This window comes from Streptomyces sp. NPDC041200, from assembly GCF_055591805.1.
The window spans coordinates 114435-170369 of record NZ_JBVIZF010000005.1 but is presented as its reverse complement, the minus strand read 5'-3'; the positions used below and the strand labels follow the sequence as shown (position 1 = coordinate 170369).

The 55935-nt window shown below is 72.6% G+C and carries 49 protein-coding genes, 1 tRNA gene and 2 pseudogenes (2 of these 52 running past the window's edge); 27 read left to right on the top strand and 25 right to left on the bottom strand.

Annotated elements, in window-relative coordinates; translation table 11 throughout:
* Positions 1–1465, top strand: partial view of a helix-hairpin-helix domain-containing protein gene (locus ACZ6CL_RS16020; RefSeq protein ID WP_468936411.1) — the 3' portion only. The gene continues 1136 nt to the left of window position 1, outside the view; only the last 1465 of its 2601 coding nucleotides appear in the window; its start codon lies beyond the left edge, outside the window; it ends in the stop codon at positions 1463–1465.
* 608 nt (positions 1466–2073) lie between these two features.
* Here the strand turns inward: ACZ6CL_RS16020 and ACZ6CL_RS16015 are convergent.
* Positions 2074–2757 (bottom strand): hypothetical protein, encoded by a 684-nt coding sequence (locus ACZ6CL_RS16015; RefSeq protein WP_468936408.1) that lies wholly within the window; start codon positions 2755–2757, stop codon positions 2074–2076.
* A gap of 47 nt (positions 2758–2804) precedes the next feature.
* Here ACZ6CL_RS16015 and ACZ6CL_RS16010 point away from each other — a divergent pair, with 47 nt between their 5' ends.
* Positions 2805–2993 (top strand): DUF5703 family protein, encoded by a 189-nt coding sequence (locus ACZ6CL_RS16010; RefSeq protein WP_079152252.1) that lies wholly within the window; start codon positions 2805–2807, stop codon positions 2991–2993.
* 156 nt (positions 2994–3149) lie between these two features.
* Here ACZ6CL_RS16010 and ACZ6CL_RS16005 read toward each other — a convergent pair whose 3' ends face one another.
* Together ACZ6CL_RS16005 and ACZ6CL_RS16000 are read right to left on the bottom strand one after the other, a co-directional pair.
* A complete protein-coding gene (locus ACZ6CL_RS16005) occupies positions 3150–4055 on the bottom strand; it encodes a chaplin (protein WP_468936405.1) in 906 nt (301 codons plus the stop codon).
* Between the two features lie 335 nt (positions 4056–4390).
* Positions 4391–5731 carry a M20/M25/M40 family metallo-hydrolase gene (locus ACZ6CL_RS16000; protein ID WP_468936403.1) on the bottom strand — a complete coding sequence of 447 codons (1341 nt, stop codon included), beginning with the start codon at positions 5729–5731 and terminating at the stop codon, positions 4391–4393.
* A 246-nt stretch (positions 5732–5977) separates the two neighbouring features.
* Here ACZ6CL_RS16000 and ACZ6CL_RS15995 point away from each other — a divergent pair.
* Positions 5978–6062: transfer RNA gene (locus ACZ6CL_RS15995), tRNA-Leu, on the top strand.
* 60 nt (positions 6063–6122) lie between these two features.
* Here the strand turns inward: ACZ6CL_RS15995 and ACZ6CL_RS15990 are convergent.
* Complete coding sequence (locus tag ACZ6CL_RS15990) at positions 6123–6956, bottom strand: CDP-alcohol phosphatidyltransferase family protein (protein ID WP_468936400.1); 834 nt, start codon at positions 6954–6956, stop codon at positions 6123–6125.
* Positions 6957–7116: 160 nt separating this feature from the next.
* Here ACZ6CL_RS15990 and ACZ6CL_RS15985 point away from each other — a divergent pair, with 160 nt between their 5' ends.
* The 5 genes and pseudogenes from ACZ6CL_RS15985 to ACZ6CL_RS15965 all read left to right on the top strand — a co-directional run.
* On the top strand, positions 7117–8088 hold the full coding sequence (locus ACZ6CL_RS15985) for a zinc-dependent alcohol dehydrogenase (RefSeq protein WP_468936397.1): 972 nt from the start codon (positions 7117–7119) through the stop codon (positions 8086–8088).
* Positions 8089–8226: 138 nt separating this feature from the next.
* Entirely contained in the window at positions 8227–8625 is a 399-nt protein-coding gene (locus tag ACZ6CL_RS15980; RefSeq protein ID WP_468936395.1) for a 6-pyruvoyl trahydropterin synthase family protein, read from the top strand.
* Between the two features lie 29 nt (positions 8626–8654).
* A complete protein-coding gene (locus tag ACZ6CL_RS15975) occupies positions 8655–9779 on the top strand; it encodes a glycosyltransferase family 4 protein (RefSeq protein ID WP_468936392.1) in 1125 nt (374 codons plus the stop codon).
* Entirely contained in the window at positions 9776–10633 is an 858-nt protein-coding gene (locus tag ACZ6CL_RS15970) for a class I SAM-dependent methyltransferase (RefSeq protein ID WP_468936389.1), read from the top strand. The genes ACZ6CL_RS15975 and ACZ6CL_RS15970 overlap by 4 nt, the downstream gene beginning before the upstream one ends.
* A pseudogene (locus ACZ6CL_RS15965) lies at positions 10630–11574 on the top strand (lysylphosphatidylglycerol synthase transmembrane domain-containing protein); the annotation flags it as partial. The gene ACZ6CL_RS15970 and the pseudogene ACZ6CL_RS15965, both read left to right, overlap by 4 nt.
* Positions 11575–11739: 165 nt before the next feature.
* Here ACZ6CL_RS15965 and ACZ6CL_RS15960 read toward each other — a convergent pair.
* Positions 11740–12381 (bottom strand): annotated as a pseudogene (locus ACZ6CL_RS15960) (RibD family protein); the annotation flags it as partial.
* Positions 12378–13139, bottom strand: coding sequence for a creatininase family protein (locus ACZ6CL_RS15955; RefSeq protein WP_468936803.1), 762 nt, complete (start codon positions 13137–13139; stop codon positions 12378–12380). The pseudogene ACZ6CL_RS15960 and the gene ACZ6CL_RS15955, both read right to left, overlap by 4 nt.
* Before the next feature lie 108 nt (positions 13140–13247).
* Between ACZ6CL_RS15955 and ribA the strand changes: the two genes are divergently transcribed.
* The 4 genes from ribA to ACZ6CL_RS15935 all read left to right on the top strand — a co-directional run bounded on the left by ribA (position 13248) and on the right by ACZ6CL_RS15935 (position 17777).
* Complete coding sequence (gene ribA / locus ACZ6CL_RS15950; RefSeq protein WP_385445656.1) at positions 13248–13925, top strand: GTP cyclohydrolase II; 678 nt, start codon at positions 13248–13250, stop codon at positions 13923–13925.
* 146 nt (positions 13926–14071) lie between these two features.
* Positions 14072–14644, top strand: coding sequence for a 2Fe-2S iron-sulfur cluster-binding protein (locus ACZ6CL_RS15945; protein WP_468936385.1), 573 nt, complete (start codon positions 14072–14074; stop codon positions 14642–14644).
* Positions 14641–15651 carry an FAD binding domain-containing protein gene (locus ACZ6CL_RS15940; RefSeq protein ID WP_468936382.1) on the top strand — a complete coding sequence of 337 codons (1011 nt, stop codon included), beginning with the start codon at positions 14641–14643 and terminating at the stop codon, positions 15649–15651. Before ACZ6CL_RS15945 ends, ACZ6CL_RS15940 begins: the two co-directional genes overlap by 4 nt.
* Entirely contained in the window at positions 15648–17777 is a 2130-nt protein-coding gene (locus ACZ6CL_RS15935; protein WP_468936379.1) for a xanthine dehydrogenase family protein molybdopterin-binding subunit, read from the top strand. Before ACZ6CL_RS15940 ends, ACZ6CL_RS15935 begins: the two co-directional genes overlap by 4 nt.
* A gap of 7 nt (positions 17778–17784) precedes the next feature.
* Here ACZ6CL_RS15935 and ACZ6CL_RS15930 read toward each other — a convergent pair whose 3' ends face one another.
* A complete protein-coding gene (locus ACZ6CL_RS15930) occupies positions 17785–18624 on the bottom strand; it encodes a Rossmann-fold NAD(P)-binding domain-containing protein (protein WP_468936377.1) in 840 nt (279 codons plus the stop codon).
* 95 nt (positions 18625–18719) lie between these two features.
* Here ACZ6CL_RS15930 and ACZ6CL_RS15925 point away from each other — a divergent pair, with 95 nt between their 5' ends.
* Complete coding sequence (locus ACZ6CL_RS15925) at positions 18720–19670, top strand: AraC family transcriptional regulator (RefSeq protein ID WP_468936375.1); 951 nt, start codon at positions 18720–18722, stop codon at positions 19668–19670.
* Positions 19671–19692: 22 nt separating this feature from the next.
* Here the strand turns inward: ACZ6CL_RS15925 and ACZ6CL_RS15920 are convergent, their stop codons facing one another.
* Positions 19693–20892: a glycosyltransferase gene (locus ACZ6CL_RS15920; protein ID WP_468936372.1), complete on the bottom strand. Its 1200-nt coding sequence runs from the start codon at positions 20890–20892 to the stop codon at positions 19693–19695.
* 295 nt (positions 20893–21187) lie between these two features.
* On the opposite strand from ACZ6CL_RS15920, the gene ACZ6CL_RS15915 reads away from it, so the two are divergent.
* Positions 21188–23095 (top strand): glycosyltransferase family 2 protein, encoded by a 1908-nt coding sequence (locus tag ACZ6CL_RS15915; RefSeq protein ID WP_468936370.1) that lies wholly within the window; start codon positions 21188–21190, stop codon positions 23093–23095.
* A 17-nt stretch (positions 23096–23112) separates the two neighbouring features.
* Here the strand turns inward: ACZ6CL_RS15915 and ACZ6CL_RS15910 are convergent, their stop codons facing one another.
* From ACZ6CL_RS15910 to ACZ6CL_RS15895, 4 genes are all read right to left on the bottom strand, one after another.
* Positions 23113–24159 carry a glycoside hydrolase family 6 protein gene (locus tag ACZ6CL_RS15910; RefSeq protein ID WP_468936367.1) on the bottom strand — a complete coding sequence of 349 codons (1047 nt, stop codon included), beginning with the start codon at positions 24157–24159 and terminating at the stop codon, positions 23113–23115.
* A gap of 61 nt (positions 24160–24220) precedes the next feature.
* A complete protein-coding gene (locus tag ACZ6CL_RS15905) occupies positions 24221–24946 on the bottom strand; it encodes a cytochrome b/b6 domain-containing protein (protein ID WP_468936364.1) in 726 nt (241 codons plus the stop codon).
* A complete protein-coding gene (locus ACZ6CL_RS15900; protein WP_468936361.1) occupies positions 24930–25670 on the bottom strand; it encodes a molybdopterin-dependent oxidoreductase in 741 nt (246 codons plus the stop codon). Before ACZ6CL_RS15900 ends, ACZ6CL_RS15905 begins: the two co-directional genes overlap by 17 nt.
* Positions 25671–25796: 126 nt before the next feature.
* Positions 25797–27452, bottom strand: a complete 1656-nt coding sequence (locus ACZ6CL_RS15895) for an FAD-binding dehydrogenase (protein WP_468936358.1) — start codon at positions 27450–27452, stop codon at positions 25797–25799.
* A gap of 271 nt (positions 27453–27723) precedes the next feature.
* On the opposite strand from ACZ6CL_RS15895, the gene ACZ6CL_RS15890 reads away from it, so the two are divergent.
* Genes ACZ6CL_RS15890 through ACZ6CL_RS15875 form a run of 4 tightly spaced genes read left to right on the top strand, consistent with a single transcriptional unit; the run spans position 27724 to position 29684 of the window.
* Positions 27724–28407 carry a hypothetical protein gene (locus ACZ6CL_RS15890; protein ID WP_468936356.1) on the top strand — a complete coding sequence of 228 codons (684 nt, stop codon included), beginning with the start codon at positions 27724–27726 and terminating at the stop codon, positions 28405–28407.
* A 28-nt stretch (positions 28408–28435) separates the two neighbouring features.
* Complete coding sequence (locus ACZ6CL_RS15885; protein ID WP_468936354.1) at positions 28436–28972, top strand: NUDIX hydrolase; 537 nt, start codon at positions 28436–28438, stop codon at positions 28970–28972.
* Positions 28969–29376, top strand: coding sequence for a YidH family protein (locus ACZ6CL_RS15880; protein ID WP_468936352.1), 408 nt, complete (start codon positions 28969–28971; stop codon positions 29374–29376). The genes ACZ6CL_RS15885 and ACZ6CL_RS15880 overlap by 4 nt, the downstream gene beginning before the upstream one ends.
* Positions 29364–29684, top strand: coding sequence for a DUF202 domain-containing protein (locus tag ACZ6CL_RS15875; RefSeq protein WP_468936349.1), 321 nt, complete (start codon positions 29364–29366; stop codon positions 29682–29684). Before ACZ6CL_RS15880 ends, ACZ6CL_RS15875 begins: the two co-directional genes overlap by 13 nt.
* Before the next feature lie 49 nt (positions 29685–29733).
* Here the strand turns inward: ACZ6CL_RS15875 and ACZ6CL_RS15870 are convergent, their stop codons facing one another.
* Positions 29734–30660 carry an NADP-dependent oxidoreductase gene (locus ACZ6CL_RS15870; RefSeq protein WP_468936347.1) on the bottom strand — a complete coding sequence of 309 codons (927 nt, stop codon included), beginning with the start codon at positions 30658–30660 and terminating at the stop codon, positions 29734–29736.
* 206 nt (positions 30661–30866) lie between these two features.
* On the opposite strand from ACZ6CL_RS15870, the gene ACZ6CL_RS15865 reads away from it, so the two are divergent.
* Together ACZ6CL_RS15865 and ACZ6CL_RS15860 are read left to right on the top strand one after the other, a co-directional pair.
* Positions 30867–31889, top strand: coding sequence for a phosphotransferase family protein (locus ACZ6CL_RS15865; protein ID WP_468936345.1), 1023 nt, complete (start codon positions 30867–30869; stop codon positions 31887–31889).
* An 8-nt stretch (positions 31890–31897) separates the two neighbouring features.
* Positions 31898–33112: an acyl-CoA dehydrogenase family protein gene (locus ACZ6CL_RS15860; protein WP_468936343.1), complete on the top strand. Its 1215-nt coding sequence runs from the start codon at positions 31898–31900 to the stop codon at positions 33110–33112.
* 49 nt (positions 33113–33161) lie between these two features.
* Here ACZ6CL_RS15860 and ACZ6CL_RS15855 read toward each other — a convergent pair whose 3' ends face one another.
* The 5 genes from ACZ6CL_RS15855 to ACZ6CL_RS15835 all read right to left on the bottom strand — a co-directional run bounded on the left by ACZ6CL_RS15855 (position 33162) and on the right by ACZ6CL_RS15835 (position 40407).
* Positions 33162–33755 carry a TetR/AcrR family transcriptional regulator gene (locus ACZ6CL_RS15855; protein ID WP_468936340.1) on the bottom strand — a complete coding sequence of 198 codons (594 nt, stop codon included), beginning with the start codon at positions 33753–33755 and terminating at the stop codon, positions 33162–33164.
* 26 nt (positions 33756–33781) lie between these two features.
* Positions 33782–35425, bottom strand: a complete 1644-nt coding sequence (locus ACZ6CL_RS15850) for an AMP-binding protein (protein ID WP_468936337.1) — start codon at positions 35423–35425, stop codon at positions 33782–33784.
* Entirely contained in the window at positions 35422–36198 is a 777-nt protein-coding gene (locus tag ACZ6CL_RS15845; protein ID WP_468936335.1) for an SDR family oxidoreductase, read from the bottom strand. The genes ACZ6CL_RS15850 and ACZ6CL_RS15845 overlap by 4 nt, the downstream gene beginning before the upstream one ends.
* Before the next feature lie 192 nt (positions 36199–36390).
* Entirely contained in the window at positions 36391–37443 is a 1053-nt protein-coding gene (locus tag ACZ6CL_RS15840; RefSeq protein ID WP_468936333.1) for a LysR family transcriptional regulator, read from the bottom strand.
* A gap of 138 nt (positions 37444–37581) precedes the next feature.
* Positions 37582–40407, bottom strand: a complete 2826-nt coding sequence (locus ACZ6CL_RS15835) for a penicillin acylase family protein (RefSeq protein ID WP_468936331.1) — start codon at positions 40405–40407, stop codon at positions 37582–37584.
* A 188-nt stretch (positions 40408–40595) separates the two neighbouring features.
* Here ACZ6CL_RS15835 and ACZ6CL_RS15830 point away from each other — a divergent pair, with 188 nt between their 5' ends.
* Entirely contained in the window at positions 40596–41207 is a 612-nt protein-coding gene (locus ACZ6CL_RS15830) for a hypothetical protein (protein WP_468936328.1), read from the top strand.
* A gap of 231 nt (positions 41208–41438) precedes the next feature.
* The gene (locus tag ACZ6CL_RS15825) at positions 41439–41900 is read left to right on the top strand and encodes a MaoC family dehydratase (RefSeq protein ID WP_468936325.1); all 462 of its coding nucleotides are present in this window, start codon (positions 41439–41441) and stop codon (positions 41898–41900) included.
* 34 nt (positions 41901–41934) lie between these two features.
* Here the strand turns inward: ACZ6CL_RS15825 and ACZ6CL_RS15820 are convergent, their stop codons facing one another.
* Complete coding sequence (locus ACZ6CL_RS15820) at positions 41935–42570, bottom strand: TetR/AcrR family transcriptional regulator (RefSeq protein ID WP_468936319.1); 636 nt, start codon at positions 42568–42570, stop codon at positions 41935–41937.
* Positions 42571–42641: 71 nt separating this feature from the next.
* Here ACZ6CL_RS15820 and ACZ6CL_RS15815 point away from each other — a divergent pair, with 71 nt between their 5' ends.
* A complete protein-coding gene (locus ACZ6CL_RS15815) occupies positions 42642–43163 on the top strand; it encodes a DUF402 domain-containing protein (protein ID WP_468936316.1) in 522 nt (173 codons plus the stop codon).
* On the opposite strand, the gene ACZ6CL_RS15810 is transcribed toward ACZ6CL_RS15815, so the two are convergent.
* The 5 genes from ACZ6CL_RS15810 to ACZ6CL_RS15790 form a co-directional block, all read right to left on the bottom strand.
* Complete coding sequence (locus ACZ6CL_RS15810) at positions 43160–44281, bottom strand: Zn-dependent alcohol dehydrogenase (RefSeq protein ID WP_468936313.1); 1122 nt, start codon at positions 44279–44281, stop codon at positions 43160–43162. The two genes, ACZ6CL_RS15815 and ACZ6CL_RS15810, sit on opposite strands and share 4 nt — an antisense overlap.
* The gene (locus ACZ6CL_RS15805; RefSeq protein ID WP_468936310.1) at positions 44278–45603 is read right to left on the bottom strand and encodes an MFS transporter; all 1326 of its coding nucleotides are present in this window, start codon (positions 45601–45603) and stop codon (positions 44278–44280) included. Before ACZ6CL_RS15805 ends, ACZ6CL_RS15810 begins: the two co-directional genes overlap by 4 nt.
* 2 nt (positions 45604–45605) lie before the next feature.
* Complete coding sequence (locus ACZ6CL_RS15800) at positions 45606–47048, bottom strand: CitMHS family transporter (protein ID WP_468936307.1); 1443 nt, start codon at positions 47046–47048, stop codon at positions 45606–45608.
* A 119-nt stretch (positions 47049–47167) separates the two neighbouring features.
* Positions 47168–49423 carry a molybdopterin-dependent oxidoreductase gene (locus ACZ6CL_RS15795; RefSeq protein ID WP_468936304.1) on the bottom strand — a complete coding sequence of 752 codons (2256 nt, stop codon included), beginning with the start codon at positions 49421–49423 and terminating at the stop codon, positions 47168–47170.
* Positions 49424–49566: 143 nt separating this feature from the next.
* Positions 49567–50211, bottom strand: a complete 645-nt coding sequence (locus ACZ6CL_RS15790; protein WP_468936301.1) for a TetR/AcrR family transcriptional regulator — start codon at positions 50209–50211, stop codon at positions 49567–49569.
* A 65-nt stretch (positions 50212–50276) separates the two neighbouring features.
* Between ACZ6CL_RS15790 and hmgA the strand changes: the two genes are divergently transcribed.
* The 3 genes from hmgA to ACZ6CL_RS15775 all read left to right on the top strand — a co-directional run bounded on the left by hmgA (position 50277) and on the right by ACZ6CL_RS15775 (position 53726).
* Positions 50277–51614, top strand: coding sequence for a homogentisate 1,2-dioxygenase (gene hmgA, locus ACZ6CL_RS15785; protein WP_468936298.1), 1338 nt, complete (start codon positions 50277–50279; stop codon positions 51612–51614).
* Positions 51615–51685: 71 nt separating this feature from the next.
* Positions 51686–52435 (top strand): GntR family transcriptional regulator, encoded by a 750-nt coding sequence (locus tag ACZ6CL_RS15780; protein ID WP_468936295.1) that lies wholly within the window; start codon positions 51686–51688, stop codon positions 52433–52435.
* Between the two features lie 124 nt (positions 52436–52559).
* Positions 52560–53726 (top strand): type ISP restriction/modification enzyme, encoded by a 1167-nt coding sequence (locus ACZ6CL_RS15775; RefSeq protein WP_468936800.1) that lies wholly within the window; start codon positions 52560–52562, stop codon positions 53724–53726.
* Positions 53727–53962: 236 nt separating this feature from the next.
* Here ACZ6CL_RS15775 and ACZ6CL_RS15770 read toward each other — a convergent pair whose 3' ends face one another.
* Entirely contained in the window at positions 53963–54226 is a 264-nt protein-coding gene (locus ACZ6CL_RS15770; protein ID WP_468936293.1) for a hypothetical protein, read from the bottom strand.
* A gap of 251 nt (positions 54227–54477) precedes the next feature.
* Between ACZ6CL_RS15770 and ACZ6CL_RS15765 the strand changes: the two genes are divergently transcribed.
* A protein-coding gene (locus tag ACZ6CL_RS15765; protein WP_468936290.1) for a DUF4331 domain-containing protein crosses the window boundary here: on the top strand, positions 54478–55935 show its 5' portion. 57 nt of this gene lie beyond the right edge of the window; 1458 of the gene's 1515 nt are visible here — the first part of the coding sequence; it begins with the start codon at positions 54478–54480; its stop codon lies beyond the right edge, outside the window.

Here is a 55935-nt window from a genome sequence, read left to right as displayed (position 1 = left end):
GCTGGAGTCCGCCGCACTGCGCGCGGCCCTCGCCAAGGTGTCCGTGCCGGACCCGGACGAGGCGCTGCGGGCGGCCATCGCGGGCGGCGGTGTGCTGGTCTTCCAGGACGCCCTGGAGTCGCCCGCGGGCGCTCAGCCGCCCGCGCCCGCCGCGCCCGACGACGAGGACACAGAGCAGCCGGTCCGGGTGCTGTTGGGGCTCGACCGGTACGCGCTGGCGGAGGAGAGCCTGGCGGACGGGTTCGCGCGGCTGATCACCACCTTCGCTGATGCTCACGAGCCCGCGCCGGACTGGGACGCGGCCGCCACCGCCGCGCCGTCCCCGTCCGCCGCGGAGCTGATCCGTACCGTCGCGGCGCACGGCCTGGTCGCGCACAGCGGCGGCGAGGCCGCCCGCGCCGAACCGGCGGCGCTGGTCGCCGCCGCGCGGTCGATGGGGCTGCGGGTCTGCGCCGCCGCGCACAGCGAGGACGGCAGGCGGCGGCTGGCCTCGGAGGTCGGCGCCGACGCGGCCGTGACCGTCGCCGGGCTGCTCTCCGGCGGCGAGGGCCCGGGGCGCGACGAGGAGGGCACGCTGGCGCTCGACCTGCTCGCCGTGCTGGACGCGCCCCAACTGGACGTGGAGACGGCGGCGATGCTCGTCGAGTCCCTGCCGGACGGCGCCCGGCTGGTGCTGAGCGGGGACCCGGGCGTGCTGTGGTCGGCCGGGCCCGGCCGGGTGTTCGCGGATCTGCTGGCGGCCCGCCGCTGCCCGCAGGTGGTCTCCCGTACGCCCGACCCGGGACCGATCGGCGAGCTGGTCTCCGGCATCGGCATCGGTGAGCTGAACCAGGTGGAGGCGCCGGGCAAGGAGGTCGTGATCGTCCCCGCGCGCGACGCGGGCGAGGCGGTGCACCGCACCGTGCAACTGGTCGCGGACTCGGTGCCGCGCGCGATCGGCGTGCCGTCGGAGCAGACACAGGTGGTCACGCCGGGCCATGGTGGCGCGGCCGGCACGCGGGCTCTCAACGCCGCGCTGAAGGAGCGGCTGAACCCCGGCCCCGGCCGGTTCGCCGGTTTCGACCCCGGCGACCGCGTCGCCTACACCCCGGCACCGGGCCGCGCCCTCCCGGGCACCGTGGTCTCGGCGGACGCGGAGGGGCTGCGGCTGGACTGCGCGGGTGCGCCGGTGGTGGTGCCGCGTGAGCAGGTCGGCGACCTGGTGCGGCACGGCTGGGCCCTCACCGCCCATCAGGCGGCGGGAACGCGCTGGCCCGCGGCGGTCGTGGTGCTGCCGGGGGACGCGGCGGCCGGGCTGACCCGGGCCTGGGTCTACACCGCCTTCAGCCGGGGTGAGCGGCATCTGTCCGTGGTGCACGGCGTGGAGGCGGCGCTGCCGCGGGCGGTCGCGGAGGTCCCGTTCAAGGACCGCACCACACGCCTGCGGTCCCTGCTCCAGGGTCAGGTCCCGCCCACGACGGGGTGACTCGTCCGAGCCGTCCGCGGCGGCGGCCACCGAGTCCGTGTCGTGCTCGCCACCGGCGAGCGGCGCGCCCGGCCCACAGGGCGCGCACCGGGGCGGCCACGACCGTGGCGCTCACGGTCGTGGTGAGGGCGCGGCTGCGCAGTCTGCTGCGGCGGCCGGCCCGGTCCTGGGGGCCAGCGGGAAGCCGCGCCGGTCGAAGTGTGGACCGGCCGCGGCGCGAGAGGTGCCGGGCGACACGGGCCCAGGACGATCAGCCCGCGGCGTCGGGGCCGCCTCCCGGCGGGCCGGGGGGCTCGTGCGTCGCAAGGCGAAGGAGCGCCCTTGCGGGGCATCTCCGGGACGGAAGCCAGGAGTGGGCTCAGGCGAGCCGGGTGCGCCCCAGCCGTAGCCGGGGCAGCGTGCGATCGCCGGGCGAAAGGCGACCCGGCGGGGGCGTCTCCCGGACGGAGCCTGGGGACGGGCCTCCTCTGGCGAGCCTGGTGCGCCTCCCAGCCGCAGGCCGGGGCGTGCCGGGCTTCGCGGGCCCGGCGGGCTGTGCGGGCATGCCCTCCGGCCGCGGGGTGCGCGGCCGGAGGGCCCGGGGCCCGGGGTGCGGCGTGCGGCCGGGTTCAGCTCCCCGGGCCCAGCACCTCCAGGTCGTCCTCGTCCTCTTCGTCCAGCTCCTCGTCGAAGACCGAGCTGACGTCGAAGCGGCACACGATCTGCTCCGGATCAGCCTGGTCGAAGGGGGCGGACAGCCACTCGCCAGGTTCGGCGGGCTCCTCGACGGCCGCGACCCAGAGGGTCGAGTCGCCCTCCTCCAGGCCGAATTCCTTGTGCCGGGAGGCGATCTCGTCCGGTTCGAACTCGCCGAACACGACGCCGAGCGCGGCATGGACGCTTTCGCCGGCACCGGCACCGGTCGCCCCGCCGCCCAAGCGACCGTTGCCGGTGTCGAGGTCCGGATCGAGGTCGACGATGCGCTGGGCCTGCGACAGCAGCCGCTGCGGTTCGACCACCGCGTAGTCCCGGCGGATCAGCACGCTGAGCGCACTGGGTTCGTCCGGACCCGCATAAGCGGGCAGGCTGTCGTCGCCCGGGATCTCGAAGGGCGTCACTTCGTCGTAGGTGTCGTAGAGCAGCTCGTCGTACACCTCGGCTGCCGCCGCCAGTTCGTTGAACGCGGCGTAGACGGCCGGGTCGCCTTCCCCCGACCGGCGTTCGACGGCGTCGAGGTGACGGTCCAGTGCGGCTTTCACCGCTTCAGCGGCGGCGCGTACCTCGGCAGCGGATGGCTGCGCAGCATCAGACATAGTGCAGACGCTATCCGTACCAGGGCAGTTCCCGCACAATAGATGCGATGCCGGAATACGAATTCTGCGACGTGTATGTGCCACGCGGGGTGTCCCGCAACGCCACTACCCGCCTGCTCACGGACCATGCCGAATACGGACACTGGGAGTTGGATCGACTAAGACTCAACCCCGACGGCAGCCGAAGAGTGCGGCTGCGGCGTCGAATCATCCGCCAGCTCCGCGCTACCTGGTGACGCGCTGCGGGCCCCGCACGAGGCGGGGCCCGCAGTGATCGGACCGGTCAGACCGGGCCATCAGACCAGGTCAGACGGTGTACGCGGCATGGTGGGTGGGGCCGGGGGCGGTGCCCCTGCCCCACCCCTTCCCGAACCCGGGGACCGGGTGTCGGGTCAGCGCCGCGCGGTGCGCGCCCGGCGGTAGAGCACCGTACCGGCGAGCAGCATGCCCGCGGCGGCCGGAATGGCCAGTTCCATCGCTCCGGCACCGGTGTGAGCGAGCTGCTCGCTGCCCGTGAGGTGGGAACTGCCGAGGTTCGCGGCCGGGTCGGCGCCGTGGGCTCCGTTGTGGTTCTGCCCGTTCCCGTTGTCGCCGTTGTCACCGTTGTCGCCGGGGGTGTCATCTCCCGGGTTGTTCGGCTGGCCGGGGTTGCCGGGGTTACCAGGGGTACCGGGCTGGCCCGGATTCCCGGGGTTGCCCGGGGTGCCAGGGTTCCCCGGGTTACCGGGGTTTCCGGGGTTGCCCGGATTGCCAGGGTTCCCCGGGTTGCCGGGGTTTCCGGGGTTGCCCGGATTCCCAGGGTTGCCGGGGTTCCCCGGGTTGTTCGGTACGGCCTCGACCAGGCCGCAGCCGCCCGAGCTGCTGTTCCCCGCCGCGATCACCCCGATGCCGTTCCCGCACACGTTGACCGGAACGTGCACCGGGGCCTGGATGTTGTTGCCGGAGCCGACCCCCGGCGAGGACTCGGTGCCGCCCTGGGCGGAGGAGCCGCTCCCCGCCTGGGAGCCGCTGGACGTGCCGGACGCACTGGACGAACTGCCCGAGCCGCCGGAGCCCGCCTGCGACGCCCCGCCGCCGCACTGGGCGTCGTTGAGGAACCCGAGGACGTTCACGGTGTTTCCGCACACGTTCACCGGCACATGTACCGGCGCCTGGATGTTGTTGCCCGACACCACCCCGGGCGAGTGCCCGGCGCTGCCGTTCGCCCCCGAGTCGGCTTGTGCGTAGCCCGCGGTCACGGCCAGAACGCCGCTCGCCGCCGCTACGGTGATCAGGCCCTTTTTCGCAACCTGTCGCATAACTGTTCGCTCCCCTGCCGGTGGCCCGGCCGGAACGCGTGCGGGCGGTGTTCGCCCGAACCCCCATGCCCGGACGGCCCCGGAGTGCGTGGCACACACTCCGGGCCCGCCGGGATCACGTTCCGGTGGACCGTGACTCAACGTCACGTGATCGATGCGGTAGTCGCCGAAGGCCGGGGTTCATCGTCCCGCCCCCCTCTTCGGCTTGGCGGCCCGGTCACGAGCCGCACACCCCATGTAACGAGGAGGGAGCAATCAAGCTATCAAGCTACGACAGCATTCACCCTTTGTGATGCATTCAGTATGTGTGATCGATTAGGCCATTCAGGCGCGCCTCAGCACCCGTCGAGAAAGCGGTCCAGGACCCGTACGCCGAACTTCAGCCCGTCCACCGGCACCCGCTCGTCCACGCCGTGGAACATCCCGGCGAAGTCCAGCTCCGGGGGCAGCTTCAGCGGCGCGAAGCCGAAGCAGCGGATACCGAGGTCGTCGAAGGACTTGGCGTCCGTACCGCCGGAGAGGCAGTACGGCACGGCGCGCGCGATCGGGTCCTCGGCCTTGAGCGCCGTCTGCATGGCCTCGACCAGCGCCCCGTCGAAGGTGGTCTCCAGGGCCTTGTCCGCGTGCACGTCCTCGCGCTTGACCTTCGGGCCGAGGATCCGGTCGAGGTCGGCCAGGAACTCGTCCTCCAGCCCCGGCAGGAAGCGGCCGTCCACGTGGGCCGTCGCCTGCCCGGGGATGACGTTGACCTTGTACCCGGCGCCGAGCATGGTCGGCGCGGCGGTGTTCTGCAGCGTCGCCCCGATGAGCTTCGCGATCCCGCCGAGCTTGGCCAGCGTCTCGTCCATGTTGTCGGGGTCGAGCGGGGTGCCGAGCGCGTCGGACAGCTCGTCCAGGAAGGACCGTACGGTCTTGGTCACCCGGATCGGGAACTTGTGCCGCCCGAGCCGCCCGACCGCCTCCGACAGCTCGGTGATGGCGTTGTCGTTGTTGGTCATCGAGCCGTGACCCGCGGTGCCGTCCACCGTGAGCCGCATCCAGTGCATGCCCTTCTGGGCGGTCTCGATCAGGTACAGCCGCAGGTCCTCGTTGACCGTGAAGGAGAAGCCGCCGACCTCGCCGATCGCCTCCGTCACACCCTCGAACAGCTCGGGGTGCTCGTTGACCAGGTGCCGCGCCCCGAACACGCCGCCCGCTTCCTCGTCGGCGAGGAAGGCGAGCACGATGTCGCGCGGGGGCTTGCGGCCGGTGCGCAGCCGCTCCCGTACGACGGCGAGCGTCATGGCGTCCATGTCCTTCATGTCCACCGCGCCCCGGCCCCAGACGCAGTCGTCGACGATCTCGCCGGAGAAGGGGTGGTGGGTCCAGTCCTCGGCGTTGGCCGGTACGACGTCGGTGTGGCCGTGGATGAGCAGCGCGGGCCGGGACGGGTCCTCGCCCTCGATGCGGGCCACCGTCGAGGCCCGGCCCTTGCGCGATTCGAAGATCTGCGGTTCGAGCCCCACCTCGGCGAGCTTCTCGGCGACGTACTCGGCGGCGGCCCGCTCGCCGGGTCCTGAGTGGTCGGGGCCGTAGTTACTGGTATCGATCCGGATCAGATCACGGCACAGATCGACGACCTCGTCCTCGCCGCTGACCGTTCCGGCTTTCGTCCCGCCCGCTTGCGACTCACTCACGCTGCCTCCTCATCGTTCCCTGCCCCCGGGCCGCGTCCACCCGGACCGGCCCACCGCGGGGCTATCCCGCCATCCTCCCCCTCCCGACGCCGCAGCCCAAGGCCGCAATACGGCTGTCATATCCCGTACACACCGCGGGCCGCCCCCGCCCGCTCCCCGCCCCCGACCTCGCGTGATCGACCACGCCCGGATGTTTGCTATGGTTTTCCACGTCGGAACGGCCGCGGGCCGGACGGCAGACACCTGGTCCGGGTGGCGGAATGGCAGACGCGCTAGCTTGAGGTGCTAGTGCCCTTTATCGGGCGTGGGGGTTCAAGTCCCCCCTCGGACACTCACATAAAAAGGCCCTCCGGGTCGCCTGCTCCTCGTGGCAGCGACCCCGGGGGCCTTTTCATGCGCTGCGGGCCGGGAGGGGGCCGTCCTCGGTGGCCACGCGGGGGACCGGGCGGGCGGCCAGGTGAGTGACGCGGGTGACGGGGTGGGCGGGGGCCGGGCGCAGCTCGGTGCGGGCGGCCCGTCCGGTGCTCCACAGCCATCCGATGTCCCGGGCGAAGGACCAGACCAGCGAGGTCAGGGCCAGCAGGACGACGCCGAGGGTCGCGGGGGCCGGGAGGAGACCGGTGGCGGCCAGGAGGAGGGCGACGCCCTGGAGGGCGGCCACCGTCTTGCGGGCCATGCTGTGCGGGAGCGGCGCGTTCATCCAGGGGAGGAAGCGGGCGGCGGCGACGAAGGCGTAGCGCATGGCGCCGATCAGCAGCACCCAGGGGCCCAGCGCGGTGGCGACGTAGACGCTGAGCACCAGGATGAGGATGGCGTCGACCTCCATGTCGAACCGGGCGCCCAGCGCCGAGGAGGAGCCGGTGCGGCGCGCCACCTGGCCGTCGACCGCGTCGAGGATCAGGGCCACCGCGGTGAGCGCGGTGAGGACCGCGACCCGGGGCGGGCTCGTGAAGGAGTCGGCGACCAGTGCGGTCACGCCTCCGACGAGGGTGGCCCGGGCCAGGGTGACGCGGTTGGCGGGCCCGAAGGAGGACAGCCAGGAGCGGGAGACGGCGCGGGTCAGTACGGCCCAGGTGACGGCCGCGAAGGCGAGGCCGGTGAGCCAGCCCGCGGGACCCAGGCCGAGCGAGGCGCCCAGAAGCGTGAGCAGGAGGAGCTGTACGCCCGCTCCCGCCGCCGTCTCCTGCCGCAACAGCCTCGCGTTGTATGTGTGGTTCAGGGCCACCGGGCACCCCTCCGGCTGTGTGACAGTGTCGATTGGCGCCGCGTAGCGTGTGCGCGGCTTGATGATGTCCCGTACGTGGCGCGTCTCCCGTTTGTTCAGCGCCATGTGCGGCCCGTTGTTTCCGCGCGGAGTTTCCGCTCGATTCCTCAGGAGGACGCTCATGGAGCGCGTTGCCCGTGCTTTCTGGCTCAACTCCCCCGGTCACGGCGGGATACGGGATGTGGTGCTGCCCGAGCCCGCCGAGGGTGAGGTGGTGGTGCGCACGCTGTGCTCCGGTGTGAGCCGCGGCACGGAGGCGCTGGTGTTCCGGGGCGGGGTGCCGGAGAGCCAGTACGGCGCGATGCGGGCGCCGTTCCAGGAGGGCGACTTCCCCGGGCCGGTGAAGTACGGCTACCTCAATGTGGGGGTGGTCGAGGAGGGGCCGCGGGAGCTGGCGGGCCGTACGGTCTTCTGTCTGTTCCCGCATCAGACGCGGTACGTGGTCCCGGCGAGCGCCGTGACACCCGTCCCGGAGGGCGTGCCCGCCGAGCGGGCGGTGCTGGCCGGGACGGTCGAGACCGCGGTGAACGCCCTGTGGGACGCGGCGCCGCTGCTCGGCGACCGGATCGCGGTGGTCGGGGCGGGGATGGTCGGGGCGTCGGTCGCCGCGCTGCTGGCCCGCTATCCGGCCGTACGGGTGCAGTTGGTGGACGCCGACCCGGCGCGTGCCGAGATCGCCAAGGCGCTCGGCGTCGACTTCGCGCTGCCGGGGGACGCGGAGGGCGACCGTGATCTGGTGGTGCACGCCAGCGCGAGCGAGGCCGGGCTCACGCGCTCCCTGGAACTCCTCGCTCCGGAGGGCACGGTCATCGAGCTGAGCTGGTACGGCGACCGCCGGATCAGCGTGCCGCTGGGCGAGGCGTTCCACTCCCGGCGGCTGACCGTGCGCAGCAGTCAGGTGGGGACGGTGTCCCCGGCCCGGGGCGGCCGCCGCGGCTACGCGGACCGGCTGGCGCTGGCGCTGGAACTGCTCGCCGATCCGGCTCTGGACGCGCTGGTCACCGGGGAATGCGCGTTCGAGGAACTGCCAGCGGTGATGGCCCGGATCGCCGCCGGTGAGCTGCCGGGGCTGTGCCACCGGGTGCGGTACTAAAGCACCTTCGCCCTCCTTCGCGCGACGCGTGTGACGCAGTGCTCACGGCCGACTGAAACAAGGCTGAGCTGGGGCTGAACATGGGGAAGGCATCGGCCGTACTAAGAGCCGAGATGTGCCGCCGGACCGGGAGGGCCGTTGTTCAGCATCACCGTCCGCGATCACCTGATGGTCGCCCACAGCTTCAGCGGAGAGGTCTTCGGACCCGCGCAGCGTCTGCACGGAGCCACGTTTCTGGTGGACGCCACCTTCCGGCGCGCCGCGCTGGACGACGACAACATCGTCGTCGACATCGGACTGGCCACCCAGGAACTGTCCGCGGTCGTCGGCGACCTCAACTACCGGAACCTCGATGACGAGCCCGCCTTCAAGGGGATCAACACCTCCACCGAGTTCCTGGCCAAGGTCATCGCCGACCGGCTCGCGGAGCGGGTGCACGCCGGGGCGCTCGGCGAGGGCGCGCGCGGCCTGGCCGGGATCCAGGTGACCCTGCACGAATCGCATGTCGCCTGGGCGAGTTACGAGCGTGACCTGTGACCGCGCATCTGGAGAGCCCCGGGAGCCTGATGAGTCTCGGCAGCGGTGCCGCCCCGCCGCCGGTGCGCCGGGTGCACGTCGTCATGCCCGGCGGGGTGGACGACCCGGCCGCGCCGAGCGGCGGCAATACGTACGACCGGCGGATCTGCCGGGAGCTGCCCGGCATCGGCTGGGACGTCCACGAGCACACGATCGCGGGCAGCTGGCCGCAGCCCGGGCCCGTGGCGCGCGCGGAACTGGCGCGGCTGCTCGCGGAGCTGGCGGACGGCAGCATCGTCCTCCTCGACGGGCTCGTCGCCTGCGCGCTCCCCTATCTCGTCGTTCCCGAGACGGAGCGGCTGCGGCTCGGGGTGCTGGTGCATCTGCCGCTGGGTGAGGAGACGGGGCTGGCCCCCGGCCGGGCGGCGGACCTGGACGCGCTGGAGCGCAAGACGCTGGGCGCGGTGCCCGCCGTCGTGGCCACCAGCGGCTGGGCGGCCCGCCGTCTCGTGGCGCACCACGGGCTGGACCCGGGCCGGGTCCATGTGGCCGCGCCCGGCGTCGATGTGGCGTCGCAGGCGTCCGGCACGGACGAGGGCACCCGGCTGCTGTGCGTCGCCTCGGTGACCCCGCGCAAGGGCCAGCACCGGCTGGTGGAGGCGCTGGCCGAGGTCACCGATCTGCCGTGGACGCTGGAGTGCGTCGGCGGTCTCGACCAGGACCCCGGCTATGTGGAGCGGCTCCGCGAGCTGATCGCGGCGACCGGGCTCGGCGACCGGGTGCGGCTGACCGGTCCGCGCGGCGGCGCGGAGCTGGAGGCGAGCTTCGCGGGAGCCGATCTGCTGGTGCTCGCCTCGTACGCCGAGACCTACGGAATGGTGGTGACGGAGGCGCTGGCGCACGGCGTTCCGGTGCTGGCCACCGCCGTGGGCGGGGTTCCGGAGGCGCTCGGGCACGCGCCCGAGGGCAGTGTGCCGGGCCTGCTCGTCGCCCCGGACGACCCGGCCGCGCTCAGGGCGGCGCTGCGCCGCTGGCTGGGCGACCCCGATGTACGCCGCCGGCTGATCACGGCCGCCCGCGGCCGCCGCACCGCGCTGGACGGCTGGCAGACGACCGTCCGGGATCTGGCCGGTGCGCTGGAACGACTTCGCCGCGAACCCCGGAGGGCCGCGTGACCACCACCGATACGCCTCAGTACGCGCCCGAGTGGCTGGAGTTGCGCGAGGGCGCGGACGCTCTCGCCCGCGCGCCCGAACTCGTGGTGCCGCTGCGTGCCCGGTTCGCCGGGGCGCCCGAGGGCACCGAGCGGGTGATCCATGACCTCGGCTGCGGCACCGGCTCCCTGGGCCGGTGGCTGGCGCCCCGGCTGGACGGCCCGCAGGCGTGGGTCCTGCACGACCACGATCCCGCTCTGCTGGAGCTGGCCGCCGAGCGGGCGCCGCGTACGGCCGCCGACGGCAGCCCGGTCACGGTGCGCACGCGCCGCGGTGACCTGGGCTCGCTGACCGCGGACGATCTGGCGGGGGCCTCGCTGGTCACGGCCTCCGCGCTGCTGGACGTGCTCACCGCCGAGGAGGTGGAGGGGCTCGCCGCGGCCAGTGCCGGGGCCGGTTGCCCGGTGCTGCTGGCGCTGTCGGTGGCGGGACGGGTCGATCTGACCCCGGAGGACCCGCTGGACACGGAGATCGCGGAGGCGTTCAACGCCCACCAGCGCCGCTCCGGTCTGCTGGGTCCGGACGCGGTCGCGGTGGCGTCCGAGGCCTTCGCCCGGCACGGTGCGACGGTACGGACGCACGCCAGCCCCTGGCTGCTGGGCGCCGGGGAGTCGGCACTGGCGGCGGAGTGGCTGCGGGGCTGGGTGGGCGCGGCGGTGGAGCACCGGCCGGAGCTGAAGCCGCGCGCCGAGACGTATCTGCGGCGCAGGCTGGCGGAGTGCGAAGCGGGCGGGCTGCGGGTGGTGGTGCACCACGACGACCTGCTGGCACTGCCGCGGCCGGTGAGTGCCGGGCCGACGGGCGGCGTGTCATGAGCGCGACGATCCGGGCGCGGCTCGGCACCCTCGCCGGAGCGGCCATCATCGCGGTGCTGCTGTGGCAGATGGGCACCGGCGCGTTCCTGGACGGACTGCGCCGCATCGACGGCCTCACCCTGCTGGCCGCGCTCGGACTCGGCCTGCTGACCACCGCGTTCAGCGCCTGGCGCTGGTGCGTGGTGGCGCGGGCGCTGCGCATCCGACTGCCCCTGCCCCAGGCCGTCGCCGACTACTACCGCTCGCAGTTCCTCAACGCGGCGCTGCCCGGCGGCGTTCTCGGCGATGTGCACCGCGCGGTACGGCACGGGCGCACCGAGGGCGATGTCGCCCGGGGCGTGCGCGCGGTGGTGCTGGAGCGGACGGCGGGTCAGGTGGTGCTGGTGATGGTCGGCGTGGCGATTCTCTTCGCCCACCCCTCGCTCGTCCTGGCCGGGATCCGCCAGGCGCTCCACGCCGTGGCCACGACGCCCGGCGCCGCACCCGCGCTGATCGCGGTGTGCGGGCTCGGGGCCCTGGCCGTCGTACGGCTGCGCCGCAGGCCCGGCACCTCGCGGGGGCGCCGGGCGCTGCGCGCCGCGCTCACCGAGGCGCGGCTCGGGCTGCTGGCCCGCGCGAGCTGGCCGGGGGTCGTGTTCTCGTCCGCCGTGGTACTGGCGGGCTACCTCGGGATGTTCCTGCTGGCCGCGCGGGCCGCGGGATCAACCGCCCCGGCGGTCGAACTGGTGCCCATCATGGTGCTGGCCCTGCTCGCCATGGCGCTGCCGCTGAACGTCGGCGGCTGGGGCCCCCGCGAGGGCGTCACCGCCTGGGCCTTCGGCTCCGCGGGCCTGGGCGCCGCCCAGGGGCTGACGGTCGCGGTCGTGTACGGGGTGCTCACCTTCGCCGCGAGCCTGCCCGGTCTCGGTGTGCTGGTCGGTCAGTGGGCCATCGGGCTGCGGCGTCCCCAGGTCCAGCTCGAAGAGGGTGTCCTCGCCGAGACGGGCCCGGCGGGTCCGGGGCCGCAGGGCGTCGCGCATGACCGGGGTGCCGTCGAAGCGGAGCCCCGGGATGCCGTCGCCGAGCAGAACCGGTGCCACGGTGACATACAGGCGGTGCAGCGCGCCGTCATGCAGAAAGCGCGACACCGTGACGCCGCCGCCCTCGATCAGTACCCGGCCAAGTCCGCGCGCCGCAAGCGCCTCCACCAGGCGCTGCGGCGCGAACGCGGCACGGTCCGGCAGGGTCAGTACGTCAACTCCGTCCGGCGCCGGCCGCCCGTCGCGGGCGTCCGCTCCCACCGCCCACAGGGTCGGCGCTGAGCCGTCGGTGAAGACCCGGCGATGGTGAGGTACCCGGCCGCGCGGATCGAGGACGACGCGCACCGGATGCGGTCCGGCGCAGGCGCGCACGGTGAGCTGGGGGTCGTCCGCGATGGCGGTCCCGGCCCCGACCACCACGGCGTCGGTGAGGGCGCGCAGCCGGTGCAGATGGCACCGGTCCTCCTCGCCGGTGACGTAGTCGGCGTCGCCGGTGCGGGTCGCGATGAACCCGTCGAGGCTCTGGCCGAGCTGGGCGATCGTCAGCCGCGGCCCGGCCAGGCAGAGCGGCAGGTAGCGGTCGGCGAGTTCGTCCGCCGCCGCGGTGGCGTCCTGCCGCCAGCGCACCGCGCCGTCCGCGCCGCGCACCAGCCCGGCGGCCCGGGCCTCGGCCACGGTCCGTATGGAGAGCAGCCGCTCCCACGCCTGTGCCGTATCCAGGGTCGTCATCGCGTCTCCGTTTCCTGCCGGTCCCCGACCAGGGAAAGGTACTCGGCGAAGGATTCGGTGAGTGCGGCGAGAAGTTCCTTTCCTTTCCCGGCGGATGCCAGGGAAGGACGGCCGATGACGCCGGACTCGGTGTACTCGGCCATACCGAGAGTCAGCAGATGCTTCCGGTCGTCGGCGAGACAATCGGAGGTTTCATAACCGGGACGGACGAGTTCGGGATGGGCATGCAACAGGATGGAGGTCTCCACTTCCCCCGCGTGCATATCGCTGTACGACGGGGTCAGGACACCGGCCCTGGTGCGGGCCGTGTCCCAGTCGGCCGAGCCCGGGAAAAGCGCCATGCGGGTACCGGTCCCGGCGGATTCCTGAACAATGTTGCGCAGGACGTAATTTCCGCCGTGTCCGTTCACCAGAATCAGCGAACCGATACCCGAGCGGCGCAGCGATCCGGCGATGTCGCGCACCACGGAGTACAGGGTCGCGGCGGATATGGAGACGGTGCCCGGCCAGTCGGCGTGTTCGTGCGAGCACGAAACCGTGACGGGCGGGAGGAGTTGGACCGGATACGCTGCGGCGATCTCCCTGGCGATGGTGCAGGCGATGACCGTATCCGTCACCAGCGGGAGATACGCGCCGTGTTGCTCGAAGCTGCCGATGGGCAGGACGGCGACGCCGGCCCGCAGGTCCCGCACCTCCTCCGTGGTCGTTGGCGGCAGGAGCCCCGAGGCCCACTGGTCCGGCGTTTCCGAATCGCTCATGTTCTTCGGGCCTTTCGTTCTTCGTGCTACGGGATGCGCGGCCAATCACCCGGCCGACTTTGCCATTTTCCCCTACGCCACCCGGCGTTTACCAGATAGGGTTGCAACATGACAGCAAGTGATAGCGTGTTGGTCGACAGCGCTCGTCGATCGGATGTCGAACGAGTGGTGAATCTCCGGCTGTCCACCGTGCACGGCGATTTTCTCGCCTTCGGCTACCAGGACCACAATCGCGGAGATGAACAGATCGCGCTGGTATACGGCGACGTCAAGGGCGAGGACGCACTGACGCGCGTGCATTCCGAGTGCCTGACCGGAGACGCCTTCGGCTCCCGGCACTGCGAATGCGGCGACCAACTGTCCGCGGCGCTGCGCGCCATCGTGAGCGAGGGGCGGGGCATCCTCGTCTACCTCCGTGGCCACGAGGGCCGGGGCATCGGCCTGCTGGCCAAGCTCCAGGCGATGCAGCTGCAGGCGGAAGGGCTCGACACGGTCGAGGCCAACCTCGCCCTCGGCCTCCCGGACGACGCCCGCGACTACCAGGTGGCGGCGGAGATGCTGCACGACCTCGGGGTCCGCTCCATACGGCTGCTCTCCAACAACCCGCGCAAGCGGGAGGCGCTGCTGCGCCACGGCATCAAGATCAGCGAGCAGGTTCCGCTGCTGATCCAGCCGTGCGAGGAGAACCTGCCGTACCTGCTGACCAAGCGGGAGCGGATGGACCACTACCTGCCGCATCTGGACGGCGTGCTGTCGTCCGTCGACGGCGGCGCCGAGCGGTCCTGAGCGGCGCGCGGAACCGGTGGAGCCGATGGCGCGGCGGGGCGGATAGCCGACCCACCGCGCCGTCAGCGATCTCGTGCACCCGGTCGGGACTCGTCCGCTTGGTCTAGAACGGGCGATCAGTGCACATATGTCCGATGATGTGAAGCATGGACGTGGAGATCACGCTCCGGGTGGACGGTACGGAGCACCGGCTCACCGTCGACACCCGTACGACGCTGCTGGACGCCCTCCGCGAGCGGCTGGGGAACACCAGCCCCAAGAAGGGCTGTGACCATGGCCAGTGCGGCGCCTGCACGATCCTGCTCGACGGCCGCCGCGCCCTGGCCTGCCTGGCGCTGGCGGTGGCCCACCAGGGCGCCGACATCGTCACGGCCGCGGGCCTGGTGAACGGCGGGGACGGCGCTGGTGGTGACGGGGAGGGCGACGGGCTGCATCCGCTGCAGCGCTCCTTCATCGCCCATGACGCCTTCCAGTGCGGCTACTGCACGCCCGGCCAGATCTGCTCGGCGGTGGGCATGCTGCGCGAGGCGGCGGAGGGCTGGCCGAGCGCCGTCGCCAAGGATCCGAACGCCGCCGATGTGGTGCTGGACGACGAGGAGATCGCCGAGCGCATGAGCGGCAACCTGTGCCGCTGCGCAGCGTACGCCAACATCGTCCCCGCCATCGCCGACGTGGCACACCGCCAGGAGGCCGCACCCCACCACGAGGGGCGCCGATGAAACCCTTCCGCTACGAGCGTGCCGACACCGTGTCGGCGGCCGTGACCGCGCTGGCCGAGGAGCCCGAGGCGGCCTATCTGGCCGGCGGGACGAACCTGGTGGACCTGATGCGGCTGGAGGTGGCGACCCCCGAGGTCCTGATCGACGTCCGGCGGCTCACCTCGGACCGGATCGAGGAGCTGCCGGAGGGGGCCCTGCGCATCGGCGCCGCCGTTCCCAACAGCGATCTGGCCGCCGACCGGCGGGTCCGGCGGCGCTATCCGGTGCTCTCGCAGGCCGTGCTGGCGGGCGCCTCGGGCCAGTTGCGCAACCTCGCCACCACCGGCGGGAACCTGTTGCAGCGCACCCGCTGCCCGTACTTCCAGAACGTGACCACCCCGTGCAACAAGCGCGAGCCGGGGTCGGGCTGTTCGGCGCTGGAGGGCCATCAGCGCGATATGGCGATCCTCGGCGCCTCGCCCTCCTGCGTGGCCACCCACCCCTCCGACATGGCGGTCGCGCTGGCGGCGCTCGATGCCATGGTCTGCGTCCAGGGCGTCGAGGGGGCCCAGGGCCCGGACGGCGAGCGGCGCGTCCCGCTGACCGAGCTGCACCGGCTGCCCGGCGACTCCCCCGAGCAGGACACGGTGCTGCGGCGCGGGGAGCTGATCACGGCCGTGGAGCTGCCGCCGCCCGATTTCACCGCCACCTCCCGCTACCGCAAGGTGCGCGACCGCGCCTCGTACGCGTTCGCGCTGGTGTCGGTCGCCGCCGCGCTGGACATCGCGGACGGCGGGACCGTACGCGACGTACGCATCGCGCTGGGCGGCGTGGCGCACAAGCCGTGGCGGGCGTGGAAGGCCGAGGAGTCGCTGCGCGGCGCGCCCGCGACATGGGACAGCTTCCGGGACGCCGCCGCGGCCGAACTGGCCCAGGCGGAGCCGCTGCCGGGCAACGCCTTCAAGATGACGCTCGCCCGCAACACCCTCGTCGCCACGCTGCTCGATCTGCTGGAGGTGGCCCGATGAGCGAGGTCAGGGAGCGGCCGCGGGCGGTCGGCACGCCACTGCGCCGGATCGACGGCGCGCTGAAGGTCACCGGCACCGCCACCTACGCCTTCGAGTGGCCCGTCGAGCACCCCGCCTACCTCCACCCGCTCCAGGCCACCATCGCCGCCGGGCGGATCACCGGGGTGGACACGTCCGCCGCGGAGGCCGAGCCGGGAGTGCTGGCCGTCCTCACCCATCTCACCGCGCCGCGGCTGACCATCCCCGATGACCCGGAGCTGGCCGTGCTGCAGTCCGACGAGGTGGCCTGGCGCGGGCAGTTCACCGGCGCGGTGGTCGCGGAGACCCCGGAGACGGCCCGGTACGCGGCGGGCCTGGTGCGGTTCACCTACGAGCAGCGCCCGCCCGACACCGCGCTGCGCGAGGACCGCGACGACCTCTACAAGCCGCTGGACGCCGCCCAGTTCGGCCAGGGCGGTGGCGAACTCCAGGACGGCTCCCCCGCCGACAGCGTCCTCGGCGACCCCGACGCGGCGCTGGCCGCCGCGCACACCACGCTGGACGCCACGTACACCACGCCGATGCACCACAACAACCCGATGGAGCCGCACACCGCCGTGGTCACCTGGACCGACGGCGAGCTGCTGGTGTACTGCTCCACGCAGGGCGCCACCATGAGCCGCGATCTGATCGCCGCCACGCTGGGGCTCGAACCGGGCCGGGTGCGGGTGGTGTCCCCGCACGTCGGCGGCGGGTTCGGGTCGAAGGTGTATCCGCACAGCTACGCGGTGCTCGCCGCGATGGCGTCGCGGACCGTGCGCAGGCCGGTGAAGTTCACGCTGACCCGCCAGCAGATGTTCGCGCTGGTGGGCTTCCGCCCGGCGTCGATCCAGCGCGTCCGGCTGGGCGCCGACGCCGAGGGCAGGCTCACCGCCGTCACCCATGACGTGGTCGAACAGACCGCCCGCGCCAAGGGGTACGCCGACCAGACCGCCGTGTGCACCCGGCTGCTGTACGCCGCCCCGCACCGGCGCACCACCCACCGGCTGGCCCCGCTGGACATCCCGGTGCCGACGATCATGCGGGCGCCGGGCGAGGCGCAGGGCATGTTCGCGCTGGAGTCGGCGATGGACGAGATGGCGATCGCGTGCGGCATGGACCCGGTGGAGTTCCGTGTCCGCAACGAGCCGGACGTCCACCCCGAGTCGGGACTGCCGTTCTCCAGCCGCCATCTGGTGGCCTGTCTGCGCGAGGGCGCCCGCCGGGCCGGTTGGGAGCGGCGCGATCCGACGCCCCGGGCGCGCCGGATGGGGCGCTGGCTGATCGGGACCGGGGTGGCCGTCTCCACGTATCCCTCGCCGCGCCTCCCGGGGAACGCGGCGACGGTCCGGATCGCGCCGGACGGGCACTGCACGGTGCTGATCGCCGCCGCCGACCTGGGCACCGGAACCTGGACGGCGCTCACCCAGATCGCCGCGGACGCGCTCGGCGTGCCGGTCGAGCGGGTGGAGCTGCGGATCGGGGACACCACCCTGCCGAACGCCTCCCCCGCCGGGTTCTCCTCCGGCATCAACAGCTGGGGTTCGTCGATCGCGGAGGCCGCCACCCAGCTGGGGACGCTCCTCAAGACCGAGCACGGCGGCGTGGTCCCGCCGGACGGCCTGGAGGTCACCGCCGACATGCCCGCGAACCCCGACGCCGAGCGGTACGCGATGCACAGCTTCGGGGCGCAGTTCGCCGAGGTGCGGGTGGACGCGGACACCGGGGAGATCCGGGTACCGCGGCTGCTCGGGATGTTCGACGTGGGCCGGGTCATCAACCCGAGGACCGCCCGGTCGCAGCTGCTGGGCGGCATGACGCAGGGCATGTCGATGGCGTTGTACGAACACAGCGTGCTGGATCCGCGCTTCGGGCATGTGGTCAACCAGGACTTCGCCCAGTACCACATCGCCGCCAACGCCGATGTGCACACGGTCGAGGCGCACTGGGTGGACGCGTCGGACCCGCACACCAATGTGATGGGTGCCAAGGGGGTCGGCGAGGTGTGCATCGTCGGCACGGCCGCGGCCATCGCCAACGCGGTGCACCATGCGACGGGTGTGCGGGTGCGCGATCTGCCGATCACCTGCGACAAGCTGGTGTCCTGACTCCTGCTCAGTCCCAGGTGCCGTCCGCGGCCGCGTCGCGCGCGAAGTCGGCGATATCGCGCGGCACGCGGCCCAGCGCGCGCTGGACGCCGTCCGTCAGCTGTGCGTTACGGCCGTCCAGGAGCGTGCCGAACAGCTCGGTCAGGAAGCCGACGAGGTCGTCCGGGAGCCCGTGGCCGCTCAGCACCGTCCCGTACTCCTCGACGGAGACCGGCGCGTAGCGCACCTCGCGTCCGCTCGCCCGCGCGATCTCCCCGGCCACCTCGGCGAAGGTCAGGAGCCGGGGCCCGGTGAGGTCGTGGATCCGCCCCGCGTGCCCGTCCCCGGTGAGGGCCGCGACCGCGACGTCCGCGATGTCGTCGGCGTCGATGAAGGGCTCCTTGACGTCCCCGGCGGGGAAGACGATCTCACCGCCGAGCACGCCGTCCCGCAGGACGCCCTCGCTGAAGTTCTGGAAGAACCAGCTCGCCCGGAGGATCGTCCACGCGGCGCCGTCCACCGCCACGGCCCGCTCGGCGGGCAGCGTCGCGTCCATGCCGCGCGCGGAGAGCAGCACCAGCCGCCGGGTGCCGCCGCGGACGGCCTGTTCGGCGAAGGCCCGGAGGGTGGCGGCGGCGCCCGGGTCGGCGATGTCGGGGTAGTACGCGAGGTACGCGGCGCCGGCGCCGCGCAGCGCGGGCGCCCAGGTGGTGCGGTCCTCCCAGTCGAAGCGCGGCTCGCCGGTGCGGGAGCCGATACGGACCGGCCGCCCGGCGGCGGTCAGCCGCTCGGCGATCCGGCGGCCGGTCTTGCCGGTGCCGCCGAGCACCAGCGTGGTCGTGTGCTGCGTCTGCTGCGTTGTGGTCATACGGACAGTCAACTGGGGTGCGGTGAGACGGGCCATGGTCGAGAGGCTCATCCACATAAGCGTGCGTCTACGACTGCGCGCCTACGATGTGCGGCATGGACGCGCTGGCGAACCTGCTGGACGGGCCCCGGGCCCGGGAGGCCTTTTTGCTGCGGGCCGTGATGGAGCCGCCGTGGTCGGTGCGGATCGAGGACCGGGCCCCGTTGTGTCTGATGACGGTGGCGCGCGGCGAGGCGTGGGTGGTGCCCGGCGCGGGTGAGCCGCGGCGGCTGGGCCCGGGGGACGTGGCGGTGGTGCGCGGCCCGGCCCCGTACACGGTGGCGGACTCCCCGGACACCCCGCCGCAGGCGTGGATCCTGCCGAACGAGGAGTGCCGGACGGCGGACGGCCGGGATCTGGCCGAGTCGATGGCGCTGGGCGTGCGCAGCTGGGGCAACAGCGCGGACGGTTCGACGACGCTGCTCATCGGCACCTATCTGCTGGACGGGGAGATCAGCGGGCGGCTGCTGGACGCGCTGCCGCCGCTGCTGGTGCTGGACGGGGAGGTGTGGGACTGCCCGCTGATGCCCTGGCTCGGCGAGGAGATCGTGCGGGACGAGGCGGGGCAGTCGGCGGTGCTGGACCGGCTGCTGGACCTGCTGCTGATCGCCGTGCTGCGGGCCTGGTTCGCCCGGCCGGAGGCGCGGGCCCCGGCCTGGTACCGGGCGCTGGGCGATCCGGTGGTGGGCCATGCGCTGCGGCTGCTGCAGAACAACCCGGCACATGCGTGGACGGTGGCGGGGCTGGCCGCGAAGGCGGGCGTCTCGCGGGCGGCGCTGGCCCGCCGCTTCACCGCGCTGGTGGGCGAGCCACCGATGGCGTATCTGACCGGCTGGCGGCTGGCGCTCGCGGCCGATCTGCTGCGCGAGCCGGACGCGACGCTCACGGCGGTGGCCCGGCGGGTCGGGTACGGCAGTGGGTTCGCGCTGTCCGCGGCGTTCAAGCGGGAACGGGGCGTCAGCCCGCGGGAGCACCGCGCCCGCGGTTCCGCGGACCCCGCGCGCTGACCGGCCGCACGGAGACGCCGGCTCACCCCGTCGGGGCGCCGCGCTCCCCGCCGCGTACCGCTCGCATCCCCGCCGCGGGGCCCCGCAGACAGCCGTCCGGGCCGCAGGTGGTGGTGCGGTCGTAGAGGTCCATGAGGCGACGGACGCCGCGGGCGATGTCGTACCGCTCGACCGCGTCCGGCACCGGGTACCGCCGCGGGCCCGCGGCCAGTTGGCGGCGCAGCGCGTCGGCGAGGGCGGCCGCGCCGGGGGCGATGCGGCGGGCGGCGGGCGCGGCGGCCGAGGGGAGTTCGTCGAGGGCCGGGCAGACGGTGTGCAGCACGGGCAGACCGGCCGCGAGGGCTTCCAGCGCGGCGAGCCCGAACGCCTCCTCGGCGGACGGCGACACCAGTACGTCCATGGCGGCCAGCAGCCCCGGCAGCCCGGCGGGCCGGTCGTCGGGCGAGGCCACGGCCCCGTCCCGCTCCCCCAGCAGCCGGATGCGGTCGGCCGCCCCGAGCCGGGCGGCCAGGTCCTCCAGGGCGGGACGCTCGGGGCCCTCGCCGACCAGCAGCAGCCGGGCCCCGGGGACGTTGGCAACGGCCCGTACCGCCGTGTCGAACCGCTTGGCGGCCACCAGGCGGCCGACCGCGCCGACGACGAAGGCGTGTTCGGGGATGGCCAGGCGGGCCCGGGCGGCGGCGCGGGCGGCGGGGGTGAAGCGGAAGTGGCGGGCGTCGATGCCGTTGGGCACCAGATGGATGCGGTGGTTGGGCACGCCCCAGTCGCGCAGCCGGTCGGCGACGGCGGCGGAGACGGCGACGGTGGCCGAGCCCAGCCGTTCGGCGGCCAGATAGCGGGCGCGGACGGCGGGGTTCAGGGGGCGGCCGTCGACGCTGCGCTCGCCCAGGGCGTGTTCGGTGGCGATGACGGCCCGTACGCCCGCCAGCCGGGCGGCGATCCGGCCGTAGACGCAGGCCCGGTAGAGATGGGTGTGCACCAGGTCGTAGCCGCCGGAGCGGATGGTGCGCACGAGGGCGGGCAGCGCCCGCAGCTCGCCCGCGCGGCCGTCCAGCGGCAGATGCGTGACCGGGATGCCGTCGGCGCGGATGCCGTGGGCGGTTCTGCCCGGTGCGGCGAGGACGACCACGTCGCAGCGCACCGGCACATGGCGCAGCAGCAGCCGCAGTTGCTGCTCGGCGCCGCCCGCGCCGAGGCGGGAGATGATGTGCAGGACTCTCATCGGGCGACCCCGCCCCATCCTCCGTTGTTCCGCCGTGGTTTCGCGTGGTGTCCGTCTTTCACGCGATATCCGACCTTGCCAGAACGCGGGATGTAAATCACGTAAGACGCGCACTGATGGGCCGTCAGGGTGGCTCTTTCGCGACCTATGGCCAGAGGCGCGCCGAAAATCCGATGTACGCAATACCGCCACATCCGATTGTTACCTTCTCATCTCGCGCGATGACATGACGAATGTGGTCCGTCCGGGTCATCGCGACGCGATATTCGCTTCCAGACAGCCCGCGGGAGTGCCCATGTCTGCACAGACCCCCGTCAGAAATTCGAGAGACGCACCCCATGCGCGCCGGGGAGCCGCCCCCGCCGCGCGCACCGCCGGGCACGCCGCCGCACCCCCGCATGCGCGCCCCGCCCCGGAGGCCGCGCTCCCCCGCCCGGCCGGGGTGTACGAGTACAAGCGGTACAGCGAGCTGGCCGGCCCGCTGACGGAGCCGCCCGCCGACCGCCCGTACCGGGTGCGCAGCCGCAGTCTGCTGGCGCAGGAGCCGCACCGGCTCCGGGCGGCGCTGCTGCTGTGCGGGGCGCCGGTGTGCTCGGCGCTGCTGCTGTTCTGGCTGCTGCGGCCGGAGCACTGGGCGGCGCGCACGTATGTGACGGCGTGGGAGAGCGCGGCGGATGTCGCGATGCTGGTCTCGATCGCGCTGATCGAGACGTTCCGGCTGGTCACGGTCGTCTCCAACGCCCATGCGACGCTGGTGGCGCGGGATCCGGTGCCGGTCACGGCCGAGCGCGGCACCCGGGTGGCGTTCCTGACGAGTTTCGTGCCCGGCAAGGAGCCGATCGCGATGGTCCGGGCCACGCTGGAGGGCGCGGTGCGCATCCGGCACCAGGGGACGATGGACGTCTGGCTGCTGGACGAGGGAGACGACGCGGAGGTCAAGGACCTGTGCGCGCGACTCGGCGTACGGCACTTCTCGCGCAAGGGCATCGAGAAGTGGAACCAGCCGAAGGGCGCTTTCCGGGCGCGGACGAAGCACGGGAATTACAACGCCTGGCTGGACGCGCACGGCGACGATTATGAATTCATGGCGTGTGTGGACACCGACCATGTGCCGCTGCCGAACTTCCTGGAGCGCATGCTGGGGTACTTCCGCGATCCGGATGTCTCGTTCGTGGTGGGGCCGCAGGTCTACGGAAACTACGACGGCGCCGTCACGAAGGCCGCCGAAAGCCAGCAGTTCCTGTTCCACGCGCTGATCCAGCGGGCCGGGAACGCGTATGGGAGCCCGATGTTCGTGGGCACCAACAACGCGGTGCGGATCAGCGCGCTGCGCGGCATCGGCGGACTGTACGACTCGATCACCGAGGACATGGCCACCGGCTTCGAGCTTCACCGCCACCGCAACCCGGCCACCGGCAAGAAGTGGCGCTCGGTCTACACCCCGGACGTGCTCGCGGTCGGCGAGGGCCCCAGCTCCTGGACGGACTTCTTCACCCAGCAGATGCGGTGGAGCCGGGGCACCTACGAGACGGTGCTCAAGCAGTTCTGGAAGGCCCCCTTCACGCTGTCCCCGGGGAAGCTGCTCAACTACACGCTGCTGATCACCTACTACCCGATGACCGCGGTCAACTGGGTGCTCTCCGCGCTGTCCTGCACGCTGTTCCTGATGCTGGGGGCGGCCGGGCTCGACATCCCGGCCGAGCTGTGGATGATGCTCTACAGCGACGCCGCCATGCTGCAGATCGGGCTGTACATCTGGAACCGCCGCCACAATGTCTCCCCGCATGAGCCCGAGGGGTCGGGCGGACTCGCCGGAATGGTGCTCTCCGCCCTGTCCGCGCCGATCTACGTGAAGTCGCTGTTCGACGCGGCACTGCGGCGCAAGAGCCGGTTCGTGGTCACGCCCAAGGGCGACTCGTCCAGCCCGGACCGGCTCTCCACGTTCCGTATCCATCTGCTGTGGGGCGGGCTCTTCGGCACCTCGCTCGCGGCCTCGTTCTTCCTGGGGCACACGCACGCGGCGATGCGGGCGTGGGCCGTCCTCGCGCTCGCGCTGTGCCTGGCGCCGGTGGCCGTCTGGTGCGGCGGGGTGCTGCGGGGCCGGCGCCGCCCAGTGGCGGCGCCGGCCGTACCGACCGCGCGGGCGGACAGCGAGGGTCCGTGCGTCCCGGCGAAGGACCCGGACGCGGTGTGCGCCCTGTGATACCGGAAGGCGGCGCCTCAGTGGCGGCCCGGGTCGTGTCCATGACGGCGGCCCGGGCCGTCGGCGTTGCGGGCCAGGCCGAGCGCGTACTCGGGCCACCAGTGGCCCGCCGGGGGCCCGCCGTTGCACGTCCCGTCGGATTCGCCGGGCCGCTTGATCCACAGGTACGCGTCCACCAGCCGGTCCCCGGTGCGGGTGCTCGGCGGCTCGCCCAGCGCCCGCCCCGGCGGGTTGCACCAGGCCTCCCCCGACCGGGCGCCGTGCCGGGCCTTGCCCCCGCGCCGCAGCGGGCCGTTGCCGTTGCGGCTGGTGTCGATGACGAAGTGCGCTCCGCCGACCGCGCGGGACAGCCGGTGACCGTACCGCTTGGTGCGGGCGGTGGACTGGAAGTTGGAGACATTCAGGGCGAAGCCGTCCGCCTGCTCGATGCCGCTCTTGAGCAGCGGCATCATCAGCCGGGCGGGGTTCTTGATCCAGCCCGCGTGCCCGGCGTCCAGATACACCCGGACGTGGGGCAGGGCGGCGAACGCGGCGACCGCGTCGCGCAGCAGCACCAGCCGGGGGCCGACCACGCGGCGGGGTACGCAGCGGTCGACGACCTGCGCCACCGCGTCGGGCTCCAGCACGACGATCGCCTTGCGGTCGCCGATACCGAGCGCGACCTGCTCGATCCACCTCCGGTAGGCCGCGCCGTTCGCCGCGCCGCCCGCCGAGTGTCCGCCGCAGTCCCGGTGCGGGATGTTGTAGGCGACCAGCACCGGGGTGGTGCCGGTCCGGGCCGCGGATTCGGTGATGAAGCGCACCCGTTCGCGAGGGGGCCGCGGGCCGAGCCATTCGGCGACCGGCTGCTGTGCGATCCGCCGGATCAGCTCGGCGTCGTTGTTCCTTCCTCCGTTCTTTCCCTCGCTCCCTCCCGCGTCCTCCTGTGCACGGACCTGCCGGGCGGCCGGTCCGTTCGGGTTCACCCAGAGCCCGCCCCGCGGCGGGGAGTCGAACATCTGGCATCCGCACAACGGCAGCATCGCCACGGCACCACCCGCGGCGACCTTCGCCAATCGCCGCATAACCGACTTTTTTGGACCTTTTTCGCGCATGCGAGGCATCATGGCACCGAGTGACGACGGTTCAGCGGACGCCGCGTGCGGGGTGTCCCCGGTCGTCGCCGCCGCCGTCCTCGCCGCCGCCCTCGCCGCCGTCGTCCTCCGCGCGCCACAGCGGATGCTCGCGGGCGGCCCATCCCGGGTCGACCCGCCCGGTGCGCATCCCGCGCCGCGCCTCCGGGTCGGCGAGCGCCTTCCCCATGTGCCCGATCACCACGATGCCGACGGCCAGCGCCAGCCAGTCGTGGACGAACGTGGCACTGGTACGCCACATCAGCGGGGCGAGCCCGGTGAACCACATCAGCGATCCGGTGACCGCCATCACCAGCACCGCGCCCGCCGTCCAGGCGGCGTACACCTTCTGGCCCGCGTTGAACTTGCCCGCCGGGCGCTCCGCGGGGCTGTGGTCGCGGCGCAGCGCGGCCCGCAGCCAGCGGCGGTCGTGCGGCCCGAAGCGGTTGAGGCGGCCCAGATCGGCCCGGAAGGCGCGGGAGGCGAGACCGAGGAGGGCCGGGACGGGCGTCAGGATGCCGGTCCACTCGTGGACGGTGACCACGAGCGCGCGGCGGCCCACGAGTTGGGCCAGCGCCGGTACGTACAGACAGGCCGCGCTCACCACGCACACGCCCAGGAGGGCGGCCGTCGTGCGGTGGATCCAGCGCTCGGCGGGCGTGAAGCGGCGCACCCGGCGCGCGGCGGCGGCCGGAGCCGGGGCGGCCTCGGGCAGCGGGGATTCAGACAGTGGGGGCATCGTCGCGTCCGTTCGACTTACCGACCCAGGCGTCCACGTCGTACCCCCGGTCCTCCCAGTAGCCGGGGCGCACCTCGTCGGTGACGGTGATGCCGGAGAGCCACTTCGCCGACTTGTAGAAGTACATGGGCGCGACATAGAGCCGGACCGGGCCGCCGTGGTCGTGACCCAGCGGCTTGTCCCGCATCCGCAGCGCCACCAGGACGTCCGGGCGGCGCGCCTGCTCCAGGGTGAGGCTCTCGGAGTACGCGCCGTCGAAGCAGGTGAACCGGACCGCCTTGGCGCGCGGGCTCACCCCGGCGGCGTCCAGCAGCGTCGACAGCCGCACCCCCTCGAACGGCGTCTTCGGCACCCGCCACCCCGTGACGCACTGGACGTCCCGCACGAGCCGCGCCTGCGGGAGCGCGCGCAGCTCGGCGAGCCGGTAGTCGGTGGGCTTGTCGACGAGCCCGCCGACCGTGAGGCGGTAGCTCGTGGCGTCCTTGTGCGGCACGGAGGACGTCACCGAGTAGTACCGGAAACCGCCGCCGTTGGGCAGCAGCCCGGTCACCCCGGTGGGGTCCTTGGCGGACACCGCGCCGAGCGTCTTCTCCAGCCCGCGCTGCGCCCAGGGGGCGACGGCCATACCGGCCGCGCCGAGGCCGAGCATGCCGAGGAGGATGCGGCGGCCGACGGGTGCTCCGTGGTCGTCGCCGCCGTCGCCGTCGCCGGGGGTTGCGTCCATGCCCTGATGAGACCACCGGGCGGCGTGGCGCGCCATCGTCTGTGGCTTTTCGTCAGACTTCCGTCAGAACTGAACGCCCAGAACAGTGCGCGCTGCGGCTTGCGGCGGTGGCTTGCGGCGGTGGCTCTACGACACCGCCCGGGCCGCCGCGCGCCCCGCCGTCCGCCCCGAGAAGAGGCAGCCGCCCAGGAAGGTGCCCTCCAGCGAGCGGTAGCCGTGCACGCCCCCGCCGCCGAAACCCGCCGCCTCGCCCGCCGCGTAGACGCCGGGCAGCGGCTCCCCGCCCTCCGTCAGCACCCGCGACGACAGATCCGTCTCCAGCCCGCCAAGCGTCTTGCGGGTGAGGATGTTCAGCCGCACGGCGATCAGCGGGCCTGCCTTGGGGTCGAGGATGCGGTGCGGGGCAGCGGTGCGGATGAGCCGGTCGGCGATGTACTTACGGGTCCCGCGCAGGGCGGTGATCTGGAGGTCCTTGGTGTACGGGTTGGCGATCTCGCGGTCCCGGGCCACGATCTCGCGGCGCAGCTCGGCCTCGTCGATGAGCGGGTCCTTGGTCAGTTCGTTCATCCGCCGCACCAGGGCGGGCAGCGAGCGTTCGACGACGAAGTCCGCGCCGTGGTCCATGAACGCCTGGACCGGCCCCGGCGCACCGGCCCGCCCGCGCCCCAGCACATCGCGGACGCTCTTGCCCGTCAGATCCGGGTTCTGCTCGGAGCCGGAGAGCGCGAACTCCTTCTCGATGATCTTCCTTGTGAGGACGAACCACGTGTAGTCGTACCCGGTCCGCATGATGTGTTCGAGGGTGCCGAGGGTGTCGAAGCCGGGGAAGAGCGGGACCGGGAGCCTGTGTCCGCGCGCGTCGAACCACAGCGACGAGGGGCCGGGCAGGATGCGGATGCCGTGCCGGGGCCAGATCGGGTTCCAGTTCTCGATGCCCTCGGTGTAGTGCCACATCCGGTCGCGGTTGATGAGGCGGCCACCGGCGGCCTCCGCGACGCCGAGCATCTTGCCGTCCACGTGCGCGGGGACGCCGGAGATCATCCGCTCGGGCGGGGAGCCCAGCCGCTCGGGCCAGTTGGCGCGTACGAGGTCGTGGTTGCCGCCGATGCCGCCGGAGGTGATGATCACGGCTTGGGCACGCAGCTCGAAGGAGCCGGTCACCTCGCGGCTGCTCGCCGTGCCCCGCTCGGCGCGGCTGGGCTCCAGCACCTCCCCGGTGACGGTGTCGACGGCGCCCGCGCTCCGCGAGAGCCCGGTGACCCGGTGCCGGAAGCGCAGGTCGACCAGGCCACGGGCGGCCGCGGCGCGCACCCGGCGCTCGAAGGGGGCGACGACACCCGGGCCGGTGCCCCAGGTGATGTGGAAGCGGGGTACGGAGTTGCCGTGGCCGGTCGCGTCGTAGCCGCCGCGCTCGGCCCAGCCGACGAGGGGGAACAGCCGCAGCCCCTGGGCGTGCAGCCAGGACCGCTTCTCGCCCGCCGCGAAGTCCACGTACGCCTCGGCCCAGCGGCGCGGCCAGTGGTCCTCGTCGCGGTCAAAACCGGCCGTGCCCAGCCAGTCCTGCCAGGCGAGGTCGCGGCTGTCGCGGACGCGCAGCCGCCGCTGTTCGGGCGAGTCGACGAGGAAGAGGCCGCCGAAGGACCAGTGGGCCTGGCCGCCGAGCGACTGCTCGGGCTCCTGGTCGAGGAGGATGACCTTGCGGCCCGCGTCGGCCAGCTCGGCGGTGGCCGCGAGCCCCGCCAGGCCCGCCCCGACCACGATCACATCCGCGTCGTACGCCATGGTTGGTGGTATCCCGTCCTCGTCAGCCGGTCGACGGTGCCGTCGGGTGCGATCCTGCCTACCGGTCAGTACGGCGTCAACTGGTCCGAAAAGCAGGGTGAGAGCGCTTTCCGGACACGGTCACCCTCAGGCTATAGCTCTCTTGTGCAGCAAATGGGAACAATCCCTCATCACTATTGGACAGGGTTCAGCCAAACCGGCATCATCAACGACCATGGCTGACCGCTCCGTTGGGCAATCCGGGCCGCCGTATCCGGCGGACAAGCGCATCGTGAATCCGACACTTGTCACCCCCGGCCCTCAGCCCATCGAGGCGGGCGACGCCGTCACCCCGCACATCCTCCAGGGCGAGGTCATCGGCCCCCGGCACGCCCGCGCCCGCCGCCGGGGCATCGACCCGCGGCGCAAGGCGGCCGCCGGGGCGATCCTGCTGTCCGCCACCGGCGCGGCCACCGCGCTCTTCATGCTCATGGGCAAGGACGCGCGCGAGGCCCAGGCAGCCCCGGGCCGCGACTCCTCGACCGCCACCCCCGACGCGCCCGAGCCGAAGACCGCCGCGCTCGCCGAGTCGGCCGTCGGCGACAAGCCGCTGCGCGGCTCGCGCACCACCGAGCCCGCTGACCCGGCGCCCGCCGCGCAGCCGGCCACCCGGACCCCGGCCGCCCCCGCCGCCGAGTCCCGCACCCCGTCGTCCGGCCAGCGCTCCGACCCGGCCCGGTCCTGGCCGGAACGGGCCGCGCAGTGGCAGGAGCGGGCCGAGGCCTGGAAGCGCTGGGCCGAGCAGGCCCGGCAGCAGGCCGAACAGCCGCCCGCGGGCGGCCAGGGGCAGGGCCAGGGGCACTGGGGGAACGGCCAGGGGAACGGCGGCGGCCCGTACGGACAGGGCGGCGGCTCCGGCCCGTACGGCGGCCAGGGCGGCTACGGCGGCCCCCACGGCGGTGGCCCCTCACGCTGACCGCGGCGCCATCTGCTTGTATGGCCGTATGCCTGATCAGGAGCCGCTTTCCGCCGACGAACTGCTGGACATCGTGGACGAGCAGGACCGGGTGATCAGCCAGGCCCGCCGCGGTGACGCCACCGCCCACCGGCTGCGCCACCGCTGCGCCTTCATCCTCGTACGCGACGCCCAGGACCGCGTCTTCGTCCACCGCCGCACCGACCGGAAGCTGGTCTTCCCCTCGCTGTACGACATGTTCGTCGGCGGGGTCGTCGGAGCGGGCGAGAGCTACGACGAGGCGGCGCTGCGGGAGGCGGAGGAGGAGCTGGGCGTCCAGGGGCTCCCCGCGCCCGTACCGCTGTTCTCCTTCCTCTACGACACGCCCGAGCACACCTGGTGGAGCCGGGTCTACGAGGTCCGCTGCGACCTCCCCGTCGCACCGCAGGAAGACGAGATCGCCTGGCACGCCTTCCTCACCGAGGAGGAGCTGAAGCGGCGGCTCACCGAGTGGGAGTGGGTGCCGGACGGCGCGGAGGCGTACCGGCGGCTGCTGGACTGGCGCCGCGAGAGGCCCACCCCGTGACCGGAAGCAGACTTGGCGACGCCGTGGCGAGCGCCCGGCTGTGGTTCGCGCCCGAACGGCTCCGCGAGGAGGGCGACACCCCCGACTACCGCTTCTCGCTCGCCAACGAGCGCACCTTCCTCGCCTGGCTGCGCACCGCGATGGCCCTGGTGGGCGGCGGCTTCGCGGTCGACCAGTTCCTGCCGGACACCGGCCGCCCGCTGCGGCTGGCCCTCGCGCTCGTCCTGCTCGCGGGCGGCGCGGTGTGCGCCCTGCGCGCCATCAACCACTGGATCCGCTGCGAGCGGGCCATGCGGCGCGGCGAGGATCTGCCGGTGTCGCGCTTCCCGGTGATGCTGGGGCTGGCCGTCGGGGTGGTCGCGCTGCTGATGGTGATCGTCGTCGCCGTGGGGTGGGGCGGGTGACCGAGCCGGTACGGGACCCCGGGCTCCAGCCGGAGCGCACCCGGCTGGCGTGGCGGCGTACGACGCTGGCCTGCGCCGTGTCCGCCTCGCTCGCCGGGCGGCAGACCCTGCACGCGGGCCTCGGCCCGCTCCCGGTGCTCGCCCTGTCGCTGGTCGCCCTGTCCTGGCTGGCCTTCGTGGCCGTGGCCCACCACCGCGTCCGCCACCTGCACGCCCCGCGCCCGCCACTCCTGACGCCGCGCGCGGCGGTGGCGGCGGTGGCGTGCGTGATGGGCGCGGCGGTGTGCGGCGCGGCGATGCTGCGTTGATTTTGAGGCTCGGTTCACCTCCGGGGCGCACCCGAACGCCAGGCGTGCCCTAGTCCACCGTGATGACGATCTTGCCGCGGGTGTGGCCCTCCGCGCTGCGCTGCTGCGCCTCCGCCGTCCGCTCCAGCGGGTACGTCGCCGACACCTCGACCCCCAGCGCGCCGCGCTCGGCGAGGTCGGTCAGGTCCTGGAGGTCGTCGGGGTCGGGGCGCACGAAGACGTAGTGGCCGCCGAGGCCGAGGACCGCCGGGTCGGCGATGGAGGCCAGCCGTCCGCCGGAAGCCAGCACCTCCGCGGAGGCGGTGAGGGCGTCGCCGCCGACCAGGTCGAACGCGGCCTGCACCCCGTCGGGGGCGAGCGCCCGCACCCGCCCCGCGAGCCCCTCCCCGTAGACGATCGGCTCGGCGCCCAGCGTCCGCAGATAGTCGTGGTTGTGCTCACCGGCCGTCCCGATGACGCGGGCGCCCAGGTGCCTGGCCAGCTGCACCGTCATCGAGCCGACGCCCCCGGCGGCCGCGTGCACCAGCACCGTGTCGCCCTCGCCGACCCGCAGCGCGCCGACCAGCGTCTGGTAGGCCGTCAGCCCCGCCAGCGGGATGCCCGCGGCCTGCTCGAAGGTGAGGTTGCGCGGCTTGCGGGCGAGCGTGCGCAGGGGCGCGGCCACGTACTCGGCGCAGGTGCCCCGGGACAGGAAGTCCTCGCGCACGTACCCGATCACCTCGTCCCCCTCCTGGAACCCGGTCACCGCCGGTCCGGTCCGCTCCACCACTCCGGCGACGTCCCAGCCCGGGATGACCGGGAAGACGGCGTCCAGGACGGGGTCGAGATATCCGGCCTGCGCCTTCCAGTCGACGGGGTTCACGGCGGCGGCCCTGACCCTGACCAGCACCGAGTCGGGACCGACCTTGGGGTCCCGGACCTCGCCGAATTCGAGGACCTCGGGGCCGCCGTAGCGGCGGTAGCTGATGGCCTTCATGGTGGCTGCTCCTCGCGGTTCCTGGCGTCGTTGCCCCCGCTCCCCCTACGACGCTCCTGCTCGGGAACCGCCCCCGCAAATCCACCCCGGGCCGATACAGAACCGGGGGCGGTCGGGCACTGGACGGCATACCGACTGGTCGGCATCATGAGGTGGACATGGAGTGACCCCATCCGCCGCCCGCCTCCCAGGGAAGAAGAGATTCGATGAACGCAGGCAATCCGCCAGGACTCGATCTGACGCGGCTCCGCGCACATCTCGACCGTGAGCGTCCGGGGCTGGTGGGCGGCCCGCTGAGCGCGGAGCTGATCGAGGGCGGCCGGTCGAATCTCACCTACGCCGTCACCGACGGCACCTCCCGCTGGGTGGTCCGCCGCCCGCCGCTGGGGCATGTGCTGGCCACCGCCCACGACATGCGCCGCGAGCACCGGGTGATCAGCGCGCTGCACCCGACCAGCGTGCCGGTGCCGGAGCCGGTGCTGCTGTGCGAGGACGAGGAGGTGGCCGGGGCGCCGTTCTACGTCATGGAGTACGTGGAGGGCACTCCGTACCGTACGGCCGAGCAGCTGGCCGTCATCGGTCCGGAGCGCACCCGGGGCGTGGTGCTGTCCCTGGTGGACACGCTCGTCGCGCTGCACTCCGTCGACCCCGCCGCGGTCGGGCTCGGCGACTTCGGGCGGCCGGAGGGCTTCCTGGAGCGGCAGTTGCGGCGCTGGGGCAAGCAGCTGGAGGCCTCGCGCAGTCGTGACCTGCCCGGCATCGACGAACTGCACGCCCGGCTCGCCAAGGCGCTGCCCGCCTCCCCCGCGCCCACCGTGGTGCACGGCGACTACCGCCTGGACAACGTCCTCGTGGGGACCGACGACCGGATCAAGGCGATCCTCGACTGGGAGATGTCCACGCTCGGCGATCCCCTGACCGACCTCGGCCTGATCGTGATGTACAGCGAACATCCGACCCTCGACGACGCGCCCATCTCCTCCACCCAGGGCGCCCCCGGCCACCCCGGCACCGACGAACTGGTCCAGCGGTACGCCGAGGGCTCGGGGCGGGACGTCAGCGGCATCGCCTGGTACACCGCCTTCGCCTACTTCAAGCTCGCGGTGATCTTGGAGGGCATCCACTACCGCTTCACCCTCGGACAGACCCTGGGCGCGGGCTTCGACCGCATCGGCGCGATCGTCCCGGCCTTCATCGACAACGGCCTCACCACCCTCCAGGAGAGCTGAGACACCTCATGGACTTCGCATTCGACGCCCGCACCGAAGAACTCCGCGCCAAACTGCTGACCTTCATGGACGAACACGTCTACCCGGCCGAGGAGGTCGCCGGGCAGCAGCGCGACAAGCTCGGCTCGCCCTGGGACACCCCGGCCGTCGTGGAGGAGCTGAAGGCGGAAGCCCGTAAGCAGGGGCTGTGGAACCTGTTCCTGCCCGACTCCGCGTACGGGGCCGGGCTGACCAACCTCCAGTACGCCCCGCTCGCCGAGATCACCGGCCGCAGCCCCCAGCTCGCCCCCACCGCCCTCAACTGCGCCGCGCCGGACACCGGGAACATGGAGGTGCTCACCCAGTTCGGCAACGAGCAGCAGCGCAAGCAGTGGCTGGAGCCGCTGCTCGCGGGCGAGATCCGGTCGGCCTTCGCGATGACCGAGCCCGAGGTGGCCTCGTCCGACGCGACCAATATCGAGACCCGGATCGAGCGGGACGGCGACGACTACGTCATCACCGGGCGCAAGTGGTACATCTCCGGGGCGATGAACCCCGACTGCAAGATCTTCATCGTGATGGGCAAGACCGATCCGGAGGGCGCGGACGTGCGCCGCCAGCAGTCCATGGTGCTGGTGCCGCGCGATACGCCCGGGGTCGAGGTGCGGCGGGCGATGAAGGTGTACGGCTACGAGGACCACTACCACGGCGGCCACGCCGAGGTCGTCTTCCACGGCGCCCGGGTCCCGGCCGCCAACCTCATCGGCGAGGAGGGCGGCGGCTTCGCCATCGCCCAGGCCCGGCTGGGCCCCGGCCGGATCCACCACTGCATGCGGCTGATCGGCATGGCCGAGCGGGCGATCGAGCTGATGTGCCGACGGGCGGTGGGCCGCCAGGCGTTCGGCAAGGCGCTCGCCCAGCAGGGGCAGGTCCACGAGTGGATCGCGGACGCGCGGGTGGCGGTCGAGCAGCTGCGGCTGCTGGTGCTGAAGACGGCCTGGATGATGGACACGGTGGGCAACCGGGAGGCGCACACCGAGATCCAGGCCATCAAGATCGCGACGCCGCGGACGGTGGTGGACATCCTGGACCAGGCGGTGCAGCTGCACGGCGCGGGCGGGGTCAGCCAGGACTTCCCGCTGGCGGAGCTGTGGGCGGCGGCGCGTACGCTGCGGCTGGCCGATGGGCCGGACGAGGTGCACCAGCGGTCGCTGGCGCGGCGGGAGCTGAAGCGGTACCTGTAGTGACGGGAGGAGGGGGCGCCCACGGTGTGGGCGCCCCCTCTTCGTACAGCTACGGCCGCAGGGCGCGGAGCAGGAGGTCGGCCAGGTGGTCTGCCACCTGCTGGGGGGCCAGGGAGCCGCCGGGGCGGTACCAGGTGCCCAGGTGGTGCACGGAGCCGAAGTGGTAGTCGACCACCAGGTCCGCCGGGGTGTCGGCGGAGAACACCCCGGTCCGCTGCCCCTCCTCGACGAGCGCGCGGAACCGCTCGTGGTAGCGGCGCCGTTCGGCCCGTACCTGCTTGTACTTCTCCGGGCTCAGATGGTGCATCGACCGGAAGAAGATCGTGGTGTCGTCGAGGTTCTCGATGGTGGTCACGACGACGTCGGCCGCCGCGTCCCGCAGCCGCCGCTCGACGGGAGCGTCCGCGTCCGCGAAGCCGTCGAGCCGTTCCTGCTGGAGGCGGAGCACCCGGCTGTAGATCTCGTGGAGCAGATCGTCCTTGGAGCCGAAGTAGTGGTACAGGGCTCCCTTGGTGACCCCCGCCGCCTCGACGATCTCCTGGACGGACGTCCGGTCGAACCCGCGCTCCGCGAAGAGGCGGGTGGCGGCGGCCAGCAGCCGCCGCGGCACCGGCTGTCCGTCGCCGTTCGTCGTTCTGGGCATGGTCGCCACCCGCTTCTCTTCCGTTCTCATCCTCGCAGTTCTCGTCGGAGGATCTTCCCACTGGTCGTCTTCGGGAGTTCGGGCAGGATGTCGACCTCCCGCGGGTACTTGTACGCGGCGAGCCGGTCCGCGCAGTACGCGGCCAGCTCGTCCGGCGTGACCTCGGCCCCGGGCCGCAGACTCACGTACGCCTTGACCGTTTCGCCCCGGTAGGGGTGCGGCTTGCCGACGACGGCCGCCTCACGGACGGCGGGGTGAGTGTAGAGCACGTCCTCGACCTCGCGGGGCCACACCTTGAATCCGGAGGCGTTGATCATGTCCTTCTTGCGGTCGACGACATACAGCCAGCCGTCCTCGTCCATGAAGCCGATGTCCCCGGTGCGCAGTTCGCCCCCGGGCATTCCGGCCTCCGTGGCGTCGGGGCGGCGCCAGTAGCCGGGGACGACCATGGGGCCGCTCACCACGATCTCGCCGGGCTCGCCGAACGGCATGTCCTCGCCGTCGTCACCGGCGATCCGTACGACGGTGTCCGCACCGGGCACACCGACCGCCAGGGTGCCGGACTTCGGGTCGACGGGGGCCCGTACGCCGGGCGGCACGCTGGCGCAGGGAGCGGTGCACTCGGTGAGCCCGTAACCGTTGTGCAGATACAGGCCGAGGGCCGACTCGAACCGCTCGACCAGCGCGGGCGGCAGCGGGGCACCGCCGGAGGAGACGATCCGGAAGGACGAGAAGTGGTCGCGGGTCGCCTCCGGATGGGCCATCAGCGCCATGAAGGCGGTGGAGGGGCCGACGGTGTACGCGGGCCGGTGTTCGGCGAACGCGTCCAGCACGACGCCGGTCTCGAAGCGGTACGCCAGCGCGAGCGTGCCCGCCCCGGCGAGGCTCGCGCCCAGCTCGCAGACCATTCCGGTGATGTGGAACAGCGGCGCCAGCGCGAAGATCGCCGAGCCCGGGGGCAGCTCGTGGAGGAGATGCTGCCGGTCGGCGTTGTAGGAGACGTTGACGTGGGTGTTGATGGCGCCCTTGGGGGTGCCGCTGGTGCCGGACGTATAGCTGATCAGCGCGGTGTCGCCGGGCGCGGGCTCATGGACGGCGGGCGGCCGGGCGCCGCCGCGGGCGACCGCGAGGAGGTCGTCGGTGTCCGCGGGGACCGGGACGCGCTCGTCGCGCAGCACCCGCTCGTCGTCGCGGGTCTGGAAGTCGTACGCGTCGGCGGTGAGCGCGATGCGCACCGGGGTGCCCGCGGCCGTCTCCCGTATGTACGCCTCCCAGCCGGTGCGGGCGCACACCAGCGCGGTGACCTCGGCGTCGGTCAGGATGTGGGTGAGTTCGCCGCCCTTGTACATGGGGTTGACGGGGACCACGGCCGCGCCCGCCTTCCACGCGCCGAGCAGCGCGATCACGAAGTGCGGGGTGTTCTGCAGCATGATCGCGAGCCGGTCGCCGGGGGCGAAGCCGCGCCCGGCGAGGTGGCCCGCCAGCCCGTCCGACAGCTCGTCCAGCTCCCGGTAGGTGACCCGGCCGTCGAAGTAGGCGATCGCTGGGTGGTCCGGGGCGTCGCGCACGGCCTCCCGGAAGGCGTGCAGCACGCTCGGCCGCGGGGTGATCGGCTCCCGCTGCTTCGCGGTGAGCTGGGCGAGCCACGGCTGGTCCTGGTACGACGTCATCGGGGCGGCCTCTCTTCGTTCTCTTCGAGGGTGCGCTGCACCCGGTTCATGCCCCGCAGCCACCGGTCGGTGTCGGTGGCGCGGGCGACGTAGAAGTCGGACACCTCGAGGTGCGGCAGGATCAGGAACCGGTTCTCGGCGATGCCCTTCAGCACGGCGTCGGCGACCTCCTCCGGTTCGATCGCGGTGGGCCGGAGCACCAGCTCCCCGGCGGCTCCGCTGTCCTCCAGCATGGTGGTGCGCACGCCCTGCGGGCAGACGGCGTGCACCTGGATGCCGCGGTGGCGGTAGGTGGCCGAGAGCCATTCGGCGAAGGCGAGCGCCGCGTGCTTGGAGACGCTGTACGGCGCCGAGCCGACCATGGTGAGCAGCCCGGCGGCGGACACGGTGGAGACGAAACGGCCCTCGCCGCGCTCCAGCCAGTCGGGGAGCAGCGCGCGGGCGGCCCGGACATGGGCCATCACATTGACGTCCCAGGACTCGGCCCACAGCGCCTCGTCGGCCTCGGGGCCGCCGCCGTGGCCGACGCCCGCGTTGGCGCAGAAGATGTCGATGACCCCGCCGAGCGCGTCCTGGGCTTCCGGCACCACCGCGGAGGCGTCGCCGGAGACGGCGGTGCCGCCGATCTCGGCGGCGACGGTCTCCACCCGGGCCGCGTCGAGGTCGTTGACCACGACCTGGGCGCCCTCGGCGGCGAAGCGGCGGGCCAGGGCGGCACCGATGCCGCCTCCCGCCCCGGTGACGACAACTCGCGCTCCACGCACGGTATCCACGATTGAGACGCTCCTCGGATGCGGCGCGGCCGTCGGCCCGGATCGGCCCGGCCGCACCGGCAGACTAACCAGTCGGTATGTTGAAGGGAAGGGGGCGCGGGACCGACGGGGAGATGACGCCGGGCCGACTGTGCGGAGCGAGGACTTCCGGTTGCGCGGGCGCGGGGGCTACCGGTCGCGCGGGTGCCGGGGCTACCGGTCGCGCGGGCTCCGGGGGCGCTGGTCGCCGATGACCCGGCGCCAGCGGGCGTTCTCCCCCGCGAGGGCGTTCCACAGCACGTTGAGCGGGTGGTCGTCGTCCTGCGCGGCGCGCTCGCCGGCCCGTACGAAGACCCCGACGAGCACGTCCAGCTCCGGCGCGAGGTCATCGGCCAGCTCCAGCGTGCGCAGCCCGGCGCCGGTCCGCAGCCGCCCGTCGGCCACCGCGTCGCCGATGCCCTGGGTGACCAGCACGCCGCCGTTCAGCACGCCCGAGGAGAGCAGTTCGAGGCCGTACTGCACGGTGTCGATCTCGGCCGCGATGTCCAGCTCCTGGCGGTAGCGGCCGCCGAACCAGCCGCGCAGGAAACCGGGGATGAGGCCGTCCGCGGAGACCGCGAGCGGCACCCCGGGCAGGTCGCTCACCGCGACGGAGGGGCCGGGCAGTTCCCCGGCGCCGAGGTTGGTGACCAGGGACAGGCCGCTGCGCCGCCACTCCATCACCTCGAAGCCCTCCAGCCCCCGGTTCTCGCTTCCGCTGGCCAGCACGCTGCCGCAGACCAGGTCGAGTTCCTTGGAGCCGAGCCGGTCGAGCAGGTCCCTGGTGCGGACGTGCTCGACCTTCAGCTCGACGCCGCGGCGCCCGAAGTCCTCGGTGACCAGTTCCACGGCGTTCAGCAGGAAGCCGAGGGTGTAGCGGGTGGAGCCGACGGCCAGGCGGCCGCCGAGCCGTCGGCGGCACTCGCGCAGTTCCTCCTGCCACCCGCGCAGCGTGCCGCGGGCGAGTTCGGCGAGGCTCTCCCCGGTGGCGGTGAAGAGCACATTCCGGCTGCGGCCGCGTTTGAGGACGAGCGGTTCTCCGCACAGGGTGCCGAAGTTCCGGTTCATCGTGTCGAGCTGTTTCTGAACGCTGGACTGCTCGCGGCCCAGCAGCCGGGCGGCGCCGAGCGCCGTACCGGTCTCATGGACCGCGAGCAGTGTGCGCAGTTGATCCATCGTGGTGTCCAGCAGCGCCGCCGGGTACTGCCACCGATCGCTTGAGGACATCCCGGTCTTCTGCTCCCCCGTACAAGAAAACGCTCCCCTGACGATTCCGAGCATAGTGCAGCGCATTTCCCGACCGGGTCCGGCGGGGCTATTCAGGAATTCACGGCGGAATCAACGGGAAATACCGGAAGAACGCGCTCAGCGGTGCCGCGCGAACTCCACCACTTGCTGGTAGGTGGGACGGTTCTGCCAGCTGATCTTGTCGTGGGTCAGTCCGCCGACCGTGCGCTGGATGATGGAGTCGGCGCACCACTGGTCGCCCGCCGAGCAGTTCTCGTCGCCGGGGTAGACCGCGGTGGCGGGCTTGGCGGCGGCCTGCTTGAGGCTGCTGAGCAGGGTGTCACGGCAGGCGCTCAGCTCGCCGCCGCCGCAGTACCGCTTGGCGAGCGGGCCCTTGACGTCCTCGCCGAGGATCGCGCGCAGATCCTTGTCGACGTAGGACCACCAGCCGTACTGGAACGACGATCCGGCGTGCGAACCGGTCGGTCCGTGGCCCGCCGAGGGCGCTTCGTCGACGCTCAGGTTGGCGCGCAGCGCGTCGTACAGCTCGTCGCCGAGGCCCGGTTTGAACTCGGCTTCGACCAGCAGCGGCCACCACGCGTCCATGATGCGCACCGCGTCCGCGTGCCCGTAGGTCTTCGAGCCCGCGCTGGTCTCGCGGCGCTGCGAACCCGCCGCCTCCCAGGACTCAAGGCGCTGCACGGCGGAGGCCACCGCCGGGTCGTCGATCGGCTTGCCGCGCAGCACCTTCAGCAGTTCGGGCAGCACGTCCTCACCGCGCAGGTCGGTGACGGCGGCCTCGCCCATCGCCCTGGTGAGCGCGGCGCGGGTCACCCCGCCCTTCTTGACCAGGGCGCGCACCCGGTCGTCGAGCAGGTTGCCGCGGTGCACGGAGCCGTTGCCGAAGCCCGCGGCGCCGTAGTCCTTGGCGAGCTTGTTGTTCCAGCTGATGTAGTAGTCCTGGTCGATGGACTGGGGGTGTTCGGCGGGCGGGGTGTACGCGGCGGTGTTGACCGCCGGGTCGAAGTCCCGCCACTCATACGCCGGTTCGGCCTTGACCGGCAGCGACGGATCGACGCCGTCGGCGCGCCGCATGTTGAGCCCGCTGTTGTAGTAGGCGGCCTGCCGGGAGTCGGCGTAGAACCAGTTGAAGGTGTAGTTGATGTGCTGGGCGGCGCTCTGGAAGGACTTCGCGTCGGTCACGTAGCCCGGGTCGTTGAGCATCTGGAAGCCGACGATCGAGTCGGCCTCATGGCGATAGGTGGCGCGCAGCGAGGTGTAGGCGACGGGTTTGCCGCCGACCGTGGCGCGATGGGTGACCAGGCCGTACTTGGTGCGGTACACCTGCATCCGGTAGGAGCCAGCGGCGGTGGAGTCGGCGACGGTGGGCCTCCAGGCGTTGCGCCGCTCCAGCTTGTCCATGGGCAGGCAGTCGCCGTGGTAGCGGTAGTACGTCGAGTCCTTCTGCGGTGCGGAGCCGTCCGGTGAGCACAGCTCGACCGCGTAGGTGTCGGTGACGTCCTGCGCGGAGGTGGTGGCGCTCCACGCGTAGTCCTGGCCGCGCCCGAGCTGGACGTACATGCCGACGCCCGCGAAGGAGGCGCCGCGGGCGCTGATCCCGGGACCCTGGAGTTCCTGGAGCATCAGCAGCTGCGGGGCGAAGTAGCCGGTCTGCGGGCCGAAGACGGCGACCGGGTGGCCGCTGGCGGTGTACTTGCCGGAGACCACGAGCGCGTTGGACATGCCCTTCTTGCGACTGAACAGATCGCGGGGCAGCACCCCGTCGTCGTAGATGCCGCGCAGCTTGTCGAGCTTGGCGGGCGCCTTGACCGTGGTGCGGGCCTTGGCCCCGGCGGCGGTGGCGCCGCCCTCACGGTCGTAGACGAGCTGTTCGGGGCTGACGGAGCCGGGGTCGGGCATGGCGGTGCCCTTGGCGTCGGCTGGCTTGTCCGCGTACGGGAAGCTCTTGCCGTCGCGGACGGTCAGCACGGCCTCCGGGTCGTTGCGCTGCCGGAAGGACTCCCAGACCTTGGTGCCTTCGGCGAGGCCGTACTTCTGCTGGGCGGCGAGCATCGACAGCGCGCCTTCCACCTCGCCGCCGCCGCCGTTGCCGAAGAGGGCGCCGACGACGGAGGCCAGGGCTATCAGGTCGGTGAGCTTGAAGGGCTGGATCTCACCGGCGTTGGTGATCGCGTCGATGTGCCCGGTGAGCACGTACTCGCCGGGGAAGTTGCGGGCGTCCTTCGCCTTCTTGGCGTAGGCGTTGATGCCGTCGACGTACGCCTGGGCATCGGCGAGCGCCTGTTTTCCGCGCTCGCCGCCGGTGGCCAGGATGTAGTCGATCTGCGCCTGATAGTCCGCCTCGGCGTACGGCGCCTGGCGGAAGAAGTCCTGTTCCAGGCCCTGGTTGGACGCGGCGCCCCCGGCGAAGGAGGTCAGCTCGCCGCGTCCCACATGGCGGAAGAGGTCCATCAGCCACAACCGGTCCTGGGCGGCCGCGTATCCGGCGCCGAACTCGGTGCCCTCGCGGGTGGTGCCCTGGATGTGCGGGACGCCGGTCTTCTTGTCCCGGGTGATCGTGACGTCGTCGCGGGGCTTGGTGACCGACTCGACCTGGTCCGCGGGGACCCCGAACGACGAGTCGTTGAAGAAGGTGTTCAGCTTGTCGTCGGTGAGCGACGGATAGCCCTGGGCCAGGTCGTTGTACGGGCCGAGCTGGTCGGCGCTGTGCGCGGGTCGGGTGCCGAACACCCGGTTGGCGAGGATGTCGGCCAGGGTCGCGTTGCCGGTCGCACCGGGGGGCAGGATGTCGGAGCACTGCCCCCCGCAGTAGTCGGTGGCGGCCCGGGCGGCGGGCGCCGCCTGAGCCTCTTGCGGCAGCGGGGCCGCGAACGTGGCGCCGAGCGCCAACACCGCGGCCGCGGCGACCGCGACACGGGTGAGCCTGCCGGTTCTTAAACGCATATCCGCTCCTCCCGGATGCAGTTGAGGGCGAGGTTACCGGCGGTACAACAACCCCGGAAGATGAGCGGCCGTCAACTTCCTTCTTCCGATTGCCTCGCGACTTTCTGGAAACACGATGGATCCGGATCGCGCTGCGTTACGTCCATTCGACAACGAGTCGGGTCCGCACAACGCGGAGGTGGTAAGAAGTGGCCGGTTTCAGAGCACTCGCACGAGAGGTTCGCAATCCACGCAGACACGTCACCGCCCGGCGCACATCGCTGCGCAAATGCCTGGAACGGTTCGCGCCGTACGGGCACCGGGCGACCTGGCACCATCTGTGCACCAGGACCGGGATCATCCCGGAGGACCGTCGTCCTGAACCCACACGTTTGATCACGGCACTCGAAGAACTCGAGGAGGCCCGCACCCTGTGGCTCGCGTACGAGGCGGACTTCGCCGCCCGGCGCAGGCTGGAGAAACACCACGGCATCCGGCAGCCCAGCGCCGTCGACGACTGGCACCTGCACACCTGGGGCGGCTGCGACATCATGCCGTGCGAATCTCCCTCGACCCATCCCGACGGCCGCCTCGCCGACGTGCTGCGGCGGCTGATCGTGGCCATGGAGGCGGGACCCGGATCGGCCTGCCCGGTCTGCGCCCAGGACCGGCTGGTCTGGCGCGAGGAGCTGGACCGCTATCCCGCGGCCGGACCGGTCTGCGAGGACTGCGGCATCGTGGTGCCGGTCCCGCTGCTCACCACCGAGGCACTGTCGGCCTCCCGGCGCACCGGCTGCGTGACGCGGTACGCGGCGGCCTGAGGCCCGGCCCCGGGCCGGGGGCGCGCTCGCCGGGAGCGGCGGGCGCGCCCGAACGGCGCGGCTGTACGGAGTGGCTGCGCGGAGTCGCCGTACGGAGTGGCTCCGCGGACGGAGTGGCTGTGCGGACGGCGCGCAGCCGGGAACGTTGACAGGACCCGGGCCACCCGAGCATGCTGAGCAGTCGCTTAGCCGCATTCAGCCGCATCGCGCGTCGCCCGGGAGGCAGCACACATGGCAGAGCCCAGGATCTTCACCTCGCCCGAGGAACTGCGGGCCGCGGTCGGCGAGGAACTCGGCCCCACCGACTGGCTGGAGATCGACCAGAAGCGGATCGACCTGTTCGCCGAGGCGACCGGCGACCACCAGTGGATCCACGTCGACGCCGAGAAGGCCGCCGCGGGCCCCTTCGGCACGACCATCGCGCACGGCTATCTGACCCTGTCCCTGCTGCCGCACTTCAGCCCGCAGCTGCTGGGCGTCGAGGGCGTACGGATGGGTGTCAACTACGGCTCGAACAAGGTCCGCTTCCCCTCCCCCGTCCCGGTCGGCTCGCGGCTGCGCGCCACGGGCCGCATCGCCGAGGTGACCGAGGTGAAGGACGGAATCCAGCTGACGCTCACGGTCACCGTCGAGCGCGAGGGCGCCACCAAACCGGCGTGCGTGGCGGAATCGGTGTCCCGCTTCTACCTCTAGGAGCCCGGACCCTCTTCAGGAGCCCGCGCCTGCGCTAGGAGCCCGCGCCTTCCGCGCCGACCATGCGCAGCACCAGCCCGGCATAGAGGTCGCCGACCTCGTCGGGCGTGCTGCGCCCCCGCGCGTTGAACCAGCGGGCGACGTCGATGCACAGCGACAGGACCGCGACCGTGGTGCCCCGCACGTCCGCCACGTCGAAGTCGCCCGCCCGCACCCCGTCCTCGATGATCGAGCGCACCGCGGCGTCCGTGTCCCGCCGCATGGCGATGACCTCGGCGTGGTGCTCTTCGCCGAGCGCGCCCAGCTCATACTGCACCACCCGCGCGGTCGTGTGGTGCTCGGCGTGCCACCGCACGAAGCCCCGCACCGCCGCGGCAAGCCGCTCGGCGGGGGCCCCGCTCCCGTCCCGCGCCTCCTCCAGGATGTCCAGCGCGAGCCGGTGGCCGACCTTGCTGATCTGGTAGAGCAGCTCTTCCTTGGTCTTGTAGTGGATGTAGAGCGCGGCCGGACTCATCCCGGCGCGCCCGGCGATGTCCCGCGTGGTGGTGGCGTGATAGCCGCGTTCCGCGAAGGCGTGCACGGCGGCACTCACCAGCCGCCGGGCAGCGTCCGGCGTAATGTCTCCCCACGCCTCGGCCCGGCCCCCGGCGTTCTTCCGCTCCACGTCCATGGCGGACACCCTACACGGAGGGTGAGCAAGCGCTTAGGACCCTTCTCCGGCCGAACGTTAGGATCGCTCCCATGCCCTCTCAGGTCCAGGTCAACTACCGGAAGTACGACGGCACTCTGCACTGGAACCTGCGCATGCGCAGACTGGGTGAGGACGAGCACGGGGTGTGGCTGGGGCTGCCCGCCGACTCGGTGATGCGCAAGGGGCACGGTCCCGAGGTGCCCATCGAGTGCGCCCATGTGATCCTCTTCCCGCGCGGGACATGGTGGACCGCGGTGTTCAACGCCCCGCCGCGCTCGACCGAGGTGTACTGCGACATCACCACTCCGGTGGAGTGGGTCTCGCCGGACGAGGTCGAGATGGTCGACCTGGATCTGGACGTGATCCGGAAGCGGTCCGACGGGGCGACGCTGCTGGTGGACGAGGACGAGTTCGCGGAGCACCAGGTGCGGTACGGGTATCCGGCGGACGTCATCGCCCGGGCGGAGGCGGCGGGGCAGTGGCTGATGGAGGCGGTCAAGGGTGGCGCCGAGCCGTTCGGGAAGGCGTACCGGCCGTGGCTGGCCATGGTGGCGGGTGAAAACGGCGGTTAGAAGGTGACGATGGCCCGGCCGCCGCGGCCCGCGAGCATCGCGTCGAAGGCGGCCGGGATGCCGTCCAGGCCGATCCGCTCGGTCACCATGGCCGACAGGTCGAACCGTCCCGCGCGGATGTGCTCGGCGAGGACGGGGAGGTCGCGGGCCGGGTCACTGTTGCCGTAGACACAGCCGGAGAGGGTGCGGCCGAAGTAGAACAGCTCCAGCGCCGAGAAGGTGACCGGCTGGTCCTTGCCGCCGATGCCGACCACGGTCGTCCGGCCGCCGCGACGGGTGGCGGACCAGGCGGTGCGGATGGTGTCGGCGCGGCCGACGCATTCGACGGCGGCGTCGGCGCCGTGGCCGCCGGTGAGGGCACGGATCCGCTTGACCGGGTCGTCTGCACCCTTTTCGCCGGACTCGCCGCTTCCGCCGCTTCCGCCACTCAGGACGAACTCGGTCGCGCCCGCCGCCCGGGCCAGTTCCTCCTTCTCCGGTGACACATCCACCGCGACGATCGTCCCGGCGCCCGCGATGCGCGCCGCCTGGAGCACGGCGAGGCCGACCCCGCCGATACCGAAGACGGCGACCGACTCACCGGGGCGCACCTGGGCGCTGTGGTGGACGGCGCCGTAGCCGGTGAGCACCGCGCACCCCAGCAGCGCTCCATCGGTGAGCGGGACGCCGTCCGGCAGCGGGAGCAGGGCGCGCGCCGGTACGACGGTCTCCTCGGCGAACGCGGCCGTGCCCAGCCCCGGGTACAGCGCGCTGCCGTCGGCGGAGAGCGTGGCGTACGGCGCGGTCGCGGCATCCCCGGCCCTGGCGCACAGCCAGGGCTCGCCGAGGCCGCAGTAGTGGCAGGTACCGCAGGACGGGGCCCAGTTGAGGACGACGGCGTCGCCCGGGACGATCCCCGTCACGCCGTCGCCGACCGCCGTCACGGTGCCCGAGCCCTCGTGGCCGAGGACGGCGGGGACGGGCTGGCGGAGCGTTCCGTTGGACAGCGACAGATCCGAGTGGCAGACCCCGGCCGCGGCGAGCCGCACCCGCACCTGCCCGGGCCCCGGGTCGGGGATCTCGATGTCCTGGACGCGGAGCGGACTGCCGATGGCGGGAAGGACGGCGGCGCGGGTCATGGCGTGGGCTCCTCGGGGTCGGTGCGGGCCGATGTTTCCTCCCCCGGCCCGCACCTCCCCGAAACCGCGCTCCGCTCCGCCCCGGGGCCGCGCCGGGGTTCGCGCGGGGCCGGAAGGGCCGCGTCACCCGGGGTGCGCCGGAGGGGCCGTACGGCTATCGCCGCCGAGGCGAGCAGCAGCACGCCGAGCATGACGAAGGGCGCGGCGGTGCCCGCGAGCCCGGCCAGCAGTCCGGCCGAGGCGGGCGCGGCGACCTGGCCGAGGCGGTTGCCGGTGAGCCGCAGCGCGAGGGCGGTGCTGCGCGCCTCGTCGGGCGCGGCCTGGACGACGGTGCTCATGGACAGCGGCTGGCCGACGCCGAGGCAGAAGCCGAGCGCGGCGAGCAGCACACCGAGCGCCCAGGCGGGCAGCGGCAGGGCGACGGCCGCGCACAGCAGACCGGCGCCCAGACAGCTGACGGCCATCAGCACGGTACGGCCCATCAGCCGGATCATCGGGGTCATCACCAGGCGGCAGGCGACGGTGGCGGCGGCGCGCAGGCTGAGCAGCACGCCGACGACGGCGGGCGAGATGGCGCGCTGTTCGCCGACGACGGGCAGATAGGCGGTGAGGATGTCGGTGGCGGAGAGCACGGCGAGGCTGATGAAGATGCCGGAGGCGACCCCGCGGGTGCGCAGGATGCCGAACACCGGCACCCGCCGGGCGGAGGATTCCCCGGCGGGCTTCTTCACCCAGCCGTCCGCCGGCCGGTGCTCGATCCGCCACAGCGAGGTGACCGAACAGGCCGCGACGGCGGCGGCGACGAAGAGCGCGGCGGCGCTGGTGCGGGCCAGCGCGCCGTCGTGGCCGGAGACGAGCTGTCCGGCGGCGATGGGCCCGATCAGCTGGCCGAGCGAGGCGCCGACGGTGAAGTGGCCGAAGTTGCGGTCCTGGTCGGCCGGGGCGCTCTGACGGGCGACGAGTGACTGCGCGCCGATGACGAAGGACAGATGGCCCAGCCCCATCACCCCGCTCCACGCGGCCATTTCCGGCAGCGAGTCCGCCGTGCCGCTGAGCCCGCATCCGGCGGCGATGAGCACGACACCGACCGGCAGCAGCGGAGCGCACCGGCCGTGGTCGGTGCGCCGCCCGAGCGGTACGGCGGCGAACAGCGGCAGCAGCGCGTAGATGCCCGCGATCACGCCGACCGCGCGGGCGTCTGCGCCCAGCGCGAGAGCCCGGTAGGAGACGGCCGGTCTGGCCATGCTCACCGCCCCCTGCGCGAAGGAGAAGGCGATGACCAGGCGCAGCAGCCAGCCCCTACCGGGCTCCGAAATCGTCACGGTCAGATGATGCCGAATGCCAGTCCGGCGGCGAGCACCACCAGGGAGGTGAGCACCGCCCACTTCACCGTGAACTTGGTGTGGTCGCCGAATTCGACCTTGGCCATGCCGACCAGCACGTAGACGGCGGGGACGAGCGGGCTCGACATGTGCAGGGCCTGGCCGACGAGCGAGGCGCGGGCGATCTCCAGCGCGGAGACGCCGTGGGTGTGACCCGCCTCGGCGAGGATCGGCACGATGCCGAAGTAGAAGCCGTCGTTGGACATGAAGTAGGTGAACGGGATCGACAGCAGACCGGTGATCAGGCCCATCTGCGGACCCATGGCGTCGGGGACGCCGTCGACGACCCAGCGGGCCATGTTCTCGACCATGCCGGTGCCGGTCAGGACACCGGTGAAGACGGCGGCGGCGAAGACCATGCCGGAGACGTTGACGACGTTCTCGGCGTGGGCGGCGACCCGGGCCTTCTGGTCGGCCATGCGCGGGAAGTTGACCGTGAGCGCGATGGCGGCGGCCAGCAGGAAGAGGACCGGGATGTCCAGCGTCTCGGTGATCATCAGGGCCAGCAGGCCGACGGTGAGCGCCGCGTTGAACCAGTAGAGCTTGGGACGCAGGGTGGCGCGGTTCGGGTCGAGGCCCTTGAACTCGTCCTCCTCCTCGTCCGCTCCGTTCGCCGCCGGGCCGCCCGCGGGGGCCTCCGCGTCCGTACCGCCACCGGCGCCGCCGGTGCCCTTGCCCGGCTTGCCCAGGCTGACGCCCTTGCCCGAGCCGCCGCCCGCGCCGACCAGCACCGTCTCCGGGTCGCCCGCGGTGACCTCGTCGAGGGTCAGCACGCCGAGGCGCTTGCGCTCGCGCAGTCCGAGACCGTACGAGAGGGCGAAGACGAAGAGCAGACCGACCGCGAGGGCGGGGATCATCGGGACGAAGATGTCGCTCGCGTCGACCTTGAGCGCGGCGGCCGCGCGGGCGGTCGGACCGCCCCAGGGGAGCGTGTTCATGACACCGTTGGCCATGGCGGCGACACCGGTCATCACGACCAGGCTCATCTTCAGCTTCCGGTAGAGCGGCACCATGGCCGACACCGTGATCATGAAGGTGGTGGAACCGTCGCCGTCGAGCGACACGATCGCCGCGAGCACCGCGGTGCCGACCACGACCCGCATCGGGTCCGCTTTGCAGAACCGCAGGATGGCCCGGACGATCGGGTCGAACAGGCCGACGTCGATCATCACCCCGAAGTAGATGATCGCGAAGAACAGCATCGCGGCGGTGGGTGCCAGCTCCCCGATGCCATCGATGACGTAATCACCGAGGTGCGCCCCCTTCCCGACGAGGACGCAGAAGAGCGCCGGGATGAGCACCAGCGCACCCATCGGGGACATCTTCTTCATCATGATCAAAACAAGGAATGTAGCGATCATGACGAAACCGAGGATTGTCAGCATGTGGCTACCTCACGTTCGCCTTTGAACTCCCCCAGATTTGGCGGTCGAGGCGACGCTAGGTGCCGCAACTTGGCGTTAACAAGGTCTTGACGTGTGAGCAATAAGCGCAAAACCCCAGGTCAGTCCCCTTGGGGGGTCATGGTCACGGTGAGCGGAAGGGCCGTCACCCGCACGGGGAACCCGTTGAGCACCGCCGTACCGGACAGCGGGTCCAGCCGGGAGCCGTCGATGAGCTGGTTGACGTTGACCCCCGGATCGGCCTGCGCGACCGTGAGCCGGGTGCCGGGGCGGGCATGGCCCCAGCCGTGCGGCAGGCTCACCACTCCGGTGCGCACGGTGTCCGTCACTTCCACCCGGACCTCCAGCTCGCCCCCGTCGCCGGTGACCCGGGCGAGCCCGGCGCTCCTCAGCCCGAGCCGCGCCGCGTCGTCCGGGTGCACGTGGAGCGTGCAGCGGTTGCTGCCGCCCATCAGCGCCGGGACGTTGTGCATCCAGCTGTTGTTGGAGCGCAGATGGCGGCGGCCGACCAGCAGGAGTTCACCGGGCCGCGCGTCCAGCGCCCGGCGCAGCCGCCCCACATCGGCGGCGATCGGCTCCGGGCACAGCTCCACCGTGCCGCTGCGGGTCTTCAGCAGCGCGGGGACCCGGGGGCTCAGCGGTCCGAGGTCGATGCCGTGCGGATGGGCGAGCACCCGGTCCAGGGTGAGGCCGTCCGGGTCGGCGCCGAAGCCCTCGCCGTAGGGGCCGAGGCGCAGCATCATGTCCAGCCGCCGTTCGGCGCCGGTGAGCCCGGTCAGGTGGGCGGCGAGTTCGGCGGCGTCGCGCCCGTACACCGGTGCGGTGGGGTCGGCGACGGCCTTGCCGAGCGTCGCATCGATCACCATGGCGTCCACCGCCGCCGGGTCGGCGCCGTGCTGACCGCTCAGGCACAGCACCACCCGGGCCAGGATCTCGGTCTCGGCCATCCGGCCGGGGTCGAGCGGGACCGCGGGGCGGGTGTAGCGGACCTGGTTGCGGATGGCGAAGCCGTTGAAGGCGTAGTCGAAGTGCGGGCTCTGGCTGGGCGGGGGCGGCGGCAGCACGACGTGGGCGTGGCGCGAGGTCTCGTTCAGATACGGGTCGACGCTGACCATGAAGTCGAGCCCGGCCAGCGCCCGGTCGAGCCGGTCGCCGTCCGGCGCGGACAGTACGGGGTTCCCCGCGATCGCCAGCACCGCCCGTATCCGCCCCTCGCCGGGCGTCTCGATCTCCTCGGCGAGCGCGACGGCGGGCAGCTCGCCCTTGGCCTCGGGATGGCCGCTGACCCTGCTGTGCCAGCGGCCGAGCGCGAACCCCTTCCCGGGCGCCGCCGGGCGCTTCCATCCGCCGGTCGCGGAGAGCGGGAACATCATGCCGCCGGGCCGGTCGAGATTGCCGGTGAGCGCGCCGAGCACATCGACCAGCCAGCTGGTGAGCGTGCCGAACTCGACCGTGGACGCCCCGACGCGTCCGTACGCGACCGCCCTGGGCGCGGCGGCGAACTCGCGGGCCAGGGTGCGGATCTCGTCCGCGGGCACGTCGCAGGCCCCGGCCACCGACTCCGGGGTGAAGCCCTCGGCCAGCTCCTTGACCTCGTCGACGCCGCTGAGGTGCGCGCCGAGCGTCCCGGGGTCCACCAGCCCCTCGTCGAACAGCACCCACACCATCGCGAACAGCAGCAGCGCGTCCGTGCCGGGCCGGATGGCCACATGCTGGTCGGCCAGCTTGGCGGTGCGGGTGCGCCGCGGGTCGATCACCACCAGCTTGCCGCCGCGCCGCCGCAGGGCGCGCAGCCGGCCGGGGAAGTCGGGGGCGGTGCAGAGGCTGCCGTTGGAGTCGAGCGGGTTGGCGCCGAGCATGAGGAGGTGGTCCGTACGGTCCAGATCGGGCACCGGGATGGCGAAGGCGTCCCCGTACATCAGCCCGCTGGAGACGTGCTTGGGCATCTGGTCGAGGGTGCTCGCGGTGAAGACGTTGCGGGTGCGGAGGGCGCCGAGCAGCACCGGCACGGAGAGCGCCCCGGCCACGGTGTGGACCGTGGGGTTGCCGAGGACGACCCCGGTGGCCTGCGGTCCGTGGTTTCCAAGGACCGTCCCGAACCCCTCCGCGACGGCGTCGAACGCCTCGTCCCACGACGCTTCCCGCAGCTGCCCGTCCCGTCGTACGAGGGGCCCCCGCAGCCGGTCGGGGTCGCCGTCCAGCTCCCCGAACGAGGCGCCCTTGGGGCAGATGAACCCCCGGCTGAACACATCCTCGGCATCGCCGCGCGCCCGGGTGACCGCGCCGTCCTCGATGGTCAGGGTGAGCCCACAAGTGGCCTCGCAGAGCGGGCAGATACGCAGTGCGGTACGGCTCATCGGTCCCTCCCGGGGACGGTACGGCTGCGACGGCGCCTCACCATACCGCCCGGTATGCCACCGGGGTACCGCTCGTGCGGACCGCTTCGCAGGTCCCTTCGCAGGACGCCCGGAGCGCGCGCCGATGACGCCCGGAGCGCGCGCTAATCCAGCACGCGCGCCAGATACGCCCGCAGCAGCTCCTTCGTCTCGGCCACGACCGCCGGATCCCCCTCCGGGTGCACCCGGAAGGCGAGCCGCAGCAGCGCGTCCGCCGTCTCGACCGCGAGCAGGAAGGCGACCCGCAGGCGCTCGTCGGCCTCGGCGGTGCCGTCGATGCCCAGCGGTTCGGCGAGGATGGCGCGGAGGCGGTCGGCCACCAGGTGGTTGGGCTGGTCGGGCAGCCCGGTCGCGGGGACGGGCATGCCGAACTCGATGAGCGCGAAGCCCGGCGCTCCGCGCTTCATCTCCAGGTACTCGTCCACGACGACGTCCATCGCCGCGCGCCAGTCGCTCCCGTCCGCCCCGGCCAGGGCCAGCCGCCGGGTGACGCGCGTGGCGTACTCGTCGAGGTTGCGGTGGGCCAGGGCCTCGGCCATCGCCCGTTTGTTGGAGAAGAAGCGGTAGACGGAGCCGATGGGCACCTGGGCGCGCTCGGCCACCGCGCGGGTGCTCAGCTGCTCATAGCTCATCTCGTCGAGCAGCTCGGCGCAGGCGTCGAGGATCCGGCCGAGGCGTTCGGCGCTGCGGCGCTGGACCGGGGGACGGCGGAGAGGCGGTATGGGCACGCCACCATCCTGCCCGATCATTGACGTGACCCGTCTTCGATTCCTATCGTCGGACAGAGGATTCGTCGGAGCGTCGGGAGCACGCCATGGGCGAGGGCACGGGGATCGAGCGAGCGCGCAAGGCCGCCGAGGGGCTGGTTCACTCTTCCGGCTTCGGCAATGAACACAGCAGCGAGGCGGTCCCCGGCGCACTGCCCGTCGGACGCAATTCACCCCAGCGCGCCCCGCTCGGGCTGTATGCGGAGCAGCTGAGCGGCACCGCCTTCACCGAGCCGCGCGCCCACAACCGCCGTTCCTGGCTGTACCGCATCCGCCCCTCGGCCGCGCACCCGCCGTTCGTCCGGGTCGACAACGGCGCCCTGAGCGGCGCCCCCTTCACCGGCTCCGTCCCGGACCCCAACCGGCTGCGCTGGGACCCGCTGCCGGAGCCCGCCGGGCCCACCGACTGGCTGTCCGGCCTGTGGACGCTGGGCGGCAACGGAGACGCGACCCAGCGCACCGGCATGGCCATTCACCTGTACGTGGCCAACGCGCCCATGACCGACCGGGTCTTCAGCGACGCGGACGGCGAGCTGCTGATCGTCCCCGAGCGCGGCGGGCTGCTGCTCCACACCGAGCTGGGGATGCTGCGCGCCGAGCCGGGCCACATCGCGCTCATCCCGCGCGGGGTGCGGTTTTGGGTCGAGCCGCTGGACGCCTGCGTGCGCGGCTACGTCTGCGAGAACTACGGCCGCCCCTTCGTCCTCCCCGACCTCGGCCCGATCGGCGCCAACGGGCTGGCCAACGCCCGCGACTTCCTGGCCCCCGTCGCGGCGTACGAGGACGTGGAGCGCCCGGTGGAGGTGGTCAACAAGTTCTGCGGCAACCTCTGGTCCGCGACGTACGACCACTCCCCGCTCGACGTCGTCGCCTGGCACGGCAACCATGTGCCGTACGTATACGATCTGCGGCGTTTCAACGTCATGGGCACCATCAGCTACGACCACCCCGACCCGTCCATCTTCACGGTGCTCACCTCGCCGTCCGACACCCCGGGGCTCGCGGGCGTCGACTTCGTGGTGTTCGCGCCGCGCTGGCTGGTCGGCGAGGACACCTTCCGGCCGCCGTACTTCCACCGCAATGTGATGAGCGAGTACATGGGCCTGATCGAGGGCGCGTACGACGCCAAGACGGCCGGTCCGGGCGGCTTCGTCCCCGGCGGCGGCTCGCTGCACAACATGATGTCGGCGCACGGCCCCGACCACGACACCTTCGAGGCGGCGAGCGCCGCCGAGCTGACGCCCCGGAAGCTGGACGACGGGCTGGCGTTCATGTTCGAGACGCGCTGGCCGGTGACGGCCACCCGGCAGGCGATGGAGTCCGACCGGCGCCAGAGCGGCTATGACACGGTGTGGCAGGGTCTGGAGCGCCACTTCCGCGCCTGAGGCCTGCTGCCTGCTACCTGACGCCTGATGCCTGATGCCGCCGGGCCCGTCCGTGACCGGAGAACCGCGTTGTGACCACCTTCGCCCCCGACTCCCTCGCCCTCAACCGCAAGCTGCCGCTCTGGTACCAGGTCTCGCAGTCGCTGCGCGCCTCGATACTCGGCCGCGGGCCCGATGAGCCGCTGCGGCTGCCGACCGAGGACCGGCTCGCCGAGCACTACGGCGTCAGCGTCCTCACCATGCGGCAGGCGCTGAAGGAGCTGGAGTCGGAAGGGCTGATCAGCCGCCACCGGCGGCGCGGTACCTTCATCGAACCGAGCGCGCGGCGCGGCACTCCGGTGCGGCTGCTGGGGTCGGTGGACGCGATCGTGGCCCAGCAGTCCGGCGAGCGGACCACGGTGCTGGAGCACGGCCCGGCACCGGTCCCGGCGGAGCTGACCGGGTACTTCCCCGGCGTGGAGGAGGCCGTCTCGTACCGTCGGCTGCGCCGCGACGAGCGCGGCGACGAGCCCACCAACTGGGCCGAGAACCTGGTCCGCCCCGAACTGGCCGCCCGTATCGACCTCGCCGACCTGGCGCGCTGGCCGATGACGAAGGTGCTGCGGGACGCGGTGGGGGTACGGATCAGCCGCATCACCGACACCGTGGAAGCGCGCCTGGCCGACCCGGAGACCGCCCGCCTGCTCCAGATCCCGCTGCTGAGCCCGATCCTCCACTACACCGGGGTGACGTACGACGACACGGGCCGGGTGGTCGACGTGGCCCGCATCCATTACCGGGGCGACCGCTTCTCGTTCTCGGTGACGGTGGACGCCGACTGACCGTGGCATCCGGCACGGCTACGATGCGTGGGCTGACCGACGTACGTGCCGGGTGAAAGGCGGCAGGGTGACGGCTACCCGAGACGTGACGGCCCCCCGCGACGCAGCGTTGCTGGCGGATCTCATGCCCTGGTCCGTGCGGCCGCCACGGTTCGGGCGGGGCTGGGTCGCGGGACCGGACGCCGGGGCGCTGCGGGCGCGCTGGGCGCGGCTGGTGGGCGCGGGGGACGAGGCCGAGCGGGCGGCGCTGTTCCGCCCGAGCCGGGCCCGTACGCTGCACACCTCCGTAAGCCAGCTGCCCGGCCAGGCCACCTCGACCGCCCGGCTGGCCCGCGAGGACGGGCCGTGCCCGGAGCCGGTGAGGATCGCGCACGGGCCGTTCGACCAGCAGTGGCTGATACCGGATCACCGGGTGATCGACGCCGCCCGCCCGGAGCTGTGGCGGGTCGCGGACGACCGGCAGGTCCATGTGGTGGAGGCGGGCGGGCCCGGCCCCGACCCGGTGCTCACCTTCTCCGCGCTGCTGCCGGACGGCCACTCCCCCGCCGGGCGCCCCGGGCTGATCCGCCCGTTCTACCGCCGCCCCGGCGGGCGCGAGCCCAATCTCGCGCCGGGGCTCCTCGATCACCTCGGCGAACGGCTGGGCCGGCCGGTCGCCGCCAAGGACTTCCTCGCCTGGGCCGCCGCCGCGCACCGGGGCGCGCCGTGCGCCGTACCGCTGACCGCCGATCCCGAGATCTGGGAGACGGGCGTGGAGCTGGGCCGCCGTGCGCTGTGGCTGCATACGCGCGGGGCGCACAGTGGTGAGCGCCCGCGCATGCCGGGTGGCCAGCGCCCGTACGTACGCGCCCCGCTGCCCGAGCGCGGGCTGCCGGAGACGATCGATTACGACCCGGACGAGGCGGCCCTGCTGCTGGGCGCGGGGCGCGTCTCCCCCGTACCGCGGGCGGCGTGGGAGGCCCACGCGGGCGGGGTGCGGGTGCTGGAGGCGTGGTTCGAGCGGCGTACGGCGCGCGCCGAGCCCGGCACGCTGGAGGCGGTCGGCGCACCGGCCGGGTGGCCGCGGGCCTGGACGTCGGAGCTGCTGGAGCTGATCACCGTGCTGGCGCTGCTGGCCGAGCTGCGCCCGGCGCGGCAGGCGCTGGCCGACCGGGTGGCCGGAGGGCCGGTGGTCGGCCCGGAGGAGCTGCGCGCCGCCGGGGTGCTGCCGGTGCCCGCAGCGGCACGGCGCCCGGCGTCGGTGCTGGATCACCAGGAGGAGGGGCCGGAGGGCCAGTTCGCCCTGCTGTGATGCGCGCTGCTGTGATCTGCGCGCGGAGGTGGCCCAGGGGGCCGCGCGGCGCTGTGGCGCGGCGCATCCCGGGAGGACGGCGGCGTGCGTGTCGCACACGGCGGCCGCGGATGTCTTCGCAGCACGGACTTACCGGCTGGAGCGGGCCGGTTCGTCCGGTGCCTTCCCGGGATGCGGACGCGAATGCGGTCGCGCGCGGGGGTGACGCGCCTGGCGGGGCGGTCGGGCGCGGTCGGTCAGGCGTGGTTGCCGAACAGCGAGCGCCGCAGTCGGCGCAGCGGCGCGAACAGCGACACCCGGGCGCCCCGGCTGTTCTTCGCGCGCGCGTGGTCGCGTGCGATCAGCTCCTGCATCAGCACCGTCGCGCTCTCGGCCTCCCGCTCGGGGACGGCCGGGCCGCCCAGCACCGCGAGATGGCGGTCGAGGCGCGCGCTGGACGCACCGTTCCCGCAATGAATGGCAGGCACTCGAGGCCTGCTGCGTACTGTTATCTGCTCCATGTCACTCCCCACCCGTACGAGGGCACCCGCCCCGGGCAGAGTAACCCTACCTCCCCGAGCCGTCACCCGCGTATCCCAGGTCGCTGATTCACCACCACGTCAAGGGCGTTGACGCCCATACAGTGAAGATCGGCCCCGGTGAGAGCCCCTTTGCGATTCGTGACAAATTACAGAACGCGCCAAGCCATTCGGCCCTCCGCCCCGAATAGCCGCATGAAGGAACATCCGGCAAGGTGCGAAGGACCGACACGATGACCGCAATCACCAGGAGCTTGGCCGGGCTCGTCTGCTGCTCGCTGGCGGCGGGCGCGCTCACGGCCGCCGGCGTCGCGGCGCTGCAGCCGCAGACGGCCGAGGCTTCCAGCCACCGCGAGGCGCCGCTGATCTCGGGGCAACCGCAGTACGACGCGACGGACGTGTACGCGTTCCAGAGCCCCGACAAGTCGGACACGACCACCCTGGTCACGAACTTCCTGCCGTTCCAGGACCCGGCCGGCGGCCCGAACTTCTACAAGTTCGGCACGGACGCCCGGTACGACCTGCACGTCGACAACGACGGCGACGGCCAGGGCGATCTGCTCTTCCGGTGGACGTTCGAGGACCATGTGAAGAACGGGGACACGTTCCTCTACAACACCGGCCCGGTCGAATCGCTCGACGACCCGGACCTCAACTTCACCCAGAGCTACGACCTCGAGGTCTTCAAGCTCAAGAACCAGCGGGCCGTCGACCGGGCCAAGCTCGCCAACGACCTCCCGGTCGCCCCGTCGAACGTCGGCAAGGCGTCCATGCCCGACTACAAGAAGCTCCGCGACCAGGCGGTGCAGGAGATCGGCTACAGCGGCGGCTCGACCAGCTTCGCCGGTCAGGCCGACGACCCCTTCTTCGCCGATCTGCGGGTCTTCGACCTGCTCTACGGCGGCGACATGTCCGAGATCGGCAACGACACCCTCAAGGGGTACAACGTCCAGTCCCTGGCCCTCCAGGTGCCGACCAGCGCACTGGTCGAGTCCAAGGACCAGCCGGTGATCGGCGTGTGGTCCACCGTCCACCGCAAGACCGCTCGCGGCGACTGGGCCCAGGTCTCCCGGCTCGGCAACCCGCTGGTCAACGAGGTGGTCCTGCCGCGCAAGGACAAGGACAGGTTCAACGCCTCGGCCCCGTGGGACGACGGCCAGTTCCTGAAGTCCGTCACGGAGCCGGAGCTGCCCAAGCTGATCGAGCAGATCTACAAGATCGAGGCCCCCGACACCCCGCGTGACGACCTCGTGCAGGTCTTCCTGACCGGTGTGCCGAAGCTCAACCAGCCGCCGCACGTCCGCCCCTCCGAGATGCTGCGCCTCAACACCTCCATCGAGCCCGCCAAGAACCCCAAGCGGCTCGGTGTGCTCGACGGTGACAACGCCGGGTTCCCGAACGGGCGGCGTCCGCTCGACGACGTCCTGGACATCTCGCTGCAGGCCGTCGAGGGCGAACTCCTCGGCAAGAAGAACGACCTGGGTGACGCGGTCGACAAGAACGACCAGGAGTTCTACGGCGCCTTCCCGTTCCTCGCGCTGCCCAGCTCCGGTTCGGACGCCAAGGCCGTCTCCAAGAGCGCCGGTTCGTCCCTGCTGGAGGGTGGCTCCGGCATCGGCGGCTCCTCGCAGGACACCATGATGCTCGCCGGGTCCGCGGCGGGTGGCGGCGGCGCCGTCCTGCTGGCGGGC

Excerpts from the sequence above, each read along its gene's own strand:
- ACZ6CL_RS16015 (WP_468936408.1), bottom strand. The coding sequence starts at position 2,757 with ATGTCTGATGCTGCGCAGCCATCCGCTGCCGAGGTACGCGCCGCCGCT.
- ACZ6CL_RS16010 (WP_079152252.1), top strand. The coding sequence starts at position 2,805 with ATGCCGGAATACGAATTCTGCGACGTGTATGTGCCACGCGGGGTGTCC.
- ACZ6CL_RS16005 (WP_468936405.1), bottom strand. The coding sequence starts at position 4,055 with ATGCGACAGGTTGCGAAAAAGGGCCTGATCACCGTAGCGGCGGCGAGC.
- ACZ6CL_RS15985 (WP_468936397.1), top strand. The coding sequence starts at position 7,117 with ATGGAGCGCGTTGCCCGTGCTTTCTGGCTCAACTCCCCCGGTCACGGC.
- ACZ6CL_RS15975 (WP_468936392.1), top strand. The coding sequence starts at position 8,655 with ATGAGTCTCGGCAGCGGTGCCGCCCCGCCGCCGGTGCGCCGGGTGCAC.
- ACZ6CL_RS15955 (WP_468936803.1), bottom strand. The coding sequence starts at position 13,139 with ATGAGCGATTCGGAAACGCCGGACCAGTGGGCCTCGGGGCTCCTGCCG.
- ribA (WP_385445656.1), top strand. The coding sequence starts at position 13,248 with ATGACAGCAAGTGATAGCGTGTTGGTCGACAGCGCTCGTCGATCGGAT.
- ACZ6CL_RS15945 (WP_468936385.1), top strand. The coding sequence starts at position 14,072 with ATGGACGTGGAGATCACGCTCCGGGTGGACGGTACGGAGCACCGGCTC.
- ACZ6CL_RS15940 (WP_468936382.1), top strand. The coding sequence starts at position 14,641 with ATGAAACCCTTCCGCTACGAGCGTGCCGACACCGTGTCGGCGGCCGTG.
- ACZ6CL_RS15935 (WP_468936379.1), top strand. The coding sequence starts at position 15,648 with ATGAGCGAGGTCAGGGAGCGGCCGCGGGCGGTCGGCACGCCACTGCGC.
- ACZ6CL_RS15930 (WP_468936377.1), bottom strand. The coding sequence starts at position 18,624 with ATGACCACAACGCAGCAGACGCAGCACACGACCACGCTGGTGCTCGGC.
- ACZ6CL_RS15925 (WP_468936375.1), top strand. The coding sequence starts at position 18,720 with ATGGACGCGCTGGCGAACCTGCTGGACGGGCCCCGGGCCCGGGAGGCC.
- ACZ6CL_RS15920 (WP_468936372.1), bottom strand. The coding sequence starts at position 20,892 with ATGAGAGTCCTGCACATCATCTCCCGCCTCGGCGCGGGCGGCGCCGAG.
- ACZ6CL_RS15915 (WP_468936370.1), top strand. The coding sequence starts at position 21,188 with ATGTCTGCACAGACCCCCGTCAGAAATTCGAGAGACGCACCCCATGCG.
- ACZ6CL_RS15910 (WP_468936367.1), bottom strand. The coding sequence starts at position 24,159 with ATGCGGCGATTGGCGAAGGTCGCCGCGGGTGGTGCCGTGGCGATGCTG.
- ACZ6CL_RS15905 (WP_468936364.1), bottom strand. The coding sequence starts at position 24,946 with ATGCCCCCACTGTCTGAATCCCCGCTGCCCGAGGCCGCCCCGGCTCCG.
- ACZ6CL_RS15900 (WP_468936361.1), bottom strand. The coding sequence starts at position 25,670 with ATGGACGCAACCCCCGGCGACGGCGACGGCGGCGACGACCACGGAGCA.
- ACZ6CL_RS15895 (WP_468936358.1), bottom strand. The coding sequence starts at position 27,452 with ATGGCGTACGACGCGGATGTGATCGTGGTCGGGGCGGGCCTGGCGGGG.
- ACZ6CL_RS15885 (WP_468936354.1), top strand. The coding sequence starts at position 28,436 with ATGCCTGATCAGGAGCCGCTTTCCGCCGACGAACTGCTGGACATCGTG.
- ACZ6CL_RS15870 (WP_468936347.1), bottom strand. The coding sequence starts at position 30,660 with ATGAAGGCCATCAGCTACCGCCGCTACGGCGGCCCCGAGGTCCTCGAA.
- ACZ6CL_RS15865 (WP_468936345.1), top strand. The coding sequence starts at position 30,867 with ATGAACGCAGGCAATCCGCCAGGACTCGATCTGACGCGGCTCCGCGCA.
- ACZ6CL_RS15860 (WP_468936343.1), top strand. The coding sequence starts at position 31,898 with ATGGACTTCGCATTCGACGCCCGCACCGAAGAACTCCGCGCCAAACTG.
- ACZ6CL_RS15855 (WP_468936340.1), bottom strand. The coding sequence starts at position 33,755 with ATGCCCAGAACGACGAACGGCGACGGACAGCCGGTGCCGCGGCGGCTG.
- ACZ6CL_RS15850 (WP_468936337.1), bottom strand. The coding sequence starts at position 35,425 with ATGACGTCGTACCAGGACCAGCCGTGGCTCGCCCAGCTCACCGCGAAG.
- ACZ6CL_RS15840 (WP_468936333.1), bottom strand. The coding sequence starts at position 37,443 with ATGTCCTCAAGCGATCGGTGGCAGTACCCGGCGGCGCTGCTGGACACC.
- ACZ6CL_RS15835 (WP_468936331.1), bottom strand. The coding sequence starts at position 40,407 with ATGCGTTTAAGAACCGGCAGGCTCACCCGTGTCGCGGTCGCCGCGGCC.
- ACZ6CL_RS15825 (WP_468936325.1), top strand. The coding sequence starts at position 41,439 with ATGGCAGAGCCCAGGATCTTCACCTCGCCCGAGGAACTGCGGGCCGCG.
- ACZ6CL_RS15820 (WP_468936319.1), bottom strand. The coding sequence starts at position 42,570 with ATGGACGTGGAGCGGAAGAACGCCGGGGGCCGGGCCGAGGCGTGGGGA.
- ACZ6CL_RS15815 (WP_468936316.1), top strand. The coding sequence starts at position 42,642 with ATGCCCTCTCAGGTCCAGGTCAACTACCGGAAGTACGACGGCACTCTG.
- ACZ6CL_RS15810 (WP_468936313.1), bottom strand. The coding sequence starts at position 44,281 with ATGACCCGCGCCGCCGTCCTTCCCGCCATCGGCAGTCCGCTCCGCGTC.
- ACZ6CL_RS15800 (WP_468936307.1), bottom strand. The coding sequence starts at position 47,048 with ATGCTGACAATCCTCGGTTTCGTCATGATCGCTACATTCCTTGTTTTG.
- ACZ6CL_RS15795 (WP_468936304.1), bottom strand. The coding sequence starts at position 49,423 with ATGAGCCGTACCGCACTGCGTATCTGCCCGCTCTGCGAGGCCACTTGT.
- ACZ6CL_RS15790 (WP_468936301.1), bottom strand. The coding sequence starts at position 50,211 with ATGATCGGGCAGGATGGTGGCGTGCCCATACCGCCTCTCCGCCGTCCC.
- hmgA (WP_468936298.1), top strand. The coding sequence starts at position 50,277 with ATGGGCGAGGGCACGGGGATCGAGCGAGCGCGCAAGGCCGCCGAGGGG.
- ACZ6CL_RS15775 (WP_468936800.1), top strand. The coding sequence starts at position 52,560 with ATGCCCTGGTCCGTGCGGCCGCCACGGTTCGGGCGGGGCTGGGTCGCG.
- ACZ6CL_RS15770 (WP_468936293.1), bottom strand. The coding sequence starts at position 54,226 with ATGGAGCAGATAACAGTACGCAGCAGGCCTCGAGTGCCTGCCATTCAT.